The following is a 57,671-nucleotide window of genomic DNA, read 5'->3' as shown; positions in this document are numbered from 1 at the left end:
GGCGGCGGGCCAGCTCGGTGAGCAGCAGCGAGTAGCCGCCGAGCTGGAAGAAGTTGTCCTCGGCGCCGACCTCGGCGACCTCCAGCAGCTCCGACCAGACCTGGGCGACGGCGCGCTCGGCGGCGGTGGCCGGGGCGACGTACGCGGGGCGGGCGTAGACGGCGGCCGGGGCGGGCGCGGGCGCGGCGGCGGCCTCGTCCAGCTGCTCCAGGGTGCCGTCGTTGCGCCAGCGGACCGGGGTGCCGGTGTTGTGCATCCGGCTGCCGGGGGCGCCGAAGAAGGCGGGGCGCAGGCGGTCGGCGGTGGCCTTCGGGTCGCCGGCCCAGCCGCGCGGCAGGCCGAGGCCGGCCACGTGCAGCTCGCCGGGGACGCCGGGCGGGACGGGGTCGCCGTACTCGTCGACGACCAGCACCCGGACCTGGTCGACCGGGCGGCCGAGGACGGTGGGGGTGCTCTCGTGGGCGGCGTTCTCCCGGGCGGTGTTCTCCTGGGGGTCGACGTCGTCGGCGGTGAGGATCAGCGCGCCGGGCTCCAGGACGTGCAGGGTGCGCGCCTCCTCGGCCCGGGCGGCCAGCGCGCGGCCGGCGGCCGGCGGCAGGTCGGCGCCGAGGGCGAGCACCAGCCGGAGGTCCGGGGTGGCGGCGTCGGTGGCGGCGTCGGTCACCTCAGCGGCCTCGGTCGCCTCGGTCGCCTCGGCGAGGGCGGCGGCGGGCGCGACCAGCACGGTGGCCCGCTGCTCGGCGGCGGCGTCCAGCAGCCGGGCCGGGTGCGGTGCCGGGGCAGGCAGGACGGCGGTGGCGTCGGCGGTGAGCGCGGCGAACAGCGCCCAGGTGGCCGCGCCGGCGGGGCCGGTGACGAGGACCCGGTCGGTGGCGTCGAGGCCGTGGTCCTCGGCCAGCCAGGTGACCTGGTTGGCGACGGTGGCGTGGTCGAGCACGGCCGCGGGGCCGCCGTCCGCGCCGGGGGCGATCCAGGCGGCGGCCTGCGGGTCGACGTCCACCAGGGCGGCGATCGCGGCGGCGAGCAGCGCCTCGGCGAGGGCGGTTCCGGCGGTCGTCCCCTCCTCCCGGCCGTCGGTCAGGACCAGATCGGCCGTGACCCCGGCCGCGTCCGCCCGCCCGTCGGCGTCCAGCGGCAGCACTGCGGCACCGGCCCGCCACACGCCGAGCACGGCCGAGGCCAGATCGGCGCCGGCCGGGAGGCGAATTCCGACCACCGATTCCGGACCGATTCCGGAACCGGCCAGGAATCCGGCGATCCGATCGGCCCGCCCGTCGATTTCGCGACGGCCGACCTCGTGGTGGCCGTCGAATACGGCGACCGAGTCGGGAACCCGTTCCACCGAGTTCGCGAAAAGGTGATGCACAAAGGACTGCCGTGCCACGAGAGCTCCTCGCTCGGTCACTAAGGGGCGGATCAGCTGCTGCGCGGGGCTCAGCCGGCGACGGTCTCGGCGACGGCGGCGGTCCCGGCGGCGGCGGTCCCGGCGGCGGCCTCGGCCATCCGCAGGCGCAGGCTCAGCGGGCGCATGTCGGTCCACACCTCGCCGATCCGGGCCAGGCACTCCTCCTTGCTGCCGGAGAAGCCCTCCTGGTGCCAGCCCGCCGGGAGCGCCCGGTCGGCCCACCAGATCGAGTACTGCTCCTCGTCGTTGAGGACGACGAGGTAGGTCTGCGTGTCAACGTTCAGCTCGGCCACAGCCGGGTCCCCGATCACTTGAGGCTGGTGTCGCACGGAGCGGTCGGCCCGCACCCGTGCCCTTCATACGGAGCGAGTCTGGGGACGCCCGCTATAGGTGCTCTATACGTCCCCGGGGGAGGCTCGGGACCGGCCGGACGGCGTTCCGTCGGGGGCTTCCGAGGGCCCTTCCAGGGACTCTTCCGGGCGCTCCGACTGCCGTTTGCCGCAGTCCCGGGGTGTAGCGCACTACACCCCGAAAACAGAACTCCACTTCATTGCCCGCCCAGTGGGCCGGAAGGTGTACTTGCTGCCATGACCGCCACAGCCCGCGGCGCGGAATTCGCCGTCGAACTCCGCTCCGTTTCCAAGACCTACCGCTCCGGCCCCGAGCCCGTCGTCGGCCTCGACGGGGTGAGCCTCGGCTTCCCGTTCGGCACCTTCACCGCCGTCATGGGCCCCTCCGGCTCCGGCAAGTCCACCCTGCTGCGCGCCGCGGCCGGCCTGGAGGGCATCGACGGCGGCCAGGTGCTGGTCGACGGCACCGAGCTGGGCGGCCTCAAGGACAAGGAGCTGACGCTGCTCCGCCGGGAGCGGATCGGCTTCGTCTTCCAGTCCTTCAACCTGCTCCCCTCCCTCACCGCCGCGCAGAACGTCGCACTCCCGCCGAAGCTGGCCGGCCGCCGCCCGGGCAAGGCCGAGGTGCTGGCCGCGCTGGGTTCGGTCGGCCTGGCCGAGCGGGCCGGCCACCGCCCCGGCGAGCTGTCCGGCGGCCAGCAGCAGCGGGTCGCCATCGCCCGCGCCCTGATCAGCCGGCCCGCCGTCGTCCTGGCCGACGAGCCGACCGGCGCGCTGGACACCAAGAGCGGGCGCGAGGTGCTGGCCCTGCTCCGCGGCCTGGCCGACGACGCCGGGCGCGCCGTCGTCATGGTCACCCACGACCCGGTCGCCGCCTCGTACGCGGACCGTGTGGTCTTCCTGACCGACGGCCGGCTCGCGGGCTCCCTGGAGGAGCCGACGGCCGAGCGCGTCGCCGCCCGGATGACGAGCCTGGAGGCCCTGGCGTGCTGAGCGTCGCCCTCTCCACCCTCCGGGTCCGCTGGACGTCCTTCGTCGGCACCTTCGTCGCGCTCTGCCTCGGCGTCGGCCTGATGGCCACGGCGATGCTGGTCATCGGCGCCACCGCCGGGGTCGCCGACCTCGCGCAGCAGCGCTGGTCCGGCGCGCCCGCCGTCGTGGTGCCGGACACCGGCATCGACCTCGCCGACAGCGACGGGCAGGTCCAGAGCGTCGCGGTGGCCCAGCAGGCGGGCCTGGGCCCGGAGCTGGTGGCCGCGATCGCCCGCACCGGCCGGGTGGTCGAGGACCACACCTTCTACGCCCAGCTGGCCGGCGGCCCGGCCGACCAGGTCGGGCGCGGCTGGTCGGCCGCCGAGGCCGGCGGCTACCGGCTGGCCTCGGGCAGCGCCCCGGCCGCCGACGGGCAGGTCGTGGTCAGCGGCGGGGAGGCCGGACTGATCGGCCGCACCCTGCCGCTGCTGACCGCAGACGGCCCGCGCCGGGTCACCGTCACCGGCGTCACCGACGCGGTGCCGTTCGAGCACGCGGTGTTCTTCACCGACGCCGAGGCCACCCGGATCTCCCCTGCCGTCGACGCGCTGGCCGCCTACGGTCCGGCCGACGCCGTCCGCCGGGCCGTCACCGAGGCCGGCCGGGGCCCGGGGCGGGCCGCCGTGCTGACCGGCAAGGAGCGCGCCACCGCCGACCCGCACCACGCCTTCCTGCTCAGCCAGATGGACAACGTGGACACCCCGCTCGGCCTGGCCGCCGGAGTCGCCGGCTTCGTCGCGGTGTTCGTGGTCGCCGGCACCTTCGCCCTGTCCATCGCCCAGCGGCGGCGGGAGCTCGCCCTGCTCCGGCTGATCGGCTCCACCCGCCGCCAGCTGCGCCGGCTCATCCACGCGGAGGCCGTGCTGGTGGGCGTGCTCGCCTCGGCGGCGGGCTGCGGGCTCGGCCTGGTCGGCGCCCCGCTGTGCCGGAACTGGCTGGTCGACCGCCACATCGTCAGCCCCGACTTCACCGTGCCGATCACCGTCTGGGCGCTCGCCACTGCGGCCACCATCGGGCTGGTCACGGCGGTCGTCGGCGTCGTCGTCTCCTCCGTCCGGGCCGGGCTGATCAGCCCCGGCGAGGCGCTGCGCGAGGCCGCCGTCGAGCGCAGCCCCAAGGGGGCGAACCGCTTCCGCTGGGTGGTCGGCGGGCTGGCCCTGGCGGTCGGCGTGGTGGCCGTCAGCGGCACCGCGACCATGCAGCCGGAGGCCGGGTCCAACGCGGCCGCCTCGGCCTCGCTGGTGCTGGTGATCGTCGGTGCCTTCGTCACCCTCGCCGGGGTGCTCGCCGGGCCGGTGATCCGCCTGGTCACCGGGCTGCCCGCGCGGTTCTCCCGCTCCGGCGCCGACACGGAGGACGCGGGCGGCGCCGTCTGGTCGACCGCCCGTCAGAGCGCCCTCACCGCCTTCCGCCGCACGGCCGCGACGACCACCCCGGTGGTCATCGTGGTCAGCCTGGCCGGCTGCCTGCTCGGCAGCATCGGGACGATCAACGCGGCCCAGGTCAGCGCCGTCGGGCGGCAGCTGTCCCGGGCGGACTGGGTGGTCTCCCCGGCCGGGACTCCGGGCCTCACCCGGGCCCTGGTCGACCAGGTCCGGGCCGTCCCGGGCATCACCGCCGTGGTCTCCACCCCGACCACCGTCTACGCGGAGGAGCAGGGCCCGAGCGCCCTCGCCCTCCAGGCTGCGGCGGTCGACGCGGCGGGTCTGGCCACCGTCGCCGAACTCCCGGTTGTCAGCGGCTCGGCGGCCGACCTCAAGCCGGGCTCGATCATCGTCAACTCCGTCTGGCCGGGGAGCCCGCACGCGGGCGACGAGGTCAGCACCTGGCTCGCCGACGGTTCGCGGAAGAGCTTCAAGGTCGCCGCCGTGCTCCAGGCGGGCGCCGACAGCACTCAGGCCTACCTGGACGCCTCCGACGCGGGCGCCGGCTCCGTGCTCCCTTCCCGGATCATCGTCAAGCTCACCCCGGGCGCCGACCGCGCGGTCGCGGCGAGTGCGCTGCAGACCGCCGTCTCCGACCTCGGCGGGCGGATCAGCACCCCGGACGAGGTCTCGGCGGCGGCGACGGACGCCAACCAGGAGAGCTCCAAGAACGGCATGCTGATGATCCTCGGCCTGTCGGTGCTCTACGCCCTGGTGGCCCTCGCCAACACCCTGGTGATGACGCTGGGCGACCGCCGCCGCGAGCTGGCGATGCTGCGCCTGGCGGGCGCCACCCGGGGCCAGGTCCTGCGCGCTGTGGCGACGGAGACCCTGCTGTGCGTCGGCGCGGGTGCCCTGGTGGGCGCGGTCGCCTCGGCCATCAGCATCGGCGGCTCCTGGGCGGCGCTGCGCCAACTGGTCGGCCCGACCCCGGCGGTGGTCCCGTGGGCGACGCTGGGTGAACTCCTCGCCGTCTGCGCGGCCATCGGCCTGGCGGCGGCTGTCGTCCCAGCTGCGCTCGCGCTGCGCGGCGGTGACGGCCGCAGCATCCTCGCGGGCGTCGCGGGCGAGGCGGGCTGAGGCAGCGAAGGACGAGGGTTGGCCGGGAGTGGGAAGTCGAGGCGGTCGGCTTCCCACTCCCGGTTTTTCTCTGGTGGTTCCCTTGCTGTGGGCGTGGGCGTGGAGCCACCGATACCGAGCCGCGCCACATCGGTTGCCCCTCGCCCGCCCCGAGCGAGGGGCAGCCGCTTAGGTCGCAGGTGAGGGGCGCGGGGGGAGTCGCTTCCGGTGGCCCCTTGCCGCACGCAAGGGGCCACCGGAACACCGCCGTCTGTACCGGCGTCCCCATCCGGGAGCGCAACTTTCCGGCGCCGTAACGCCGGACGCACTGTGGTGCGCGGCCGCTCCCGCTGTTCGGGCCGCGAAGCGATTCCCGTCAGGTGCGAGGCGCGGTAGCGGAGGGGAGTCGCTCCGTGTCGGCGCCGAAAGGAATGAAGACGGTGCGAGTGGCGAGGAGCCAGCTGCCATCGATGTTGCGGAAGGTGTCCTCGTAGTGGCCCACGTTCGCTGGGAGGCGGGTCTCGATGATGCCGCCGGCGTAGCCGTCGACCCGATATGTCGTCAGATACGAGACTGCGCGAGCCTCCGTCGCGGACTCGATCGTGACCAGGATGTTCGTCATCAGGCGACGCGAGAGCCTGTCCGAGGGGCGCGACCCGAAGTAGGTGGTCAGGGCCTCACGCCCCTCGATGCGGCGGTCGCCGTGAGGCCAGTACCAGACGCCGTCGGGCGTGAACAGTTCAGCCACCGAACTCGGCTCACCAAGGTCGAGGCGGTGGATGAAGTCGACGATGATCCGCTCGCAAGCACGTTCCGCGAGCATTCGGTCGATCGGGGTAATGATCTTGTCGTCCATCTCCCCTTCCTAGCAGCTCGATTGCGTAGCGGAGCAGCGGTTTTTCGGCGCCGCCCGGCACCGGTGCGGCGCTTCCCGCCGCAGGCCCGGCATGCCTGAACGTTTCTTCGATGGCCCCCTTGCTGCGCGCAAGGGAGCCACCGAAACTGAGCCCCGCCGCTGCACCCGACCTCCGTCGGCTGCCCCTCGCTCGGCCCGGCCGAGAGGCAGCTGCTCATCCTGTGGGCCGGGCAGAGCGAGAAGTCGACGGGGCTGACTTCCTGTTCCTGGGTCCTTCTTCCGGTGGTCCTTGCACTGGGCAAGGAGCCACCGGAGCACGGCGCGGACCCTCATTGGGTCCCGTGAGGGCTGCTAGGAAGTCGAACGGGCCGACTTCCTGCTCCGCCCCGGTGGCCCCTTGCTGCAAGGGGGCCACCGGAACGCCGTAACCCGTGGGTAGCTGTTCGCTGACGCTATTCCTTCTGGTGGGGCCGGAGTCACCAGGAGCGGGAAGTCGATGCCGCCGACTTCCTGTTCCTGGGTGCTCGTTGGGCGGCTCCCTTGCTGCTCGCACGGGAGCCACCGGGACCGAGCGGCGGCCGCTGGTGGGGTGGGAAGTCGGCGGGTCCGACTTCCCACTCCAGGGTGGTCACTGGGGTATGCGGTGGGAGCGCTGGTGGGCGGTCCAGGTGTGTTCCGTGCTGCCGTCGGGGAGGGTGTGGGTTTCCCAGTGGCCGTGGCGGGTGATCGGCGGCGGGGGCGGGCCGATCTTGAGGGCGGTGACAACACCCGTGACGACGGTGGCGATGGCGAGCGCGAGGAGGACGGCGAAGGCGGCGCCGACGAGGAAGCCGCTCACCCCGGGGCCGCTTCGCGGAGCAGGGTGAGGAGGTTGAGGAGGGTGGAGACGGGAGCGTCGCCGAAGTCGACGAGGAGGCGGCCGTCGATAGTGGGCTCCGCCACCGCGGCGGAGCCCCAGCGCAGGCCGAGGGGTCTGCCGCGCTCGTGGAGTTCGCGCAGGAGGGCGGTGACCTCGGGTTCGGTGTAGGTACGCAGGTAGGGGTCGTGGGGGTCGACGGGGGCGTTCACGCGGCGACGTCCAGCTCGAACCAGACGACCTTGCCGGTCTTGGTGGGGTCGACACCGAGCCGATGGGTGAGGGCGCGCACGAGGTGGAGTCCGCGCCCGGAGACGGCGTAGGGGTCGGCAGAGATGCGGGGTTCGGGGAGGTCGGGGCAGTCGTCGCAGACGGCGACGCGCAGCGTGGTCGGCCGGAGGCAGACCAGGACGGCAGGGGCGGCGGAACCGGCGTGCCGCCAGGCATTGACGAAGAGCTCATGGAACGCGAGTTCGGCGTCGTCGACGGCATCGGGCCGCCACCCGGCGGAGAGGAGGAGGGAACGCAGTTCCGCGCGAACGGCGGAGCAGTCGGGCGGGTTGCAGGCACGCATGGCGAACCTCCAGGGGAGGGTGAGGGAGGGGGGAGGAACGTACGCCGAAAGCGGGCAGCAGGCGCCTACCGCCGCGGGGAACAGGCGTTACTGACGATCCGTCGGATCGACCTGACGGGACCATATCTCAGGCTCGTGGGAAATTTTCCATGGAACCGAGATATTCCCTCTACCGTGGTAACTCCGGCCGTAGATGGACCCACCTCCGACCGGCGCGGCAGACTGTGAACACCCCGGCACGGAAGGACCCCATGGCACGACCGAACCCCACCCTCCGCCAACGCAGGCTGGGCGCAGAGCTCCGCAGAATGCGCGAGCAGGCCGGCTTCGGCGGCAGCCAACTCGGCCGCGCCGTAGGGATGAACCCGGCCCAGGTGACGCAGATGGAGGCCGGGAAGATCGGCATCAGCGTCGACCGCCTGCGCACCATCGCGGCCGCCTGCATGTGCACCAACCAGCCGTTGATCGACGCCCTGGCCGACGTCATCACCGAGCGCGGCAAGCCCGGCTGGTGGGAGGAGTACCGCGAAGCCCTGGCAACGGACTTCCTTGAGAACGCAGAACTCGAAGGTCATGCGAAGCGGCTCACGACATACTCCGTGACCTTCATCCCAGGACTGCTGCAAACCGGGGCCTACGCGTCCGCCGTATTCGGCAACTCCACACCAGCGCTACCGCGCCACGAAGTCGATCTGCGCACTGCCTTCCGCATGCAACGACAACGGACTGTCCGATCGGGAGCCGTTCCGTACACCGCGTTCATCCATGAGGCGGGACTGCGGATCCGGTTCAGCGACACGGAGGTCTTCAGGGACCAGCTCGACGCGATCCTCGACGACTCCGAGCGGCCAACCATCTCCGTCCGGGTAGTTCCCTTCGCCGTGGACGGCATGCCGAGCCCGAGCGAGAACTTCACCTACGCCGCCGGGCCGATCCCTGAGCTCGATACCGTCCAGATCGACACAGGTCTCGGATGCCAGCTCTTCGACGCTCCGGCTCACGTCGCGAAGTTTCGATCCATCCTCACGCAGATGGACTCGAACGCCCTGCCGGAGGAGGAGTCCCGCGACCTCATTCGATCAATCAAGAAGGAAACGGAACGCAAGCATGGCTAGCTCTTGGCAGAAGTCCAGCTACTCGGGCGCGAACAACGACTGCATAGAGATCCGCAACACTGACGGCCTGGTCGCCCTCCGTGAATCCGACGAGAGCGACAGCATTCTCGCCACCACTCCCGCCGCCTTTGCCAATCTCCTTGGCATCATCAAGGCAGGCGGACTCGACCACCACGTATAGCCCGGCGCCCGCCTGTCACCTGAGCCTGGGAGACGAACCGATGGCCGACCACCTATGGCAAAAGACCAGCTACTCCGCAGCTCACGACGACTGCGTTGAAATCCGCACCGGAGACCAGCTGATCGAAATTCGTGAGTCCGACGACGGCGAGACCATCCTCCGCGCTACCCCCGCCGCCGCAGCCGCCCTCCTCCGCGCCATCAAATCCGGCGAACTCGACCAACACGCCTGACCCCCAGCACCCCGGCGCCCCCTCGCTCGACCCGAGCGAGGGGGCGCTGAGCGTGCCGATCGGGGCCGGTATCCGTATACCTCAGGCGGCCCGGAGGGACCAGCGCCTGCATTCCGGCCGACACCACCGGCCCGCTGCCCCGGTTCAATCCGGGCGCAGAGCAGCTCGATCACGCGCTCCGCGCGGGTGGCCTCCTCCCGCCCGGCCAGCTCCTCGACCGTGTTCCGGGGCAGGCAACCACGCCGCACCGGCCCGTCCAGATCCATTTCCACATCCACAAGCAACACGAAGTGCGCACGAATGCACTCTTCGGCGGCACCAACCCCGGCACGCGAGAGAGATTCCTCGGCCAATTCCGAACCGGTCCGGCCACCCAGATCCAGCGCCCTGCCGAACACCTCCCCGCCTGGAGCCCAAGGAGAGGTAAAGACCACCCTGGGCAGTCCTTGTCGCCCCTGCGAAGCCGGCAGCGGACACACCGACACAGCCCTCGGTCCGCCACACCTCCATCGCCCGCACGACCACGACGTCCGACTCGAAGCCCTTCGGCCTGCCCATGCCGCCGCCGTAGCCGGAATGTGAACCATGGGCCGAACACTTTGCAGGGCGGCCTGAACTGCCCGCTCCCCCTTGGCAGCCGATCGCCACACCCTGGCGCACCCCGCGACAGCCCTGCCAGCATCACCATCGGCGCGCACAGGAAGTGCGCGAATCGTTCACTGCGACCACACCAATGTGACCGCAGTGCACCGAGGGGATCCCGCAATGGCAATCAAGACCTTACGGAACCGCATCCCGCACCTGCTGACAGCCGTACTCCTGCTCCTGGGACTGATGACCGCCGCAACCACCCAGGCCCAGGCCGCACCGCAGCCGCTGGGCGGCAGCGCGACCGTGTGTTCCTACTCGCCGGTCCCGACCGGCTGGGTCGTCACCCGCGTCGTCACCAGCAGCAGCTGCACGGGCAGCGGCTACGCGTACAACATCTCCGACACCGCCGGCCTGAACTCCATCTCGGCGTGCTCGTTCTCCACCGTCCCGACCGGCTGGGTCGTCGCCCGCGGCTCCACCACCAGCTACTGCTCGGGCGCCACCTACATGTTCGACCTCACCAACACCGCCGGCCTCAGCTACACGACGGCCTGCTCCTTCTCCACCATCCCCACCGGCTGGGTCACCACCAGCACCTCCACCACCAGCTACTGCGCAGGCGCCACCTACCTGTTCAACATCGTCAACACCGCTGGTCTCAGCTACACCACCGCGTGCCCCTTCTCCACCATCCCCACCGGCTGGGTCATCACCAGCACCTTCAACACCAGTAACTGCGGCGGCAACGGCTTCGGTTACAACATCCGCAGGGCCTGACGCCCCTCGCTCCGCCGGCCCCCGCGTTCGACCCGAGCGCGGGGGCACCACCACGTCGATCGGGCCCGGCATCCGTACCCCTCAGGCACCCTGGTGCGCCCGCAACGACCCTGGCAGCATCACAACGACCGCGCACAGAAAGTGCGCGAATCGTTCACTGCGACTACATCAATGTGGTCACGGAGCGCCGAGGGGATCCCAGAATGACGATCAAGACCTTACGGAGCCGCATCCCGCACCTGCTGACGGCCGTGCTGATGCTGCTGGGGCTGATGACCGCCGCGACCGCCCAGGCGCAGGCCGCTCCGCAGCGGCTCGCCGGTAGCGCGACCGTATGCTCCAACTCGCCGATCCCCACCGGCTGGGTGATCACCAGCTCGTACAGCACCAGCAACTGCCCTGGCACCGGCTACGCCTACACCATCGCCAGCACCACCGGAATCAGCTACGCCACGGTGTGCTCGTTCTCCCCCATCCCCACCGGCTGGGTCGTCACCAGCTCCTTCAGCACCAGCAACTGCGCAGGCAGCGGCTACGCCTACACCATCAGAAAGGCCTGACGGCCGCCCCTGCCCGGGTTGCCCCCGCGCTCGACCCGAGCACGGGGGCAACCCTTTGCACTTCCGGCGAGGAAAGCGCTCCCATCGCACCCTGGTGCCTTCTTCACACTTCTGACACCATCTCAGCCGCGACAACAGGCAGTGAGCGAATGGTTCGCCGCGGCTGCATCCGCGCAGCCGCGGGCCACCAAGAGAATCTGAGGCCGACCATGACGACCTTCCGGACCCGCGTCCCGCACCTGATAACCGCCCTGCTGCTGCTCCTGGGGCTGATGACCGCCGCATCCGCCCAGGCTCAGGCCACCCCGCAGAGGCTCACCGCCGGCACGACCATCTGTTCCAACTCGCCCATTCCGGCGGGTTGGGTCGTCACGGGCTCCTACCGCAACAACGGTTGCGCTGGCGCCGGGTACATCTACACGATCCTCGACACCAGCAACCTGACCAGGGTCACGGTCTGCTCCAACTCCCCCATCCCCACCAACTGGGTGATCACGGGCTCCTACACCACCAGCACCTGCGAGGGGTTCGGCTACGCCTACACCCTCGCCAAGATCACCACCCAGACCACCACCACGATCTGCTCCTTCTCGCCCCTCCCTGCCGGCTGGGTCGTGACGGGCTCCTTCAACACCGGTACCTGCGCGGGCAGCAACATCGCCTACACCATCCGCAAGCTCTGACGGAACCTCGGAGGGCGTTCCCACTGCACCCTGGTGTCACTCCAGCATCTCTGACACCATCTCAGCCACGACGAACAGGCAGTAAGCGAATGGTTCGTCTCGGTTGCATCGCCGCAGCCGTGGAACGTCGAGAGGACCCGAGGCCGACATGAAGACCGCGCGGAAGCACGTCCCGCACCTGATAACCGCCGTACTGATGCTCCTCGGCCTGATGACCGCCGCGACCGCGCCGGCCCAGGCCGCCACGCAGCGGGTCACGGCCGGCGCGAGCATCTGCTCCAACGGCACCATCCCGGCCGGGTGGGTCATCACCTCCTCGTACAGCACCAACGCCTGTCCGGGCACCGGAGTCGGGTACAACATCACCGACTCGAACGGCGCGACCGGCCTCAGCGTGTGCTCCATGTCGCCGATCCCGCCGAACTGGGTCATCACCTGGTCCTACAGCACCAACAACTGCATCGGCACCGGCGTCGGCTACAACATCGCCAACGTGACCAACTCCACCAGCGCCAGCGTCTGCTCGATGACGCCCATCCCGCCGAACTGGGTTGTCACCTGGTCGTACAGCACCAACGCCTGCGCCGGCACGGGCGTCGGCTACAGCATCGCCAACGTCACCAACTCCACCAGCGCCAGCGTCTGCTCCTTCACCCCGATGCCGCCGAACTGGGTCGTGACCTGGTCGTACAGCACCAACGCGTGCGTCGGCACCGGCGTCGGCTACAGCATCGCCAAGATCACCACCCAGACCACCGCCTCCGTGTGCTCCTTCTCCCCCCTCCCGGCGGGCTGGATCGTCACTAGCTCCTACAGCACCAACGCCTGCTACGGCAGCGGCACCGGCTACTACATCCGCAAGGCCTGACCGGCGCCCTGCGCACCCGTGCCCCCTCGCTCCCCCGGAGCGAGGGGGCACGTCCGTTTCCACCCGTCCCGACCACGTCTTTCTCCGCTCTGATATCACTGGGAGCCTGCCACCAGACCCCCTCCCCCTGCACAGCACCACAGAACGGACCGGCCCCATGGACGACGGGACCACCCCCATACCCGGCGGCTACTGGGACCCGCTGCCCACCGCCCGGCGGCTGCTCGTCAAGAACCCGTCGCTCGACCACTTCGGCGGGGTCTGGGAAGGGCGCAACTGGCGCAACGTCCCCGGACCGTTCTACGGGGCGGACACCGACACCATGCAGATGGGGCGGCTCGACGCGCCGTTCCACATCGCGTACGACGACGAGTTCGGGCCGCTGGACGGGCAGGAGTTCGTCTACCGCCAGCCGACCGACGCCGGACAGACCCACGACCTCGTCAACGGCTGCTTCTTCGGCCACGGCGGCTTCGCCATGGACGGCGACGAGCACTGGACCGAGGCCTCCGTGCGCGAGTGGTGGCAGGAGCGCGGGCGGGTGCGCGAGTGGGCGATCACGACCTCCGACCGCTGGTCACGGGTCCGCGGCCAGTACCGGGAGCACTACCGGGACGCGGCGCAGGGGCTGCGCGACTACCTCGTGCACCTCGACGGCGGCCTGAACACATACCTCCGCGGCTACCTCTTCCACCTCGCGGAGGGCCGTTCGCCGCTCCCCGGCGAAGCCCGCCCCGAACTGCTCCGACCCCGCAGACCCGGCCCTCCCCGCACCGCGGACCCCGTCCTCGCGGGCTACTTCGTCTCCACGCCGGAATCCCTGAACGGCCCCGGGATGCCCCACGCCGAGCTGCTGACCACCGCCTCCGACTGCCTGACCGACCAGCTCTGGCAGGAGGGCAGCTGGTTCACCACCCCGGCGGAGGCCCTGGCCGCCGCCGGCATGATCGACGTCCCCGCCGACGCCCGGCTCTTCGCCCTGCTCGTCCCCGGCGACCACGTCGACGCGCTCGTCACCGACATCCGCGAGGCGGAGACCCACGAACCGGTCCTCCTCGCCCACCTCGACGGCCCCGCCCCCACCCCCGAGCCGGCCGAGGGCGGCCGCGCCCTCGGCTGGGAGGTGCTCGGCTACGACCAGGGCCTCCTGCACACCTGGCTCTGCAACGACCTCCACGACGACGCCGTCCGCGAGCTCGGCATCACCACCGACCACCGCGGCCTGCTCCCCGACCGCACCACCGCCGACCGCCTCGCCACCTGGGCCAACGCCCGCGACGACACCGAACCGGTCACCTGGTTCCCCGCCACCGTGCTCACCTGGGACACCCCCATCGAAACCACCTTCGTCCCCGTCGTCACGGCACGACCGGCCCTCGCCCCCACCCCCTGGTGATACCGCCTCGCCGACCGCTTCTGAGTCGTACCGCAACGGCCGCCGGGATGCGCGCACCCTCGAATGCCACGCCGCATTGTGCTCGGCCGCGTTCGGCTCTCCCCTGGAAGTCGTACGCGATGGGACTGCGCCGAGCCTCCGGAGTTCCGAATCAGCCCGCGCTCTCTCCCTCAAGGTGAGCGATGACCGCCGCCGCGCCGTCCTCGACGGCGATGGCGTGGGCGAGTTCGGTGGCGCGGCGGCGGTGGGACGGCTCGGTGAGGGCGTCCGTGATCGCGGTGGCGAGGCCCTCCGCGGTGAGGTCCGCGAAGGGCAGGGAGCGGGGCGCGACTCCCAGCTCGCACAGCCGGGCCGCCCAGAACGGCTGGTCGGCCATGACCGGAACGGGCACGGCGGGCACGCCGGCCCGCAGGGCGGCGGCCGTGGTGCCCGCACCGGCGTGGTGGACGACGACGGCGGTGCGCGGGAACAGCCAGTCGTGCGGGACGTCGCCGACGGCCAGGACGTCGTCGCCGAAACCACCCAGCCCGGCCCACCCGGCCTGCACCACCGCCCGCACGCCGGCCCGCCGCACGGCCCCGGCCACCAGCTCGCCGAGCCGCTCGCCCTCCCCCACCGCCATGCTGCCGAAGCCGATGAACACCGGGGGCGGCCCGGCCCGGAGGAAGTCGACCAGTTCGGCCGGGGGCTGCCAGCCCTCCGGCCGGGCGGACCACCAGTAGCCGGAGGCATCGACCCAGGAGGGCCAGTCCGCAGGGCGCGGCAGCACCGACGGACTGAAACCGTGGAAGACCGGCCGGACACCCGACGGCGCCGAGGCCGCCTCGGCGGAGAGCCCGAAGTGCGACCGCAACCGGGTCGCGGCACCCGAGAAGACTCCCTCCGCCCGCCGCACCACGTCGCGGCCGACGGCCAGGTTCTCTTCCGGCCCCGTTCCGACATCGCCGCGCGCGTTCGGCAGCGCGAACTCCCCGGTGGGGACGGACGGTACGAGGTAGGTGCCGATCACCGGGATCCCGAGCGCCTCCCCCGCCACCCGGGCCAGCGGCGCCGGGCCGAAGGCCGTGAGCAGCACATCGACGCCACCCTCCACGGCCTGCGCCACCCCGTCGGCGAGCCCGTCCGCGTACGCCCGCGTCAGCGCCTGGACCTCCTCCCGCGACCCCGCCCGCGACCAGTCCCGGATCAACCCCTGCGGATCCCCCGGCACCGCCCGGAACCCGAGCCCGCACCCCCCGACGAGCCCCGCGAACGCCGAATGCGCGGCCACCGCGACCTCGTGCCCCGCCTCCTGCAACCTCCGCCCCAGCCCCGTGTAGGGCGCGACGTCTCCTCGTGAACCGGCCGTGATGATCAGAGCACGCATGCGCCCGATTCTCCCCCGCCGCCAAGATCACCGTCGGTGAATCCCGCTGAGCCCCCGGAGTGGGAAGTCGGACTCGCCGACTTCCCACTCCGCCCGACCACCCGCCGTCCCCACTCCCGCGGACTCCGATCACCCGGTCACTCCCCGCGCAGGAAGTCGGCCGGGTCGACTTCCTGCGCCGACGGCCAGTGCCCACAGCCTCCCCACTCCGTATAGAGCGCCTATAGCGGGCCTCCGGAGACTCCTTGCACACCTCACGTGCGAGCGTGCGGGCCACCCGCCTCGCCTCCGCGCACCCGGGGCCGTCCCTTCCCCCGCTGCTCGTGCGGGGACGCGGCCGGGCCGCGCCGTGCCCGCACCCACGCCCACCAGCCTCAAGTGATCGGGGAACCGGCCATGGCCGAGCTGAACGTCGACACGCAGTCGCAGACCCACCTGGTCGTCCTCAATGACGAGGAGCAGTACTCGATCTGGTGGGCCGACCGCCCCCTGCCCGCGGGCTGGCGCCAGGAGGGTACTGCCGGCACGCAGGAGCAGTGCCTCGCCCGGATCGGCGAGGTGTGGACCGACATGCGCCCGCTGAGCCTGCGCCGGCGGATGGACACCAACACTTCCGCCGCCGCGAACTGACGCGCACCCCACCGCCCCCCACCACCTCCGAAGTGGAGCAAGTCCCCGTGTCAGGATCGCGGCTCGAAGCGAGCAACCACGCACTCACCGGCGAGCTGTTCGCGGCCCGGACCGCGGCCCGGCCGCAGGCGGTCGCCGTGGTCACCGGCGACGTGCAGCTGTCGTACCAGGACGTCCACGACCGGGCCCGCCTGGTCGCCGCCCGGCTGCGCGCAGCCGGCGTCCGGCGCGGCGACATCGTGGGCGTCTGCCTCGACCGGGGCCCCGACCTGCTCCCCGCCCTGTACGGCGTCTGGCGCGCGGGCGCGGCCTACCTGCCGCTCGACCCGGCCCTGCCCGCCGACCGCATCGGCTACATGCTCACCGACGCCGGGGCCCCGCTCCTGGTCACCCAGTCCGCGCACCTCGCCCGCACCGGGGGCTTCACCGGCACCCACCTGCTCCTGGACACCGACGAGACCACGGACGAGTCGGACGAGCCGGACATCGACGAGCCGACCGAGGCCACCCACCCGGACCAGCTCGCCTACGTCCTCTACACCTCCGGCTCCACCGGCCGCCCCAAGGGCGTGATGATCAGCCACGGCGCCCTGCACAACCTGCTGAGCTCCGTCCACGAGTCCATCGCCCCGTCCCGCCGCGCCACCTGGCTGGCCTCCACCTCGGTCTCCTTCGACATCTCCGGCCTCGAACTCCATCTGCCGCTCACCACCGGCGGCCGCGTCGTCCTCGCCTCCGACGCCGAGGCCAAGGACGCCGCCGCGCTGATCAAACTGGTCGACGCCCACCGCGTCACCCACGTCCAGGCCACCCCGTCCGGCTGGCGCCTGCTGCTGGCCGCGGGCTTCGACAACTACGCCGTCACCGCCCTCGCCGGCGGCGAACCCGTGACCGTCCAGCTCGCCGCGGACCTCCAGGACAAGGTCCAGCGCCTGGTCAACGTCTACGGCCCCACCGAGACCACCATCTGGTCCACCTACTGGGAGATCCCGGCGAACGCCGCCGCCGTCTCCATCGGCCGCCCCCTCGCCAACACCGGCACCTACGTGCTCACCGAGGACCTCCGCCGGGTGCCCGACGGCGTCACCGGCCAGCTCCACATCGACGGCCACGGCCTCGCCCACGGCTACCTCGGCCGCCCCGGCCTCACCGCCGGCACCTTCGTCCCCAACCCGTACGGCCCGCCCGGCTCCCGCCTCTACCGCACCGGCGACCTCGCGCGCGTGCTGCCCGACGGCACCCTCGAATGCCTCGGCCGCATCGACAGCCAGGTCAAGATCCGCGGCTACCGCATCGAACTCGGCGAGATCGAGGCCGTACTGACCTCCCACCCCGGCGTCCGCGAGGCCGTGGTGACGGTGCGCGAGACCGACGCCGGCGAGAAGTCCCTGGTCGGCTACCTCGTCCCGACGGACGGCGGCGCCGCCCCCGAACCGTCGGAACTCCGCACCCACCTGGCCACCGACCTGCCCGAGTACATGGTCCCGGCCGCCTTCGTCACCATCGAACGCGTCCCGCTCACCAACAGCGGCAAGGTCGACCACCGCGCCCTCCCCGCCCCCGACCTGGCCGCCTTCGCCGCCGAACGGTACGTCGCCCCGCGCACACCGGTGGAGGAACGCCTCGCGGCCGTCTGGTCCCAGGTGCTCGAACTCCCGCAGGTCAGCGCCGAGGACAGCTTCTTCGAGCTCGGCGGCGACTCGATCCGCGCCGTCCGCCTGGTCGGTGCGCTGCGCGAGGCCGGGTACGACGTGTCGATCCCCGACGTCTTCGAACACCGCACCATCGCCACCCTCGCCACCCACCTCGACGGCCGTGCGACCGGCCACTCGCTGATCGCAGCCGTGGCGCCGTTCGCGCTGATCGGCGACCGCGACCGCGAACGGCTCCCGGCCGACGTCGTGGACGCCTACCCGCTGTCGCAGGTGCAGACCGGCATGCTGGTCGAGATGCTGGCCTCGGCGGACGAGCACGTCTACCAGAACATCAACTCCTTCCGGATCCCGGACGCCCAGCCGTTCTCCGCCGAGGCGATGCGCGCGGCCCTCGCCACCGTCGCGACCCGCCACGACATCCTGCGCACCTCGGTCGCGCTCACCGGCTACGCCCAGCCGCTCCAGCTGGTGCACGCCCACGCCGAGATCCCGCTCTCCGTCCACGACATACGTGAGCTGACGAAGCAACAGCAGGCAGACCTGACAACGGCGTTCGTCGATGAGGAGCACAGCGCAGGCTTCGACATGGTGAACGCGCCGCTGCTGCGCGTCACCGTCCACGTCGAGGCCGACAACGCCTGGCGCCTCACCGTCGGCTACCAGCACGCCATCGCCGACGGCTGGTCGCTCAACTCGCTGCTGATGGAACTGCTCGACTGCTACCGCACTCTCCGCGACGGCGGCGAGCCCGCACCGCACACCCAACCGTCCGTCCGCTTCGCCGACTTCATCGCCGCCGAGCAGGCGTCGCTGAGCAGCGAGTCCGACCAGTCCTTCTGGCAGGGCGTCCTGGACCGGTACACGCCCGCCGCCGTCCCCGCCTCCTGGTCCGACCCGTCGGCCGAGGTGCGGAACCACGGCCTCCAGGTGCCGTACGGCGATCTGGAGGAGGGCCTGCGGGCGCTGGCGGCGTCGGCGAGGACCTCGCTGAAGAGTGTGCTGCTGGCGGCGCATCTGAAGGTGCTGGGCATGGTGTCGGGAGAGGAGTCCTTCCACACGGGTGTGGTGTACCACGGCCGTCTGGAGGCTCCGGGTGCGGACCGGGTGCTGGGCATGCACCTCAACACGCTGCCGTTCCCGGTGAGTCGGGGTGCGGCGCGTACGTGGCGTGAGCTGGTGGAGGGGGTGTACCGGCAGGAGACCGAGATCTGGTCGCACCGCCGTTACCCGCTGCCCGCGATCCAGCGCGCGGCCGGGAACTCGCGCGAGCTGCTGACCATCCTGTTCGAGTACCTGGACTTCCACCAGGTCGACACCGACACCGTAGACACCTCGGCCACCATGGGCGACGGCACCAACGAGTTCGCCCTCACCGCCATCGCGAGCGGCGGGGCGTTCAGCCTCCTCTCGTCCACCGATGTGGTCGGTCGGGCGAATCTGGAGCGGTTGGGCGGGATGTACCGCTCGGTGCTGGAGGCCATGGCCGGGGACCCGGACGGGGACGCCGGTGCGGTGTTCCTCGGCGAGGCGGAGCGTTCGCTGCTCGACGGTTGGGCTTCGGGCGGTCGCGTGGAGCGGCCGGCGAGCACGGTGCTGGACCTCTTCGAGGCGCAGGCTGCTACGACGCCGGATGCCGTCGCGGTCGTCGCGGGTGACGTCGAGCTCTCCTACCGTGAGGTGGACGAGCGGGCGAACCAGGTGGCGCGCCACCTGCTTTCGGCCGGTGCGGTCGCCGACTCGCTCGTCGGTGTGTGCCTGGAGCGCGGGCCCGAGCTGGTGCCCGTCCTGCTGGGTATCTGGAAGGCGGGGGCGGCGTACCTGCCGCTGGACCCGACGCTTCCCGCCGAGCGGCGTGCGTTCATCCTGGAGGACACCCGGGCGCAGATCCTCGTCACGGACGCCGCGAGTGCGTTCGACGGGACCACCTTGTTGGTCAACGAGTTGGTCGAGGGACCAACAACCGCCCCCGCCCGTGAGACCGACCCGGCGCAGCTCGCCTACGTCATCTACACCTCCGGCTCCACCGGCCGCCCCAAGGGTGTGATGATCCACCACGCCGGTCTGGCCAACTACCTGACCTGGACCGTCGACACCTACGCCTCCCACGGCACCGGCGGCGCACCGCTGTTCTCCTCCATCTCCTTCGACCTCGGCATCCCCGACCTGTTCACGCCGCTCATCTGCGGCCAGGCCGTCACCCTGCTCCCCGACGGCATCGACACGGCGTCGCTCGGTTCGGCGCTCGCCGAGGCGGGTCCGTTCAGCTTCGTGAAGCTCACCCCCGGCCACCTCGACCTCCTCACCCACCAGCTGTCCGCCGAGCAGGCCCACACCCTCGCGGGCGTCGTCATCGCCGCCGGAGACAACTTCCCCGTCTCCCTCGCCGAGCGCTGGCAGCAGCTGGCGGGTGCGGACGGCACCAAGGTCGCCACCGAGTACGGGCCCACCGAGATCACCATCGGCAACTCCGGTCTGATCATCGACACCCTGCCCGTGACCGAAGCGATCCCGCTCGGTGCCCCGATCCCCAACACCGGCATGTACGTCCTCACCGAGGAACTGCGGCCGACCCCGATCGGCGTCCCCGGAGAGGTCTACATCGACGGCGCCGGCCTCGCCCGCGGCTACCTCGGCCGCCCCGACCTCACCGCCGAGAAGTTTCTCCCGAACCCCCACGGCCCCGCCGGCTCCCGCCTCTACCGCACCGGCGACCTGGCCCGCTTCCTGCCGGACGGGACCCTGGAGACCCTCGGCCGCATCGACAACCAGGTCAAGATCCGCGGCTACCGCATCGAACTCGGCGAGATCGAAGCCCGCCTGCGCGAACACCCCCACGTCCGCGACGCCGTCGTGGCCGTCCGCACCCTCGGCTCCGGCGAGAAGTCCCTCGTCGCCTACCTCGTCCTCGCGGACGGCGCCGTGCTGGACACGGCCACCGTGCGCGAGCACCTAGGCGCCGCACTGCCCGAGTACATGGTCCCCACGGTCTACCAGTCGATCGACCGCATCCCCCTCACCGCCAACGGCAAGGTCGACCACCGCGCCCTGCCCTCCCCCGAGCTGGACGCCTTCGCCACCGAGGAGTACGTCGCCCCGGCCGGGCCGGTGGAGGAACGCCTCGCCACCGTCTGGTCCGAGGTGCTCGGAGTGCCGCGCGTCGGCAGCTCCGACAACTTCTTCGCCCTCGGCGGCGACTCGATCCGCGCCGTCCAGGTGCTCGCGGCCTGCCGCGAGGCCGGCCTGTCACTCGCCGTCTGGATGATCCTCCAGGCCACCTCCCTGGGCGAGTTGGCCACCATGGTCACCGTCGAGCCGGGCACCGACGACATCCCACTGACCCCGAGTCAGCACAACACCAACGCTAATGCGAGCCGCACCGCCCGCCTCCCGCTGAGTGCCCAGGCCGAACCGGCCCTGCTCGCAGGCGCATTGAACTCCGTCGTCCGGCACCACCGGGCCCTGCACACCTCCCTGGTGCCCGCAGTCGGCCCGCAGCCGCCCGTCCTCCGGCCGGCGACCGGGGCACCCACCGACCTGTTCCGCTTCCTCGACCTGCGCACCACCGCCGCCGACGGCCATGCGGCCGCGATCACCGCCGCGCTGGACGAGGCGCGGGCGGCGCTCGACCCGAGCCGGGCGAGCACGGTCCGGGCGACTCTCGTTCGCGTCGACGACCGGAAGCCCGACGAGCTGTGGCTGACCGTCCACGCGCTCGCCGCCGACTCCGGCTCCTTCGAGCTGCTCGCCGAGGACCTCGACTCCGCCTACCGGCAGCTTGCTTCGGGCGAGGAGCCTGTCCTGCCGACGCCCGCCACGCCGTGGCAGCTCTGGGCGGGACAGCTGGCCGAGCAGGCGCTCTCCCCCGAGCTGCTCGACCAGGGCGAGCGCTGGCTCGCCCGTCCACCGGCCACCGCCCTCCCGACCGACGGCAGCGACCACCCGAGCGCCGAGACCGCCACCACCGTCACCGTCCTGCCCGCCGACCTGACCGCCGCACTCCTCGCCGACCCGCAGCCCGCACACCCCGTGCTCGCCACCCTCGGCCGCACACTGGCGCGCTGGGCGGGCGGCGACCGGATCGAGATCGACGTCCTCACCGACCCGCGCCACGACCCGGACCTCGGCCCGGCGCTGTCGCGGACGGTCGGCCCGCTCGCCGACACCCACCCGGTGTCGCTGCGCCTGCCGGCCGACCGCGACACGGCTGCCACGGTCGCGGCGGTGTCCCGCCAACTGCGCGCGCTTCCCGCGCCCGTCCACGGCTACGGCCTGCTCCGGCACCTCGCGCCGGACGCCGACCTCGCCGCCGAACTGGCCGCGCTGCCCCGGGCCCAGGTCCGCTTCAGCTGGACCCCGAGCAACCCAGTCCCGGCCACTAGAAACGAACTCATCCTCGCCCCCGGCCACCTCGCCCCCGATGCCTCCCCGGCCCACCTCCTCCACATCGACGCCCATGTCCAGGACGACCGCCTCTACGTCCGCTGGACGTACCGGCCCGCCGTCCACACGGCCGAGACCGTCCACCGGCTCGCGGACGAACAGCTGGCCGAGCTGAGCACCCACCTCCGCACGACCACCGCCCCCACCGCCCGCCCGACCCCCCGCGCGAGCAGCACCGCCCCCACCGACCCGGTCCCCGAGCTGATGGCCCGCCACGCCGTCCCCGGCGCGAGCATCGCGCTGCTGGAGAACGGCGAGGTGACTTCCGTCCGCAGCTACGGCGTGCTCGGCGCCGAGGACCCCACCCCGGTGACCGCCGACACGCTCTTCCCGGCCGGGTCGATCAGCAAGCACGTCACCACCTTCCTCGTCCTGCGCCTGGCCTCCGAGGGCGTCCTCGACCTCGACCGGGACATCAACGAGTACCTCACCTCCTGGCAGATGCCCACCAGCACGACCGGCACCGGCACCGGCACCGGCAACAGCACCGGCCCGGTGACCGCAAGGCTCCTGCTGTCCAACCAGTCCGGCCTCGCCCCGCACCCGCCGCTCGACGACAACTACCCGCGCCACGAGCCCTTCCCCACCCTGCTCGACGTCCTGAACGGGCGGGCACCGGCGAAGACCCCTCCGGTGCGCCGGACGGACGCGCCGGGCGAGGTGTTCCGGCTCAACCCGCTGAACTTCTCCGTGCTCCAGCAGGCGATGGCCGACGCCACCGGCACCGCCTTCCCGGAGCTCGCCCGGCACTGGCTGCTCGAACCGCTGGGCATGACCGCGAGCGGCTTCGACCCGGTGTTCCCGGACACCGTCGGCCGGCCCTTCGCCCGAGGTCACGCTGCGGACGGCGCACCCGTCCCGGACGGGTTCGTCGTCCACCCGGAGGCGGCGGCAGGCGGGCTGTGGACGACGGCCGCCGACCTGGCTCGGCTCGCGGCCGAGATCCGCCGCTGCTACCTCGGGCGGCCGGGCGGCCTGGTGGGCCAGGAGCTGGTCAAGCGGATGCTGACGCCGCTGGGCGGCCGCAACTACGGCTGGAGCACCATCCTGGACGGCACCGGCGCGGACCTCGAATTCGGCCACGGTGGACAGGCGTTGGGCTACCAGGCGATGACCGGCCTGCGGACCCGCTCGGGCACCGGCGCGGTGCTGCTCAGCAACGGCGCCGGCGGCCGCGAGCTGGTCCGGTACCTGCTCGCGACCGTCTGGTCCGGGCAGCGCGCCCTCGGCCGGCTCTGGCAGCAGGCCATCGACGAGGCGACGGCGCGCGAGCAGGGCGCATGACGCCGCCGGCCCCGCTCCCACAGGCACCGCTCCCACAGGCACCGCTCCCCCCGGCCGCCGCCCGCTGGTTCCGCCGCCAGCACCGGGTCGAGTCGCCCCGGCTCCGCCTGGTCTGCTTCCCGCACGCGGGCGGCAGCCCGGCCGCCTACCGGACCTGGCACCGCCACCTGCCGGAGGACGTCGAGGTGCTGGCGGTCTGCTACCCGGGGCGGCAGGACCGGATCGGGGACCCGTTCCCGGCCGGTGCCGCCGAGCTGGCGGAGGAGGTCGCGGCCGCGCTCGCGCCGCTCAGGGACGTACCGGTGGCGCTGTTCGGCCACAGCATGGGCGCCCTGCTGGCGTACGAGGTCGCGGTCCGGCTGGCCGCCGATCCGGGCGCACCGCCGCCGGTCCGGCTGTTCGTCTCGGGGTCGCCGGCGCCGCAGCTCGTCGACCACTCCGCCCTCCGTTCGGCGACGGACGAGGACCTGCTCGCCCTGGTCGACGCACTGGGCAGCGACTCCACCGACGCCCTGCGGATCCCGGCCCTGCGCGAGCTGCTGATGCCGGGCATCCGCGCCGACTTCCGCCTGCTCGCCCACTACCGGGCCACCACGACCACCGCCACCGGCATCCCGGTCGTCGCCTGCACCGGCGACGACGACCCGGTCTGCCCCGTCGAGGCGGCCCGGGCCTGGTCCACGACCACCGTGTCCGCCTTCGAACTGAACGTCCTCCCCGGCGGCCACTTCTACCTCGAACCCCTGGAGGCCGAACTGCTGGGCCGCATCACCGGCCATCTGCGGTCCGACCTCCGGTTCCGAACGACCCCGCGGCACGGGGCGCCCCAGCCCGCGAACCATTCCGCGCCCCGGCCCGCGCCCCGGCCCGTGCCCCAGCCCGCCGCCCAGTCCTCCGCACAGACTCACTGAGAGGGACACCGCACCATGACCACAGCCCTTCCGGCGCCGATCCAGGCGACGACCGGCCTGACCCTGACCGACCAGGAACGCCGGGAGGTCGCCGGGCTCGCCGAGGCCCTCGCCCAGGTGCCGCCGCGTCTGATCGACCAGCGCGCCTGGATGGACGCTGCCCGCAAGCTCGCCTGCCGACTGCCGGCCCGCGTCCTGGAGGAGATCCGCGACTACCGCCACGACCCGGGCCCGGACGGGCTGCTGATCCTGCGCAACCTGCCGGTCTTCGAGGACGTCATGCGGCTGACGCCCACCGTCCCGGAGTCGGTCGAGCGCGCCGCCACGCCGCAGGCCGCCGTCTCGGCGCTGATCAGCCTGGCGCTCGGAGAGGTCATCGCCTACCGGGAGGAGAAGTCCGGCGCCCTGGTGCAGAACGTCGTCCCGGTGCCGGGCCGCGAGGAGTCGCAGAGCAACGCCGGCTCGACCCTGCTCGAACTGCACGTCGAGAACGCCTTCCACCCCCGCCGCCCGGACTACGTCAGCCTGCTGTGCCTGCGCAACGACCACACCGGCACGGCCGGGACGCTGGTCTCCTCGATCCGGCGGGCGCTGCTGCTCGTCCCGGACGAGGTCGCCGCGGTGCTCCGCACCTCGCGCTTCGTCACCGAGCCGCCGCCGTCGTTCTCCGCCGGTGACGCCACCCCGCAGCACGCCGTGCTGGAGGGCGACCCCGACGACCCGGACATCCGGGTCGACTTCAGCGCCACCACCGCGCTCGACGAGGACGGCCGCGCCGCCCTGGAGGTGCTGCGCGACGCGCTGCTGGACGTCGGCGCGATGCTGGTGCTCCAGCCGGGCGAGATGGCCTTCGTCGACAACCGGCTGTCCGTGCACGGCCGGACGTCGTTCGAGCCGCGCTACGACGGCCGGGACCGCTGGCTGCACCGCACCTTCGTGCACCTGGACAACCGCCGCAGCCGGGCCGACCGCCCGGGCAACGGCTTCGTTCTCGACTGAGCGTCAGTTCCGTTTATCCTCAGATCTGTTGACGTCTATCTCCGGGGGCCGGTCGACACCACGACCGACCCCCGGCCGGAATCCCGATGCACCTCATCCTGGCCCGACTCGACTTCCCGGACGGCGCACCCGACGCCGCCGAACTCCGACGCGCCCTCCCCCGCCCGACCGGCGTGGAGCACGTCCACGTCGACGGCCGCACCACCTCGGCCGACGTCGTGCTCTTCCTCGCGCTCCCGACCCTCGCCGAGTCCGAGTCGACCGCCCGCGCCGTCTGCAACGCGTACCTGCGCGTCCACCACCCCACCGCCCGCCTGGTCGGCCTCGGCGCCTCGCTCGCCCCCGGCACCGAGGAGCTGCTCCTCGGCCCGGACGCCCACGACCCCGAACCCGAACCCGAACCCGGCCCCGGCCTCTGAGAACGGCACCACCGACGGGCCTCAGCCCAGGCTGTGCCGCAGCCGGTACCCCACCGCCGCGCCGCCCCCGGCCAGCGCCACCGCGGCGGCATGCCGGGGCCCGGCCGGTACATCGGTGACGGCCCAGCCGGCCGGACGGCGCCCGGGATCGGCGGTGCCGAGGTAGTCGGCGGCGGGCGGGCGGCCGAGACCGATGCCGAGGCCCTTGAGGTACGCCTCCTTGCGGGTCCACAGCCGGGCGAACGCGCCGGGGCGGTCCGCCGGCCGGACGTCCGCGAGTTCGGCCTGCTCACCCGGGTGCAGCGTCGTGGCGAGCACCTCCGCGCTGTCGGCCGAGGGCAGCGGCTCCACGTCCACGCCGACGGGGGCGTCGGCCAGGCCGATCAGCACCCGGCCGCCGCCGTGGGACAGCGAGAAGTGCGGGGCTCCGGCAGGGGCTCCGGCAGGGGCTCCGGCAGGGGCTCCGGCAGTGGCCCCATCAAGAGCCCCCGCCGGGTCACCGGCCAGCCTCGGCCGCCCGTGCGGCTCGGCACAGCCGGGGCACGCCTCCCGGCCGAAGGCCAGCTCCGCCGGGGCGAGCCCCAGGCGCCGGCCGAGCACGTGCCGCAGCGCGACGTGCGCGGCCAGGTAGACCTCCCGGTCGGCGTCCCGGACGAAGCGCCCGGCCCGCCGGTGCTCCTCCTCGTCGAGGCCGTCCAGCTCGGCCGGTCCCACCGGTACGGCGGCGGCTTCGAGCAGCCACAGCTCGACCGTCCCCGGATCCTGCGCGTTCATTCGCCCTCCCCCACTCCCGCATCCGCATCCGCATCCACCCCGAACGACGACGGACGGCCCGGTGTCACCGGACCGCCCGCGTCGGCGTACCCGCGCGCGTCACCTGCCGACGCGCGCCTCGCGGAACGGGCCGGGGCTGCCGACCGGCGTGGCGACGGCCTCACCGACGCCCTGCTCGCCCAGCTTGTCCAGCACCGATTCCAGCAGCTCGGTGTCGCAGTAGATGTGGAGCTCGGTGATCTTTCCCCACTTGATCCGGACCACGTGCACGCCCTGGTTCGAGTAGCGGTTGCCCTCGCGGTCGGTCAGGTGGTCGACCCACTCGGCGAAGGCCACGGTGTCCCAGGGCCAGCCCTTGGCGACGACCTTCTTCAACTCGAAGCGCAGGTCGGGCATGACCTCCGCCAGCCGGTCGTACCACCGCTGGATCTGCTCGGCGGTGTCGCGCCCGCCCGACAGCGCGTGCGCGCCGGAGAACCAGTGCTCCGCGTCGGGGGTGAACTGCCGCACGATGGCAGCGTAGTTGCCTCGGTTGACGTCGGCGAAGGAATTACGGAGGTTGCGCCGGACAATGGCGTGGTACACGTTTCCACCTCTGGTCGTAGACAGGCCGGTCGATAGTGGTGACGGTGCGTCAAAACCTTACGACTTCTCGACGGCCAGCGGCGGCGCCCCGCCCTCACGGAGCCCGAATCGTTCGTACAGCCACCGGAGCGGAGCCGGGGCCCACCAGTTCCACTGGCCGAGCAGACGCATCAACGAGGGCACCAGCAGCGCCCGGACGATGGTGGCGTCCAGCAGCACGCCCAGCGCGGTGCCGAGCCCGAGTTCCTTGATGAACACGATCTCGGAGGTGGCGAGCGCGCCCAGGGCGACGCAGAACAGCACCGCCGCCGCGGTCACGACCCGGCCGGTGCGGCCCAGCCCCTGGGCGACGGACTCGGCCTCGCCGACCCCGGCGTCCCTGGCCTCCTTGATCCGGGCGAGCAGGAACACGCCGTAGTCGGTGGAGAGTCCGAAGACCATCGCGAACAGCAGCACCGGCTGGGTGGCGTCCAGCGCGTTCTGCGCCTCGGTGCCGAACAGTCCGGCCCCGTGGCCCCATTGGAAGACGAAGACCAGGATGCCGAAGGTCGCGGCGAGGGTGAGCAGGTTCATCAGCACGGCCTTGAGCGGCAGCACCAGCGAGCCGGTCATCAGCAGCAGCACCAGCATGCTGGTGAGGAAGACGATCAGCGCGGCGGCCGGGAGCCGGCCGGTGAGGCTGTCCTCCAGGTCGACGAAGGTGGCGGTCTGCCCGCCGATCAGGACCTCGTCCGGGCCGGAGAGCGCCCGGACGTCCTTGACCAGGGTCTGGCTCTCCCCGCTGAGACCGGGCTCCCGGGGGGTGACCTGGAGCAGCCAGGTGTCCGCGTTCAGCGCCACCGCCGGGGTGACGGCCGCCGCGCCGGGCAGGGCCGCGATCCGGTCGCGCAGCGCGTCCATCCGGGGCTGCGCGCCCGCCGTGTCGCCACCGGCCGCGACCACGACCTGCACGGACTCCAGCGGGTCGGCCGGGAAGTCGGCGCGCAGGGTGTCGGCGACCGAGCGGCTGCTCGTGCTGGTGGGCAGCGAGGACGGGCCGACGGTGGTGAAGGCGACCTTCAGGAACGGCAGTCCGAGCAGCACCAGCAGCGCGCCGGCGCCGACCGCGACCAGCGGGGCCCGCCGCATCACACCCCGGGCCAGCGCGAACCAGCCGCCGTCGGTGTTCTCCGGCGCCTCCAGCGAGCGGCGGAAGCGGGCCGGGGCCAGGAAGTCGATGTGCCGGCCGAGCAGCCGCAGCATCGCGGGCAGTACCAGCAGCGCGACCAGCAGCGCCGAGGCGGAGACCAGCAGGCCGCCGACCGCCATCGAGTAGAGGAAGCGCTGGCGGAAGACGAACAGCGAGGCCATCGCGGCGCTCACGGTGAGCGAGCTGAACAGGATGGTGCGGCCCGCGGTGTGCAGGGTGACCCGGATCGCCCGGTCGATGTCGGGCTCGACCGTCATCTCGCTGCGGAAGCGGGAGACGATCAGCAGGCTGTAGTCGATGGCGAGGCCGAGGCCGAGCGCGGTGACCAGGTTGAGCGAGAAGATCGACATCGGGGTGAACTGGTCGACCACCCGCAGCCCGAACAGGGTGAGCACGACGTTCAGGCCGCCGATGACCAGCGGCAGCGCCGAGGCCACCAGACTGCGGAAGATCCACAGCGAGAGCAGGAACAGCACCGGGAAGGCCAGGAGTTCGGCCCGCTCCAGGTCGTGCTGGACGGTGCTGACGACCTGGTTGCCGACCACCTCGCTGCCGCCGAGCTTGACCGCGGCGTCGCCGTCGAGCCGGTCGGACAGCCGGTCGACGGCGTCCTGGTAGTGGTCCTCAGCGCTGTCCTTGAGCCGGCCGACCACGATCGTCCGCTGCCCGTCGTTGGAGACCAGGTTCTTGTCCTGGGTCCGGTAGTACGTCAGGACGTCGGCGAAGGTCGGGTCCCCGGCCATCAGCCCGGCGACCTTGTCGACCTCCGCCCGGGTGCGGGGGTCGTCCACCGGGGCGCCGGTGTCGACGAGGGCGATGATGCCGCCGTCGCTCTGGATGCCGGTGGCCGCGCCGATCCGGTCGTCCGCCCGGACACTGCCCGAACCCGGAGTGACGAAGTCCGGGTTGCCGCCGGTCAGCGTTGTGACGACGGGCGCGCCGATGAAGGCCGCCACCGCGGCCACCACCACGGCGCACAGCACCATCACCCGGCCGTGCCGGTTCGCCAGCCGTGCGATCAGGTCCATCATGCGTGGCTCCTCAGCCGGGTCGCCGCCGGCGCGTTGGCCTGCTCCGCGGGGCCGGTGCCGCCGGCTCCGGGTGCGGTGCCCCGGTTGCGCGCGGCGGGCGACGGGTCGGCGTTCATCCGGCGGACCAGCTTGCGGAGCATGGCCCGGTAGGAGAAGTGCTCGACCTGGAGCCAGTGCCGCTCGGAGTCGTAGTACTGGATGCCGCCGTTCAGCTCGGACCCCGCCATCGGCGTGGCCTTGGCCTGCTTGAACCAGGACGCCCGTCGCGGGTCGGTGCGCAGCAGGTGCAGGTAGCGGGCCATGAGCTGGGACTGGTAATCCATGATCGGCCAGTTGCCGGTGGAAGTCTGGAAGTAACCGATGACAAAAAGGTTGTCGTACTCGGGGTGGAAGGCGCTGAGGTGCAATTGCGGAGTGCGCCCGTTCCAGTTCAAGTACTTGCGGTCGATGAACGGGAACTCGGTCATCCGGTAACCGGTGGCGTAGACGATCACGTCGTACGCCTCCTCGGTCCCGTCGCTGAACTTCACCCGGTTGCCCCGGAGTTCGGCGATGTCCGGCTTCGCCCCGATATCACCGTGCCCCAAGTGGTAGAGGAGCGTCGAATTGATGACGAAATGCTCCTCCAGCAACTTGTGCGACGGCTTGGGCAGTCCGTACTGCTCCGGCCGTCCGGCACTGTTGAGCCGCAGGAAGAGACTACCGAAGAAGCGCACCACCGGCCGGGGCATGCGCCATTTCAGGACGTTCTCGTACAGCACGTCGGTCGGCATCCCGAACAGGTACTTCGGCCAGTAGTAGCAGCCCCGGCGGATGCTGAGCGAGGTCGACGCGGCGTTCTGCGAGGACTCCACCGCGATGTCGCAGCCGGAGGTGCCGCCGCCGACCACCAGCACCCGCTTGCCGCGCAGCGGCTCCGGGTCGCGGTACTCGCAGGAGTGCATGACCTCCCCGTCGAAGGTGCCCGGGTATTCCGGGTACCGGGGGCTCCAGTTGTGGCCGTTGGCGATCACCACCCCGGCGTAGCGGCGGACTTCGCCCCCGTCCAGGGTCACGAACCAGTCCGGCGAGCCGTCCCGGCGCTCGATCGACTCCACCGTGCGGCTGAACTCGACGTGTTCGTACACCCCGAAGTGCTCGGCGTAGGAGCGCAGATAGGCGTGCGCGTGCTCCCGGCCGAGGTAGGTCGGGAAGTGCTCCGGAATCGGGAAGTCGTCGTACTGGATGTAGGGCTTGGACGTGATCAGGTGCACCGAGTCGTAGGCGGCGCTGTAGGTGTTGCCGCCGTACCAGTTGCCGCCCACGTCGTCGGCGCGCTCGATCACGTCGAACTCGATGCCGAACTCCCGCAGGTTCTTGCCGGCGGACAGGCCACCTGCCCCGGCGCCCACGACGCAATAGGCCTTCGACCGGTCAACGATCGTGGTCAACGGATCCCCCTGGTGGTGTCGTGCCGTGCCCCGGGGCACGGTGATTCGGTCGGTACCGGACGGCCGGGCTCCGACCGTCCGGTGTCGGTGGTGGGTCTTGGGCCGTCCGGTGTCAGTGGTGGCGCAGGCCGGTCACCCGGAGCACCACCGGGCAGGGTTCGAAGAGCTCGACCGGGTGGTAGCCGGTCCAGTCGCGGCCGTCCGGGGTGCCGACCAGCAGGACGGTGCCCTCCCCGGCCGACGGCGTGACGGACAGCCGCTCCACCGTGAGCCGCCGCACCGACCCGGCCCCGCCGGACGCGTCCGGCGCCTGGGCCAGCCAGGCGGCCCGCAGCAGGTTCTCCAACTGGTGGAGCGGAAGGGCCGAGTCGGGCGCCGGCGAGGCGAGCAGCAGATCGGCCGTCCGCCCCGGCTCGGCGCGCCCGTACAGCCGGCCGCCCACGGCGTCCCGCTGCCAGGCGGCCAGCCGGAAGGCGTGCCCGCTCCAGCCGAGCGCGCCGCCCGGCGCGGGCGGTGCCACGTCCTCCGCGCCCAGCGCGCCGGTCGGCGGCAGCACCGCCTGCTCCGGCGGCAACTCCCCGGCCCGGTAGACCAGTTCGGCGGTGGCGAGCCGCCGCCCCTCGCGCTCCAGGGTGACCGCGACCAGCCAGCCGCCGTCCGGCGCCCAGCGGCCCTCGGCGTGCCGGGTCAGCACCGCCGTCCGCCGCCCCGGACCGACCCGCAGCTCTGCCAGGTCCACGTCCAGGTCCCGGAGTTCGGCGAACCGCAGCTGGTCCCCGTTCTCCGGCAGCACCCAGTCACCGGCCGCCCTCAAGTACTCCAGGCAGAGCGAGACCGGCAGCGCCGGCTCGCCACCGACCCGGAAGTCGTCGCAGCACGGCAGCTCCCCGGCCGGCAGCCGGTGCTCCGTGGTCAGTGCGGCGTACGGCCGGAAGTCCAGCGGCTCGCCCAGGTAGTAGCGGCTCGCGGCGAGCCGCTCGATCCCGGGCAGGCCGGTGTCCTGCTGGTAGCCGCGCAGCACGGACGGCAGCATCGCCGGACCGACGTCGCCGATGAACGTCGACTCGCCGCTGCCGCCGGAGAACAGCTCCCGCTTCCAGTGGTGGAGGCCCTCGCGGACGTCCACCGCCGACATGTAGCGCAGCGTGGCCTCGTAGTTGGTGATCATCCCGAGGCGTTCCCAGGTCGGCCAGCAGACCGTGGACACCGGCGTCCGCCGGACCCGGCCCGACTGCTCGCCGTCCTGCGAGGCCCACAGCCCGAGCCGGCTCAGCGCCTCGTTGGCGGCCCCGTAGTCGAGCTGGCCGACCATGCCGCCCCAGCGGCCGGTCAGCGAGCCGACGCTGCAGAAGAACGCCAGCGGCGGCCGGTCCGCGACCGCCCGCAGCAGGTTGAGGAAGCCCCCGACCTTGACCCGGACGACCAGCGAGACGATCTGCTCGGTCTTGCCCGGCAGCCGCACCGGCACGTCCACGCCCGCGTTGTGGACGACCCCGGCCAGCCGGTCGCCGGCCTCGTCGACCAGCCGGGCGACCTGCCCGGGATCGGTGATGTCGCACTGCACGTAGTCGATCCGCAGACCGTCCTCGCGGGCCGAGGCGAGGTTCGCCCACAGCTCGCGGTCCTGGGCCAGCTTCTCCAGCTCGCCGCGGACCTGCGGCACCCGGCGCGCGGCCACGGCCTCCCGCAGCCGCTCGTCCCGGTAGCGCCGGAACTCCCGCTCGTCGAACTCCAGCGCCGGGACGGCCGCCGGGTCGGGCACCGCGCCGCGGCCGCTGACCACCACCCGCGCGCCGAACTCCTCGGCGAGCGAACGGGCCAGCGCGTAGCCGATGCCGCGCCCGCCGCCGGACATCACCACCGTGTCGCCGGGCCGCAGCGCGCGGACCGGCGGGGCGGGCTGGGCGTGCCGGGCCCGCAGGCTGTAGCGGCGGCCGCCGTGGTGGCCGATCTCGAACGCGCCCCAGCGGTAGAGCTCCCGGCTCACCAGCTCGCCGATCTCCTCCGCCGAGTGCTCGGCGGTGAGGTCGAGGATTCTGATGTTGCAGTTCGGGACCTCCCGGGGCAGGCCCTTGGCGAGCCCCGCCCACAGGCCGCCGAGCGGCTGCTCGACCCGGTCCGCGCCGAAGCCCATCCGGCCGCCCAGCCAGGTGACCGGCAGGTAGAACAGCCGCACCGCGTCGGTCTCGGTGATCCAGTCCGCGAAGCAGGCCTGGAGCATCGCGACCGTCTGCCGGAACGGCGCCTCCCAGCCGTCCGGGCCGCTGCGGTCGAAGGGCTCCTCCAGGTTGAGGTCGACGATCCCGTCGATCCGCCCGGCCGCGGCGAACAGGGCCGCCGCGGCCTCGGCGAAGCCGCCGAGCTGCCCCTCGGCGGGCGGGGCGAGCCGGTGCACCGCCGCCCCGGCCGCGGTGAGCGCCGCGGCGACCGCGGCGGCGGTGGCCTCCCGGCCACCGACCACCGCGATCGAGCGCCCGCGCAGCCCGGGGGCGGCGCCCGGCGGGAGCGCGGCGGTCTCCACCGGCTCCCACACGTGGCGCCGCACGGGGCGCACCGATCCGTCCTGCGGGTAGTCCACCACCGGCGGGGCGAGGGCCTCCGCGAGGGTGATCGGTTCCTTGAGTGTCATCGGCGTGTCATCGCTTCCTGGGCTCCACGACGAGGCGGATGCCGTCCACCGGGCGGAAGGAAACCAGCGTGCCCACCGTCAGCGGGTGGTCGGGTACCAGCCGCAGCCGGAAGCGCTGGGCCACCATGGCCAGCGTCAGGTACGTCTGCACCAGCGCCATCTGGTTGCCGATGCACTTGCGCTGCCCCCCGCCGAACGGGAAGTAGGCGTACCGGGGCTGCTGGGCGCGGTTCTGCTCGGTGAAGCGCTCCGGGTCGAAGCGCTCCGGGTCGACCCAGTAGTCCGGGTGCCGGTGGGTGACGTACGGGACCATGAAGACGCTGCCGCCGGCCGGGACGTGCCAGCCGTTGACGTCGTCCTCCGCGACGGCGTCGCGCGGGTACACCCAGATCGGCGGGTGCAGCCGCAGGGTCTCGTCGGTGACCATCTTGGCGTAGGGGAGCCTCGGCAGGTCCTCGATGGTGGGCGTGCGCCCGCCGAGCACCTGCTCGACCTCCTCGTACAGCCGCTCCTGCGCCTCGGGGTCCTTGGCCAGCTCGTAGAGCGCCCAGGCCAGGCCGGTGCCGGTGGTCTCGTGGCCGGCCATGAAGACCGTCATGATCTCGTCCCGGACCTGCTGCCTGGTCCACTCGCCGCCGCTCTCGTCGCGGGCCTGGAGCAGCAGGCTGACCAGGTCGGTCAGCCCCTCGTGCCGGCCGTCCCGGTGCGCGTCGACGATGCCGTCCACCACGTCGTACATCACCTTGCGCGCCTGGCGGATGCGCCGGTTGTACGGGATCGGGACGAACTCGGGGGTCAGCTGGTTGAGGGTGCCGCGGAAGACCATGGCCTCGATGGAGGTGACCATCGCCGGCCCCACCCGGTCGCTGAGCGGGTGGAGGTCGGTGTCGAACATGACCTTGCCGAGGGCCCCCAGGGTGAGGTCCATCATCTCCGGCACCACGTCGATGCCGGCCCTGTCGGACCCCGCGTGCTCCCACCGGTCCAGCACCAGGGCGGTGGAGTCGGTCATGGTGGTCGCCATGTTGTCGATCGCGGTCTTGTGGAACAGCGGGTTGACCACCCGGCGGTGCTGCTTCCACTCCTCCCCGTCGAGGGTGAGCAGGCCCATCCCCATGAAGATCTTGAAGGCGTCGTAGCCCTTGCCGCGGATGTAGTTCTGGTTGTTGTCCTGGAGGACGTACTTGATGTTGTCCGGGTGGTAGTTCAGGTGGACGGTGAAGTAGCCCAGCGGCAGCCGGACCATGTCGCCGTAGGCCCGGCTCAGTTCGGTGAACAGGGCGGGCGCGTTGCGCTGGAACTTGCGCAGGTTGCCGGGCACGGTCCGCAGTCCGCGCGGCCCCGGGGCGGGGCGGGCGAGCCGCACGACGGCGGGCGCGGGGCGGCGCGCCGGGCGGCGCTCGGGCGCGGCGACGACCGTGGCCACCGCCGTACCCGGCTCCGGGGCCGGCTCCCCGCCGTTCTCCTTGCTCGCGGTCACGTCGGTGCTCGCCTTCCTGCTCGTGGCGTACTGGGGGTCCGTGGCCGCCGGCGTCGGCCCACCAGCCGCGCCGGCCTCAGCTTTTCCCATCGCCGTCACCACCTCACTGGCCTCGGCGGGGGCCGCTCCGGGATCAGCCGGATCGGGATCCGCCACCCCGGGATCGGCCACCCCGGGATCGGCCACTCCGGGTTCGACCACCTCGGGTTCCGCCGTACTCCCGGTACCGGCTCCGACCGCCCGGGCGGCGGCCGCCCCGGCCACCTCCTCGGGAGTCACGAACTTCCCGGTGCTGCGGTCGAGATAGCCCATCAGCGTCCAGTCCAGGTCCTTCATCTGGATCAGGATCCGGCCGTCCGGACGGACGGCGACGAACCGGTTGCCACTGCCCGCGTTCCGCCCGTCGGCCTCCGCCCCGGGCAGCACCGCGTACAGGTCGACCCGGCCGTGGCGGGCCGCGACATGGCTGTCGCCGCCGTGCTCGTAGACGTCGATCCGGCCGATGCCCAGCGGGGCCGCGAGCGGGATCAGGTCACCGTCGACCAGGGCCAGCACCCCGGTCCTGGCCAGCCCGTCGAGCAGCACCACCGGGATCCCGAAGCTCCCGAAGGCCCGGTGGTCCAGGGGAAGTTCGAGGTTGTAGGTGGCGCGCTTGCCGTTCGGGTGCAGCCGGGTGTCGGTGGTCGACACGAACAGGTCGGTCAGCAGCACCGGGGAGCCCGGGCTGTGGTACGGGTCCGGCACCGGCGTCTCCGCCGCCGGGTGCCAGGCCTTCCAGTGCGGCGCGTCCGGCAGGTCGCCCGCCAGCAGCACCCGCACCTCGAAGTGCAGCCGGTCCTTGACCAGCACGGTGCCGTTGGGAGCCACCACGTCGTGGGTGATCCGCACCGCCACCACGGCCTGGCCGAGGTCGGCCCGGCGCTCCACCAGCTCGGCCCGGATCCGCTTGCGCAGCCCGGCCCGGTCCGACTCGCGGACCTTGAGGAAGTGGTGGAAGCGCAGGTCCTCGAAGGCGTACACCTTGAGGTCCGGCACCAGCCACGAGGCCGCCTCGAAGGCGATCTCGGTGACGAACGTCCCCGGCAGGGTGGGCGCGTCGCCGACCTTGTGGTGGCGCAGGTAGTCGTCCCGCTCCAGGTCGAAGACCCGCTCGAAGGTGACCGTGTCCGGGCCGCGCTCGACCACCTCGCCGAGGTAGAACGGCAGCACCTCCGGCTCCACCGGTCCCGCCGCGCCCGACCGCTCCGGACGCACCGGCTCCTGCGGTTCCGCGGAGTCCGAACCACCGCGCGGCGCCCCCGGGTTGAGGAAGCCGGGCAGCAGCCGGTCGACCGCCCGCCGCTCCGCCTCACCGAGGTGCACGGTGTACGGCGAGGGCTTGGCCAGGTTGAGCTCGCGGACGAAGTGGTGCACGCCCTCCGCGGTGCTCATCGCGGAGTACAGGCCGCTCTTCTCGAAGTACGCCTTGGTCAACTCGTTGGCGCCGAGGCCGACCTCGCCCCACAGGGTCCAGCCCACGGTGAACTCGTGGAGGCCCAGCACCTGCTGGTGGTAGGTGGCCGCGGCGCCCAGGAAGTCGTTGCCCGAGGCGTAGTCGGCCTCGCCGACCTGGCCGGTCATGCCCAGCAGCGAACCGAAGTTGCACCAGGCGCGCGGCGGCCGGCCGCGCAGGGCGTGCTTGAGGTTGAAGTAGCCCAGCACCTTCAGGTCGCGGACCTGCCGGAACTCCGCCAGGCTCTTGGTCGCGATCGGCGCCGAACGGTTCAGCCCCGCCGCGTTGACCAGCAGGTCGATCCGCCCGGCCTCGGCGTGGATCCGGTCCATCGCGGCCGTCACCTGCTCGCGGTCGGTCACGTCGCAGGGCACGTAGTGCACCGCGCCCGCGCCGCTGTGCTCGGCGATCCGGCGCAGGTTGGCCCGGATCACCCGGGCCTGGCCGATCCGCTCGTACGCGCGGTTGAGCTGCGCGGGGTTGCGGCCGGTCCGCAGCGCCAGCTGCTTGCGGATGTAGTCGGCGCGGCCCTTGGCGAAGGCCTCGTCGTCCAGCTCCAGGTACTCGGCCGGGTGGGAGTCCACCGGGTTGCTGCCGAGCACGTACACCCGGGGGCGGAAGTGCCGGGCGACCTCGGCCAGCAGCTCGGCGGTGATGCCCCGCCCGCCGCCGACCGCGACCACGACACTGTCCGGACCGAGCGTCGCCTCACCCGGCGGCAGCAGCTCGCCGGGCTCCTCGGCGAGGGTGACGGTCAGCCGCCGCCCGCCGTCGTGGAAGGCCGAGGGGACGCCGCGCCGGAACGCCGACTCCCGCTCCGCCTGCGCGACCCCGGTGGCGGCCTCCCGCGTCCCGGAGATCAGCGCGTAGGTCAGGCAGTGCGGCGCGTACTCCAGGTGGATCACCTTGAACAGGCCCGTGAACATGCCCGTGAACGGGTGCGGGGTCCGGTCGGTCATCGCCCCGAGGAACAGCCCGACGCAGCTCGCGCCGCCGGCCTCGTCGGCCAGCGCCTCGTGCCGCTGCTGCACCGTCAGGAAGACCAGCTCGTGCAGGGCGCTCAGCGCCTCCGCCTCCGCCGGACCGGCCGTGTCCGCGCCGGACAGGTCGGTGACCACCCGGATGTGCCGGATCAGCCGCCGCGGGTCCGCCTCGTCCAGCAGCCCCGCCAGCGCCTCGGCGTCCGGCACGTGCCGGACCCCGGGACCGCCGGGCACGGTGGACAGCACCAGGGTGCCGGCCGGCGCCCCGGCCGCCGACACCGTCTCCGGCCGGTCGGTCAGGACGACGGTGGGCTCCGCGGGCCAGAACGGCAGCTCGGCGCGGACCGGCTCGCCGGGCGTCTCGGTCAGCCCGGGCACGTGCCGGCTCACCACCAGCGGGTGCCGGTCGTCGTACAGCCGCTCGTCGTAGAACGCGGACGGCACATGGAGCTCGGCCTCCGGCGCCGGCACGGCCGCCGACAGCGGGGCCGAGACCCGGACGCTGAGGTCGGGCGCGCCGTTCTCGCCGCGGCAGACCACCAGCGCGTCACGCCCGGCCGGCTCCTCGGCCAGCACCTGCAGGATGCCGATCGCACCCTCGGCGCCCAGGTAGCAGACCTCCCGGCCGGGGCGGACGGCGCCGCACTCGACGGTCGGCACCGGCCCCGCGGCCGACTCTCCGGCCGCCGCTCCGTCCTGCTCCGCCTCGGCGAGCGGGGTGTCCAGGTAGCCCAGCACCTCCAGCCCGGCCTCGGCGGCGGTCTCCTCCGTCACCAGGGCGAACAGGAAGGCACCCTCGGCCAGGACGCTGCCGCCGTCGAGGGCCTCGTCCAGCAGCTGGCGCACCTCGTCGGTGCTGTTGCCGTTGATGCCGCCGACCAGCGCCATCGTCAGCTCGCCCTGCCGCAGGTAGCGGATGGCGACGTCGATCGCGCTCAGGGTGGAGGTGAACCCCGTGTCGACCGTCATGTTGAGGCCCTTGAGGTCGAAATAGTTGGCGACCCGGGCCGGGATCACGTTCGGCATCATGCCGGGGAAGGAGTCCTCGTTGGACGGCGGGACCAGTCGCCGCACCTCGGTCCTGAGCAGCTCCAGCGCCTCCGGCAGCCACGGCGCCGAGGCCAGCGAGGCGTCGGCCTTCAGGGCGATGGTCAGATCGTCCAGGTAGCAGCGCAGCGCGTACAGCGTCGCGTTGCGGGTCGCCCCGAGGTGGCCGAGCACCACACCGGTCGTCTCGCTGTTGTCCTCCCAGAACGCGCCCAGGCTGTCGCGCAGCCGGTGGGCACACTTGAGGATCATCAGCTGGCAGCGGTCGATGCCCCGCATCATGCCGGGGGGCATCCGCACCTGCTTGAAGGACGGCAGCGGGTAGGTGTCGCCGAAGGACACGTCCTCCGGTCCGGACCGGCCCAGCCAGGTGGCCAGCTCGTCGGCGGTCTCGGTGCCCGGCACGTGCGCCGTCCGGGCCACGATCGCGATCCGCTGCGGCTTCACCTGCTCGGTCCGCACCGGCACCGGGGGCCCGGACGGCGCCTTCGGTGCCGCGGGCGGCTCCTGCACGACCAGGTGGGCGTTGGTGCCGCCGAAGCCGAAGCCGGAGACGGCGGCCGTCCGGCGGCGGGCGCCGCGCGGCCAGGGCACCGCCTCGGTCGGCACGACCAGGTTGGAGCCGCCGATCGCGAAGTCCGCCGGGGTCTCGGTGAACCGGTGCTGCGGCGGGATCACATCGTGCCGGAAGCCCAGCACGACCTCGATCAGCGAGGCCACGCCCGCGGCCCAACCGGTGTGCCCGATCACCGACTTGTTGGAGGTGACGACCACCGGGGCACGGCCGGGCTCATGACCGCCCAGCGTCTCGCGCAGGGTGGTGAACTCCGCCAGGTCGCCCGCCGGGGTACCGGTGGCGTGGGCGACGATCCAGTCCGGCCGCACGTCGTCCATGCCCGGCCGGTCCAGCGCGCGGCGGATCGCCAGCTTCTGGCCGGCCGCGCTCGGCGCGTAGATCGCCTTGCCCTTGCCGTCCGAGGACGAGCCGAAGCTGCGCAGGGTGGCCAGCACCCGGTCGCCGTCCCGGCGGGCCCGGCTGAGCCGCTTGAGCACGACGGTCGCGGCGCCGTCCGAGAACAGCACCCCGTCGCTGTCCTTGTCGAGCGAGCGGACCTCGCCGCTCACCGACAGGCCGTTGAGCTTGGCGAACAGGATCGACCCGCGCGGGCCCACGGCGAACGAGCCGCTGCAGACCGCGATGTCGTGCCGGCCCTCCAGCAGGCCCTTGAGGCCCAGGTCCACCGCGTAGAGCGAGGAGGAGCAGGCGGTGTCCACGAGCAGCAGCTCGGCGGAGTCCGGCAGCACGTCGCGCATCGCGTTGAGCCCGACCCGGTGCGGGAAGAAGTGCAGCGGCTCGGGGCCACTGCGCGGGTAGTGCCCGGCCAGCCGCCGCTCGACGGTGGCCAGCGCGGCGGCGCGGTCCGCCCCGGACAGGCCGAGGCCGTCCAGGATGGGCGCGATCCGGCCGAGCACACCGGCCCGGACGGTCGCCTCCTCCAGGTGCTGGCTGCCGTCGGCGGTGTAGCCGACCAGGAAGGAGCAGCGGTCCTCGGGGTTGTGCCGGACGCCCTCCATCGCCTGCAGCAGCGAATGGCGCAGCCAGAGCGTGGTGGACTCCACCGCGTTCGGGTCGGTCCCCGCCTCGGCCAGCTCGCGGGCCAGCTGCGGGTGCGGCACGAAGTCGGTGATGAAGGCCGAGCGCTTGGAGTAGGTCTTGTCCTCGTCGCGCTTGTCGGAGGAGTGGAACTTGTCGTTGTCCCACCGGTCGGCGGGGATCTCGACGAACCGGTCGGCGCCGTTCATGAGCTCGTGCCAGTACTCGTCGAGGTCGTTGGCGCCGGGCACCACGATGCCCATGCCGACGATGGCGATCTCGTCGTCCTCGTCGAACGCCTCTTCCTCGACGGCCTTCGCGGGCACCGGGGCCGGTGCGGCCGTGGTGGCCGCGGTGGCCCTTGCGACCGTCGTGACCGACACCGCCGGTGCCTGACCCGGGGTCACCGCAGCCTGCACAGCGGCCGTCACGGGCGCGGTCACGGGCGCCGCGGCGACGACCGGCGCGTTCACCGGCGCGCTCGCCGGGGTGTCCACCGCCTCGTCCCGCTGCTCCGCCGCCGCCCGGTCCGCCGACTCCCCGACCGGGACGGTCGGCGGCACCGGCTCCACCAGTGCGCGCGGCGGCGACAGCAGCGCCTGCCCGGTGGACAGGCCGCCGTCCGCCAGGATCACCTGGCCGGTGATCCAGCTCGACCGCGGCGAGGCCAGGAAGGCCACCACCTCGGCCAGCTCCTCCGGGTGGCCGAGCCGCCCCATCGGGGTGGCCTCGATGGTCGCCCGCTGCATCCGCTCGGCGTCCGGGAAGAGGTCCACGACCTCGCTGTACAGCATGCCGGCGGCGGCCGTGTTGACCCTGATCCCGTCGCGGGCGTAGTCGACGGCCAGGTAGCGGGTCATCGCCTCCACCGCGGCCTTGGCCGGCCCGCAGGCCAGGTAGTTGGCCATGACGAACTGGCCGCCGCCCAGCGTGGAGAGGTTGACGATGCTGCCCCCGCCCCGCCGCGCCATCAGCGCGGCGGCGCGCTGGGCGCACGCGAGGCCGCCCTTGAGGTTGGTGTTGAGGGCCCGGTCGATCAGCTGGTCGGTGACCTCGCCGCCCGGCACCAGGGCGCCGTTGGCGGCGTTGTTGACCAGGATGTCGAGGCCGCCGAAGCGCTCCTCGATCTCGTCGAACATCCGGTCGACCTGGCCCCGGACGGCGACCGACGCCCGGACGACGTGCGCCCGGCCGCCGGCCCGCTCGATCTCCTCGGCGGTCTCCCGGGCGGGCCCGGGCGAGTGCAGGTGGTTGATGACGACGAGCGCGCCGTCGGCGGCGAGACGCTTGGCGATGACCTTGCCGACGTTGCGCGCCCCGCCGGTGACCAGGGCGATCTTGCCCCGCAGCTCCTGGGACCCGCTCACGCCGATCCGCCCGAGGCGATGATCAGGTCGGCGATCTTGCCCAGGGTGTTGTAGGCGGCCGGACGCACGTCGGACGGCCGGGGCGGCAGCTCGTAGCGGTTGCCGACGCGCACCAGCAGCTCCGTCTGCTTCACCGAGTCGACGCCCAGCTCGGCCTCCAGGTCGGTGGCCTCCTCGAAGACCTCGGCCGGGTACTCCAGCGCCTCGGCGTAGATGTCGGCGAGCTGACGGACCAGGGTGTCCCGGTCCACGACCGCGACACTCCCGTTCGCGCTGCCGTTGAGGCTCCCGTTCGCGCTGCCGTTCACGCTGCCGTTCGCGCTCCCGTTGAGGCTCGCGCCGACGCTCGGCTCCTCCTCCTTCGCGCCCAGGTACGTCAGGTAGGCCTCGCGGGCGAACGCCCGGACCTCCACGCCCCGGCCGTTCCAGAACGCCTCGAAGTCCTCGGCCGGCACGTCGGACAGCAGCGCCGCCCGCAGCTGGTCCGCCGAGGAGCCGCCGCCCGAGCCCGCCGCGACCGCACCCACCGAGGCCAGCCGGTCGAGCGCCTGCCGCAGCACGGCGGCGCCCCCCGCCTCCGGCAGCAGGGTCGGCACGGTGGTGACCGGCGACTCCACGATCCGGCCGGTGATCCGGCTCAGCGCGTCCAGCGCACCGCTCTCGACGAACACCGACACACCGGTGCCCGCCAGCTCGCGGACGGTGTCGCCGAAGCGCACCCGGGCGGTGAAGTGCCCGGCCAGCAGCTCGGTCAGCCGGTCCGCGTCCTCGTAGGCGCGGCCGATGATCGGCGAGTGGACGGTGGTCTCCAGCGGACGCTGGCGGATGTCCGCGATCCGCGCGGCGAACTTCTCCGCCGCCGGGCCGAGGAGCGGGCTGTGGAAGGCGTACGGCGACTTGAGCCGCGCGAAGTCGATCTTCAGCACGGCGGCCAGCCGGCCGATCGTGTCCAGCGTCTCGGCCCGACCGGACAGCACGGTCTGGCCCGCGTGGTTCTCCACCGCGATACCGGTCAGCGGGTCGCCGACCAGGTCGACGAGGCGCTGCGCCCGGGAGGCGTCGGTGCCGATGGCGGCCATGTAGGCGTCGCCCAGACCGGCCTCGCGCAGCGCGATGCTCCGGTGGCAGACGATCTCGGCGCCCTCGGCGGGCGTGAACGCCCCCGCGGCGACCAGCGCGGCGATCTCGCCGAGGCTGTGGCCGATCAGAACGTTCGGGCGCAGACCGCGGGCCCTCAGCACGGCGTAGGTCGCGGTGGACACCGCGTAGATGGCCAGCTGGAGCGCCTCCGGGGCCTCCCGGAGCAGCTGCTCGGTGTCCGGCGTCCGCGTCGCGAACAGCTGGTCCACCGCGCGGTCGCCGAGCAGCGGACGGGCGGCGTCACCGATCTCGGCGAGGACCGGTCCGACCTCGGGGAACTCGTCCCGCAGGTCGGCGAGGGCACGGCCGTAGAACGCACCCTGGCCCGGAAAGAGGACGGCAATCGAAGTTTCAGGCATGACGCACACTTCCCCCATACTCATTTGCGTGATCAGCTGCACCGGCGGATCGCGCCGCATTTTCTCGACCGATGAGACCGTATTCATGCCCCAACACTCGGGAGAGGCGATTCCGGTTAATCTTCGGTTAACTCAAGAGCGCGATCGCAGCCGAATTTCGTTGCCTGCGGACACGGCATTGGCGACGCCATTGTCCGGAAATGCATCAGGAGGTCCGGCTCGGCGGCGCACCCCGACGGCGCGCGAAACAGCCGAGCAACTGGCCTGCAACACAACGCCGTTGGAGTCCGTCGACCCCACGCGACGTCAGGCGGTCGTCACCGCCCCAGCTGCTGCCCACCAGTCGAACAAGTGGAATGGCAGACTACGGTTCCGCAATTGTCAGCCACTGCCACATTCACGTTCATCTTCCCCCGTACCGCTGCGTGCCGAAGCACACCGGCTCATACTCGTTTCACCCTAAGAATGTGTCTGACGACAAGTCAAGCACTTTCTTGGGCGACCGGTCGGTAACATTCCTGACCTGCACCTGAGCGCCGTGCCGACTTCGTCACAACCCCATTTTCTCCAGGCCATGTCAAGTTGTGCGCCACGAAACAGCGCGAAATAGAAACGCTTCTGCCGGTACTTCCGAAAGCGGTTCCCGAAGCCCCCGACAACCTCCCCGAACCCCCCGCCTATTCGACGCACACCCCGCCCACCCCCATGCGCCTCCGCGCCGGTTCGTGCGCCCACCTCCCACGCCCCCCACCGATCCCGGCGACCGGGGGCCCCGGCCGGCCGTTGGAGGACCCGGGACGCCGGGGCCGCAGCCCGATAGAGTGCACGACCGGTAGAGCGCACCCGGAGCAACCGCGCTCCCGAGGCCGTCACGGGGTGGACATGCACGGAGCAAAGCTCGACGACCGGTACCGCCTGGAATCAATCCTGGGCTCCGGCGGGATGGGCCAGGTCTGGCGAGCCTTCGACGAACGGGTCGGCCGCCCGGTGGCGGTGAAACTGCTGACGGGTGCCGACCCGGCGTCCACCGGCACCGAACGGTTCGCCGCCGAGGCCAGGGCCGCCGGCAACCTCAGCAGCCCGCACATCGTCACCATCCACGACTTCGGCCGCACCGGACCCGAACAGGGCGGTGCGCCGTTCCTCGTCATGGAACTCCTCGAAGGGCACTCCCTCGAAGAGACCGTCTCCCAGGGCGCGCTGCCACCGGTGGAGGACGCCCTCGACTGGACCCTGCAGGTGTGCACCGGCCTCGCCACCGCCCACTGGGCCGGCCTCGTCCACCGACCTCTACGCCGTCGGATGCCTGCTCCACACCCTCCTGACCGGCCAGCCGCCCTTCACCGGAGCACCGCTGGCCGTCCTCCACCAGCACCTGACCCGCATACCCCCCGCCGCCAGCAGCCACCGCGCCTCCATCCCCGCCGCGGTCGACGAACTCGTCCTCCAGCTCCTGGCGAAGGAACCCGACGATCGGCCCGACGACGCCGCCCAGGTCGTCGAGGCGATCGACGCACTGCTCGCGATCCCCACAACGCCGCCCCCAAAGGTCGTCCCGAACCTCGCCTCAGCCCCGACCAGGACCGCCCGGCGCGCACAGCCCGCATTGCCGCACCCCCCGACGGTCCTCGACGCCCCGCCGGAGCCCGAGCCGAAGGCCGTGCCCACGAAGCCACAGACCGCGCGGAACACCGCCGTGGGCCGGAGCGCGCTGGCAGGCGCCGCGCTGATCGGACTTCAGCTGGTCGCCTTCGCCTCCTGGCCGGTCGGCTGGACGGTCCCCGTCGCCATCGCCGCAGCCCTGTTCCTGGCCTTCGGAATGAAGGTCGACGTGGCCACGGACGAGGACGAGGAGAAGGACAGCTTGGGCGGCATCTTCGTCTCCCTGGGCGTGACCGCGGTCTCCTGCCTCCTGCTCCTGATCGTCTCGCCGATGCCCTGGTGGGGCGTGCTGATCCTCAGCTGGGTGATGGGCCCCGTCCTGCTGGGCCTGCAGAAGCCACTCGTGCGCGGACTCAGCCAGGCCTTCACCCGGCACCGGACCGAAGTCCAGACGGCGGTCAGCGCCGGCCTCGTGAACGCCACCCTCGCCACCGGACTCCTCACCGGCACCCGACTGCCGGCCCTGATCACCGTTCTCCTCGGCGCCCTCGCATGGACGGCCGCATCCACCCTGCTGACCGTCCTGCTGCCCTCTCACCCGCCGATCGACCCCCGCCCCACCCGCCGGACCAGCACAGGCGGATAGGGCTCCGACAGCCGTCCCACCAGAGCCGCAACGACCGCTGACACCTCGGCGGAGAAGGCCACCGGCTACCCGACCGACCGCCCATGACGAGAGAGACGAGCAGCCCCGTGCCGACCGCACCCGTGATCCGCAGCGATGTCCCCGGGTCCTTCGCCTGGGGAGTGTTCCACGAGCGCCACCCGAAGCTCGTCCAGCAGGTCCTGGACGCGCTGCCGTACGGCCCCGCCGAGCGCACGGCGGTCGAGCAGCTGCTCGTGGCGAGCACCACCGACGTCCTGGAGCCGCTGGGCGAGGACGCTCCGGACGCTGCACAGTGGCTGGAGTGGGGCGCGGACCTGTGGGGCAGGCCCTGGGGCGAGGCGCCGTTCCTGTGGGCGGAGAGCTACTTCTACCGCCGGCTGCTCGACGCCATCGGGTACTTCCGGCCCGGCGCGTGGCAGGGCATCGACCCGTTCGCACCGTTCAAGAACGCCGAGCTGGCCGGGGCCGCAGTGGACGACGAGCTCGCCGCGCTGGACGACCTCGACGGCCTGCCCGAGGCACGCCGGGCGCAGGCACTGCTGTCGTCCGCCCTCTGGGGCAACCGCGCGGATCTGAGCTTCCGGATCACCGCAGGAGCCGACGGGCAGACCGCGTCCGACCTGGTCGCCGACGACAGCACGACGTTCTGGACCCAGCTGGAACGGGCGAGGGGCGGTCGGCTCTGCTTCATCGCCGACAACGCCGGCCGGGAACTGCTGCCGGACCTCGTCCTGATCGACCACCTCCTGACCTGCGGCCTCGCAACACAGGTCGTCCTCTGGGTGAAGCCGCAGCCGTACTACGTATCGGACGCGACGACCGCCGACGTCCTCGCCTCGGTCGAGCGCCTGCACACCGCAGCAGTCGGCGGCCGGCTGTGGCGAGCGATGACCGACGGCGCCCTCGTGGTCCGCACCCACCCCTTCTTCTGCGCACCCCTGCCGTTCCACGACATGCCCGCCGACCTCCGGACCGAATTCACCGGCGCGGCGATGACGATCCTCAAGGGCGACCTCAACTACCGCCGCCTGGTCGGCGACCGCCTCCACCCGCCGACGACCCCCTTCACCGACGTGACGGACCACTTCCCGACCCCCGTCGCCGCCCTGCGCACCCTGAAGTCCGACGTGATCGTCGGCCTCGACGCCGAAACCACCACCCGGCTCGACACCAGCAAAACCCCATGGCGCACGAACGGCCACCACGCCGTCATCCAGGTCGCCGCACACCAGTAACGACGCCGGCCCCATGCCGGGAAAAGGCAAAAGCCCCAGGTCACGGCGAGTGAGTCCTGGGGCTTCTACAGAGCCGCCTGCGGGATTCGAACCCGCGACCTACGCATTACGAGCCCGGGAGTGATCATGCTGGCTGGTGTCGCCGTAGGTCACTTGGTGATGAACCCGCAGGTCAGGACGCTGCACTGTGATCCGAGATCTTGCTCGAACCGGCACGTGCTGCCCCGTCCGCTCACGCATCGCTCACGCAAATCAGCCTTGGCCGAGGTCCCCGAACAGAGAACTATGGGGCCAATGTGGCTTCGGCAGTCCCAGCTCCTGCAGGTAACCGATCCGCGCGTTTATGGCAGCTGAGAAGTGCCTCCAGTCCAAGCTGGCAACCGGCTCGTTCGGCTTCGGGTCGGTCGCGGACGAGGTGACGTAGCAGACCGCGTCGTAGAGTTGTTCGGCCATCAACCGCTGGCAGAAGATGCCGAAGCGCTCCTGGTAGGACTTGCCGTGCCAGATGTCCTCCACCGGTAGAGCCCCCGCAGCCGGCTTCACCGGCCGCCTCGACCCGTCCTCGTCCTGCATGATGAAGAAGTAACCGAGCCAGGGCTTCTCCCCGGGGTAGAGGTCAGCCAGCGCCGCCCTTCGAAGGTCGACGGCGCTGCCGAGGGCTTCCTCCACCCGGTTGTTGTAGTTGTTGCCGAAGGACGGCCCGCCCAGGGCCTTCATCTCGAAGGCAGCAACCAGCGTGTTCTCGTAGGCGACGACGACGTCCCACTGCTTCTGGGGCCTGTAGTAGCCAGGGAGCTCCAGACGCTGGGACTTGGTGACCCGGATGCTCTCAGGCGGATAGCCCGCTTCGAGGAAGAACTTCGCCAGGAGGGCCGCAATGGAATCGAAGTGCTTGCCACCTCTGACGGAACCCGCAGTGCCGGCGCCGACCGCGGCCTTGATCGCCGACTGTTCGTTCTGGGCCTGTTTGACACCCCAGTACGCCGCGACGGCGTCCTCGAAGTCCTGGCGGCTGACCGTCAAGATCGGTTCCTCCTAATCGGGAAGCTCGGTAAGCCCGTAGACACGTAGTGCTGCCTCGGTGGCCGCCTTCACGTCCCGCTTGTCGAAGGCGTCCGCCAGCGCAGTCCGGTCCCCCTCAGCGATGGAGTCTGGGTCGGGCACGCGGATCTTGCGCAGGTACTGCGCCTGGAAGCGCAGCGTCCCCCCTCGCATCTTGACCGCGTACGCCTCCACGAACGCTTCAGCGACCTTCGATAGCAACAGGCCGCCGAGCACGCGCATGTCCCAGACGTCCGAGACGATGAAGTACAGGTTGTGGTGAGGGTACAGCCCTCCCTCATCCAGCACCGGATGGATCGTCAGTTTCATGTCCGGGAAGAAGAGTTTCGGCCTGGCCGTGAGGCGGTGGTCGACCTTGTCGATGGTCTTGTACCAGCGCTCTGGCTGCTTGACCGCGACGTACCGCTTCCGTAGGGCGCCGCTGTGCTGCCGGAAGTAGCTCGCGAGCTGCGGATAGTCGGCAAGGTCGACCAACTCGCCCTGCGAGTTCCACGGGTTGACGAGGTAGGAGCCATTCCAGTGGAGGGTGCCGCTGGTGGTGTCGCGGACCATGGCCAGGGGCAGGAGCCGGTCCTTCTCGACGAGATCGGGTTCGTTGGTGATGAAGACCTTGTCAGCCCCGGTGGCGATACCGATGCCGACTCGGGTTCCGGTTGTCGCGTCCTCCAGCAGGCGGAATCGCTCGCTGAGGTCCTCAAGGACAGCGAGTCGCGCGGGTGAAGCTGCAGGCCAGGAGTCCTCGTCCGGGAACCAGTGGGGCATCCGGGCTGCTTGGTACGCCGCCTTCGTAGCTGGCTGCTGTTCGCCAGCTCCATACCAAGACAGGAACTCGCGAGCCTGGCTCTCCCCGAAGGCACGGGTTGTGTCAGCCGCGACTGCGGTGCCCTGCTTCTGGTTGGAGATGATCGTGATGGCCGGGTAGGCAGCGACCTGCTCATGGAAGGCGTCGACGTCGTGCATGACCAGAGCGAGATTCATGCTGAACTGGCGCGTGACCAGCTGGCGCAGCTTGCGCCCGTACTGGTTGCGCATCCAGCGGTCAGCACAGATGAAACCGAGCTGGCCCCCGGACCTCAGGCTGCGCAAAGCCATCTCGTAGAAGCCGATGTAGATGTCGGCTCGACCGCCCATCGTGCTACAGGCAGCCCGGTAGGCGTCCATCCGATCGTCCGGGACATCCTCAAGCCTGATGTACGGCGGATTCCCAACCACAAGGTCCACCTCGTGGCGTGGGCTCGCCTGCAGAAGGTAGTCGCCCTGCCTAACCCAGCCACCCGCGACCTGCCTCGCCTCCTCGCGTTCCCACCCGTCAGCATGCAGCAGCTCCTCGACGAGATCGCGGCTTTGCGCGACGTTCTTCTCCAACAGGTCGAACGCCTCAACCGCGTCTGCAGCATCAGTGATGGGCCGGCCGTGGCTACGGCACGATTCGGCGATCCGCGCTGCGATCGCGCCAAGGAACGCGCCCGCGCCACATGCCGGCTCGACGACCCTCAGCTCGGCGAGGTCCTTGTCAGGCGTGTACCCAAGCAGGTCGAGGATGAGATCGACCACCCAGCGCCGCGTAAAGACCTCGCCATGCTCGACCGCCTCCACCGGCAGATCGGGCAGAGTCTGATGATCGAAGTCGAAGAGAGCCAGAGTTGCCACGTCTTGACCCTACAGGGGCGCCTACGGCGGCCCCGCGGACTCAACACGAAAGGGTGGAGATACACCGGCCGTCACCAAGCGGTTCCCTCGACCATGCCTCTCACCAGCCCCGATCACAACGGGCCCGTCGCTGTCAGACCAGAGCGATAGCTTTCGAGCAGCACCCGGACGACACAGGAGCGGAAGATGCTGGACTCGGTCGTAAACGCGGTAAAGGACGTCTGGCAAGCCAGGCGCCTGGACTCGGATCGAGCCGCTGCAGGCACCTACCCACCAAGTTCGGTGAGAGCGGGACACGCGTTCAAGCGAATCGAGCAGTCCATCATCGCCGATCTCGTGTCTCGGGGAGTTCCACCGGAATGGATCAAAAGCGGTCCGAGGCTCAGCCTCCCCAGCTTCTATGGGGGCATCAGTAGCGGCTGGGACCTGGTGATTTCCCGAGATGGATTCCCACTCGCAGCCATATACATCAAATCCCAAATGGGGCCATCCTACGGAAACAATTTCAGAAACCGAATCCAGGATGTCACCGAACAGGCGTTGGACGTCAGGCGACAGTACGAGAAATCGGACCTGAAGGAGCTCCAGCCGCATCTCGGTCTCTTCTTCATTCTCGAGGACGGCCCTGGCGCAAGAAGGCCCGTGAAGACCACACCAGCCGTGACCGGATTCCCATCAGAGGTAGATGGAATGTCCTACCGAGACCGGTTTACCGATGTCTTCGGACGACTGCTGAAGGACAGGGTCTATGACGGGATCTGTTACATCACCGCCAGCCCCGACGGCGATTCCTCCCCGGAAGAGCCGTGCTGGGATATGGGAATTGAAGCCTTCCTCTCGGAAATCGCCAGCAGAGTCTCCGCGCTGAGCTACGCCCAGGATCAGGGCGGTATGACCTCAGCCTCGTTCGGTGAGGCCTTGGCGCGTCGAGACGACATTGCCGACGTCATGTCCGGCTTCACCTCAACGCCAGCTGGCCTGGCAGCGGCCGAGATGGCAGTTGTCCGTCGACGCCGCATGCTGGTCGCGGAGCTTCGCGATCTCGCCCGCCAGTCAGAGGTCAATGAGACCGCCATGCACAAGGCCATGGAAGGCCACTACTGGCTATTCGGAGGCCAATACACCGGAGTGGCAGCGCGGCGCGATCTAATGAACTTGGACGAGCACGACTTCCCCCTGGTCTGCTCTGACGGAAGCCTGCACATTATTGAACTCAAGGGCCCCGAGGCCCGGCTCGTCCGCCGGGCAAGGGATAATCACCTGATCGTGACGAGCGCAGTTCATGAAGCGGTTAGCCAGTGCATGAATTACCTTCGCACGATTGACGAGATGGGCGCATCCCTCCGAACGCTGCACAGTAACGAGCTCGGCCTGAACTACGACTATCGACGCGCTCGCGGAACAGTCGCGATCGGATACCAGGATAGGTGCATTTCAGACCGCGCAACCAAGGAGCAAATCGACCAGACGATCCGCTCATACAACTCACACCTCAGTCGAATTCAAGTACTGACGTACGCAGATCTTCTCGACTCGGCCGAACGCGCTCTCAGCTTTGAAGAGACCTCCCTGTAGCCAGAATCACCTGAGTGACACCGGAAGAAGCGGCGTCGGTCAGCCGAGGTAGGGGTAGGTGCCAGCGAGGTAGTCGCCGATCTGCTGGCACATGCTGGGGTGGATGTCGAACTGGTCGAGGTCGGCGGGCCGGACGAAGCGGACGCCGTCGGCCTCGTCGTTGATCGTGGGTTCGCCGCCGATAGGGCAGCCGATGTAGGTGTTCTCGTACTGCTGGCGGATCTCGCCGTCGGTGTAGGCGACGATGTGGTTGGGGTTGGTGTAGACACCGAGGAAGCCGGTGATCTCGGCTTCGATGCCGGTCTCCTCCAAGCACTCGCGCACGGCGCACTTGGCGGCAGTCTCGCCGATGTCCTGAGCTCCGCCGGGCAGAGCCCACTGGCCGGTGTCGCGGCGGCGCTGGAGCAGGATGGCACCGTGGTCGTCGACGACAAGCAGGTTGCTGGCGGGGATGAGGGTGTTCGCCTTCGGCGCGTTCGGGTCGTTGTAGTACTCCGTCCTGCCCACGGGCGGCGGTCCCCCTCCTGGTCTGGCGTCCAGGAGGGGCTCTCCCGGACAGCATTCATGCCGAGAGTAGACGGGCACCCCGGACCTGCTTGTCAGATCTCCGCAGCGGCGGCCGTTACTGTCGCGCGGGCAGCCATCACGTTGGCCACGGCCTGCTTGTTCGTGATCCATACGGTGTCACCGGCGGAGACCGAGCGCTGTACGACTTCGAGGACGGCTCCGTCGGCTGCAACGGGCTTGGCCAGGTGCGACCGCATGTAGTGCTTGAACAGCGAGGGCAGTTGGTCCGGGCTCGTCGCGGTCTTGGCCCTCAGGGAGAAGAGCGGGAGGAACCACTCTTCGAAACCGTCCTTGATCGCCTGGGTGGCGCGGTACGCCTCGTGCAGCGGCTGCAGGCTGGCCGTGTGGTCGTAGGGGAGGTGACCGTGTAGGGCGTACTGAAGGCGGGTGCCGCCGTGTTCGCGGAAGTGCTGGCCATGGGCGGCTATGTGGTTGGCCGCGTTCTCGGTGATGGTCATGACGGCCGTGTCCGCTTCGTGCCGGCGGGCTGCGGCGAGGACGGTGGCGTGGATGCCGACGCGCGGGTCGAGGACGAGGCCGTTGAGGCCGAGCGGCGAGAGGTCGATGCCGTGATCACGGGTTCGGGAGAGGATCAGCCGCTCGGCGACGTTGGCGGCGGTGTGCTGGAGGTGCTTGGGCTGCTGGCGGTGGCTGGCGTGGATGTCCGAGCGGTCGAGGACGGGGCGGTCCTTCGCGAGTTCGGCGACGAGGTGGAGGCCGGTGTGTTCTCGGGTGTCGGTGCTGCCGCAGGCGTTGCAGGGATGGCTGCCGGTGCCGGTCATGTGGCCGCAGGTCCGGCAGGTGGGGACCGTCTCGCGGCTGATGGTGAGGGTGCCGGCGCGGAGGTTGTTCTCGATCATCTCCAGCGCGAGGCGGGCGACCTCGGCGTCGGTGTCGGTCATGATGCCGCCCACCGGGGACTGCCCGGGCAGGTACTTGTCGGCTATCAGGTCGGCCTCGAAGCGCTGGCGGGGGATCCTCGGGCCGTTGGCCTCACGGTGGCGGAGGTCCCCGGCGAGGGTGACGGTGTTCCACAGGTGGGGCGCCAGCGGTAAGCCGAGGATGGCGTTGAGGGCGGCGGCAAGCCGGATGCCTACGGCCTTGCCGGGCCGGGTGGCGAGGGTGAAGGGCCCGTTCTGGACGGGCCCGTTGAGGAACAGGTGTCGCACGGGCTCCTCCTAGATCGGCGGGATGGTCGTTCCCGTCCGGGTGAACCGGCCGTCTCGCAGTTCGTAATGGAGGATCGCGGCGTTGGGCATCTTGCCCTTCCGCTCCTCGGCGAGGATCTCGGGCAAGGTGCGGGCTTCGAGCAGGGATCGAAGGGCCACCGCGGCGGTCTGGTGGGTGAAGGCGACAACGGTCCGCGATTCCTGAAGTTCGGCCTGGGCGAGGGCGGCGAACTCGGCGGCCCGCTTGAGCACCCCCTCGGCGAGCGACTCACCGCCGCCCGGCGCGGTCCAGACGTGCTTGCGCAGGCGGCGGTCCTCGGCGAGTGCGGGGTAGCTGTCGAACAGCTCGCGCTTGGTCATGTAGGTGGCGTCGCCGTAGTGCTGCTCGTCCAGGAGCGTCGTCTGCTGGGGCCAGCCGTCGGGGAGGGCGGGCAGGGCGATCGCCGCAGTGTCGATCGCCCTGCGATAGGTCGAGGTGTAGACGTGCGGCTCGGGGCCCGCGAGCTGCGGGAGGACCTCGGCGAGCCACTGGGCCTGTCGGAAGCCGCGCGGGGTCAGGCCGACGATAGCGCGGGAGATGGCATGGGCGGCGGCTCCGCTGTAGGGGCGCGGGTCCTGGTAGAAGCCCTTGTACTTGTCGGCGTTCTCGACGGACTCGGCGTGTCGGATGACGAGCAGGGGCAAGACGAGGCTCCTATCCGGCGAGGTTGGCGACGTAGGAGCCGCTGACGGTCCAGGGGGTGAGTTCGATGCCGAAGCCGCTGTGTTCGCCGTCCTGGGTGTGGACGAGCTTGCCGGACAGGTGCACGGTGTCGCCGGACCTGAAGGCGCCGGTGTAGGCGCCGAGGTACGAGCGCATGTGGGTGATCCGGCGGGCGAAGGAGTCAGCCTCGTCGATGGTCGAGCTGAGGATGGTCTTGACCTTGATCCCGTAGACGGCCGGGGTGGTGAGACCCTCGGCGTGGTCGGTGATCTTGGCGAGGAGCGAGATCTCGCCGATCTCCTTGGAGGAGATCCGAGCGAAGGTCTTGTCGCGGTCGGAGCGGATGGGTTCGCAGTTGATGTGCGTGCCGGAGCTGGCGGTGAGTCCTTGGAGCTTGCGGCGTTCCTGCTTGATGAGGGCGTCAAAGGAGCTGCCCTCCATGTACTTGGCCCGGCGGATGTACAGGCGGGTGAGGTCGTCTCCGTCGTACGGCCGGATCAGGTCGGCCTGCTGGAACAGCTCCTGCGCGGCCTGGTAGCCCTCCGGTCCGTAGCAGACGAGGTCAATGTCGGAGCGCTCGTTGAAGCAGCCGACGAGGAAGGAGCCGGTGACGCCGATCAGGCCCTGGGCGTCGTTCGCGGTGATCCACCCGGCGATCGCCAGGAGGTCCTTGCCGGCCGGGTTGTCGGCGACCGCGCCGGGGGCCTCGTGGATGGCGGCGAGGGCCTGGCGGCAGGAGTAGTGGACGGCCACGTCCTCGCGCGGGATGCCGGTAATGACGCAGCCGAGGGTGTCGGAGTAGACGTAGCACTCCGGCCTGCCGGCGAGGATGCCGAAGGACTTCGACACGACGCTGTTCTGCCGGTAGGTCCGGTCGAAGAGCCGACGGTCGCCCTTCTCGTCAGGGTGGTACTTGACGTAGCCGAGGTAGTGGCTGCCGGGGTGGCTGTCGCCGATGACCTTGAAGACGACGCCGTGGTGGTCCATCAGGTAGTCGCGGTCGCGAACGGTGGGAACCGGCCTACCGGTGTTCAGCGGTGAACCGTTCCAGAGTGGGGAAGGTGCCGGTGTCGATCGTGTTGGACGACTCATACTGATCAAGTCCCATCGTGAAGAGGGTGCGGCGGTACTGCCACTTGATGTGCTTGTCGTGCCGTGTGGGGTCGGTGGGCCGCATGAGGGCGAGGAAGAAGAAGCACTTGACGAGCAGGAAGTCGCCCAGGTGCTCGCTGACCCGCTGCCCGATCAGGGATGCGGTGGTCTCGTCGAGTGCGCCGGTGTAGGCGGTACGCTGTTCCGGGGTGATGCTGTAGCCCTTGCCTCCGCCCTTGAAGGCCACGATGTCGAGCGCGGGGTAGACGTCGTAGCCGAGCGGGACCGGTCCGTGGTGCTGCCAGTCGATGACACCGGCCTGGAGGACGTTGGGCAGGCCGTAGTCGAGATGTCCGTGCACCATCGGGAGCTGGGCCAGCCGGTCGAGGCCGTGCTTGACCGCTTCGTGGACGCGCGGGGTGTCGAGATCCGGGTTCTCCTCGAAGACCTCTGCCGCGAAGGCCGCCTTCTCGAACCACGGCGTGGCGGGGAGGGGGTACCTCGCCTGGGCCTGCAGGAGCTTCGATGCGACGGCCGCGGCCGTGCTGATCACCTGGTAGCTGACCTGACCGTCCTGCCTGGCGTCGGCCAGCGCCTCCTCGTGAAGCGAGCTGTTGCCGATGGCGCGCTCAATGACGAAGTAGCTCTCGTTCTCCGAGCCGCTGTCGACGATCTCCGGCACCGGGTAACCAAGGCCGGCGGCCAGCTGCTGGAACTCGGTCTCAACCCGCAGATCCTCGCCGCCGGTCCGCTTGTAGAGCAGGCCGTCGGTGGACCTCCACACCGCGCCCTGCGTGGCCGTTCTGTCCTTCACAAACTCCCAGTCACTCATCCATCCATCCTTCCGTAGAGCAGAGTTCGGGTGGAGCACGGCTGCTCCGCGCGAGTCGGACGGGGTGGGGCCGGCCGCTCCCGGGGAAAAGAGCGACCGGCCCCCCGTCACCGCCCGGCCGGTGCGCCTGGACCAGCACAGGCGGAGTCGGTAGGCGCGCGGCGAGCGGTGCTGCGAGAACCATCTGTACGCGCGGGCGCGTGGCCAGGTGGGCGCGTGGGGACGGGGCCTGGGACGGTCGGTGCGGACGAGGCTGGCGATGAGTGCCGCCCTTCGGGCCGAGCGATGGTGCTCGGGGACCGCGACAGCGGGCACGGCCAGTTCGGCCCAGACCTTCTTGCCATGGGTCGTCGGCTCCGCGCCCCAGGTCTCCGACAAGCCCTCGATGAGCAACATGCCTCGACCGGTGGTCAGTTCGTCGTTGCCGAAGTTGGCGGCCCCGGTGGGCATCCGGCGCGCGGGATCCAGTCCACGGCTCTCCTCGTCCTCGCGGCCAGAGGCGAAATCGACTTCACCACCTTCCTGTTCGCCAACGTCGGCGACGACAGTGAGCACCCGGCGACCCTTGCCTACATCCGCGAGGTCGCCGAGCCCTACGCGGTCAACGCAGGACTCGACCTGCACCAGCTCCGGCGAACGCGACGCGACGGCACCACCGAAACCCTCATGGAGAGGCTGACAAGGCCGGAGATCCGTTCGATCCCCATCCCCGTGCGAATGGCGAACGGGGCGCCCGGGCGTAGGTCCTGCACCTCTGATTTCAAGATCAAGGTGGTGGGTCGGTGGCTGCGACAGCACGGCGCGAGCGCCGACTCTCCGGCCGCCGTTGGGATCGGCATCTCCGTCGACGAGATCCACAGGGCCAACCGGCGCCGAAGCGAACCGCATGAGCAGATCGAGTACCCGCTGCTCGACCTTCGGCTACGACGCGAGGACTGCGAGCAGATCATCACGGACGCCGGCCTCCCCGTGCCGCCGAAGAGTTCGTGCTTCTTCTGCCCGTTTCGCACCGTTGACGCCTGGCGCCAGCAGCGACAGGAAGACCCAGAGCTCTTCGCCCAAGCGGTCGCACTTGAGAAGGTCGTGAACGGTCGGCGCGCAGCCCTCGGCCGTGACGCGGTCTACCTCACGCGCTATGGCAGACCGCTTGAGGAGGCCGTCCCCGCCCAGCGCAAGACCCCGCCCGAGGAGGCGGAGGATAGCGGCTGCGACTCCGGCTGGTGCATGACCTGACCACTCGCCGTCCGGCCGACCGATGAGAGGACCGCACGGCTGGCGGAGGCGGGTAACAGCCCACGCCGACCCGCGGTCGCCCCACCAGCAGGTTCAAGGACTTCAACGAGCTCGAGATTCTCGCCCGGATTTGGCCCGCCTGCGCCTGGATGCCCCGGGAGTAACACTGCTGCCTTAGGGGCGCATCCTGGACACCTTCCGGGAGCACGGCGACCTCGTGGCGGCAGCCAGAGTATCTGCCGCCTTGGCCACCGACCGCCGCCGAGCCGCCAACACCACACCGGCTCCTGATCGCAGAGCCGCCCTGCTGGAGTTGGCCACCGGAGTTGAGGAGTACGCGGAAGCGGACCGCAAGGAGCTTGCCCGCGGCAGCGGACACGCAGACCGCCCGAGCGGGTGCCCGACGGTAGTGGAACCCGCCCGTCGGGCACCCGCTAAATGAGCGTGTGTCGCGCCCGTGAGCTCTTCGGGCTGCGTCTCACGGCTCGTGGTGTGTCGGCAGGACTCCGGCGGCAACCGCCAGGGCACGGACGGATTGCGGAATTGGTTTGTTGTCGTCGATGGCAATACCTGCGGACCGGGCCCAGGCACGAAGAAGGGATTCGTCCGCGGAGGAGGCCGGGGGGATCGGGAGGTCGGCCGGTCGCATGGGGTCGTAGGTTGCCTTGCCCACCTCGTCAGTGACGCGGTGCACGTGGTCGGGAGCAGGTGGGGCGGGCCACAGGGTCAGGCGATGTTCCTCGACCCAGGGGTTGGCGACATTGAGTGCGCGTCCCTTGTCGCGGCCGCGTGTCTCCACCCGGACGCGGTACCAGCCCGCGCCGGCGACCGCCAGGTTTCCACGGACCCCTCCGTCCGCAGCCTGGCCCCCCCAGGGCTGGACGCCGAGTTCTCCTGTGGCGCTGAACAGGCTCAGGTCGACGACGGTTTCCCAGTCCGCCTCGGGCGGCCCGGGCGGGTCCATGCGCCCTTCGACCGACAGTCGGATGGCGCCCGCGTGGGTTCCGCAGCTCACGGTCAGATGGTCGGGGGCAGCGGCGGCGACGCTGTTTCCCATCCTGACCCTCTCAAGGGCATTGTGGTCCTCCCCTTCGACGTAGTTCGTTCCGTAGAGGTAGTACTGCGCGTAGTCCACCCGCATTCGGTCTGTCGTCCCGATCATGGATTTCCTCCTGGTGGTGTAGCAGTGTCCCGTCCCCCGACGGCAACATCCGCCGGGGGACGGGACACCACGATCAACTGATTGGCGGCCGGTCAGAACCGAACGTCACACGCCACGTTAGTGCAGTTGCCAAAACCCGGTGTGTCGACGTAGAAGGGATCGTTTTCCCTCACCCTTTGCTTTCCGTAGAATACGCCGAGATCTTGTCCGGCTTCGACGTTATGCGTGCGGGTGATGGATCCGCGCCCACAGATCTCGGACCAAGTGGGCGAGGGATACCGAGGGTCGGCCTTGAGTTCCCAGGTCCCATCCGGCTTCTGGGGACCGGTGAACTGCACGCACTGATTGCCCGACGAGAT

General features: G+C 71.2%; 42 protein-coding genes and 1 pseudogene (2 of these 43 running past the window's edge). 20 read left to right on the top strand and 23 right to left on the bottom strand.

From position 1 onward, the window contains the following. Both OG715_RS24040 and OG715_RS24035 read right to left on the bottom strand, forming a co-directional pair. A protein-coding gene (locus tag OG715_RS24040) for a non-ribosomal peptide synthetase (protein WP_266270943.1) crosses the window boundary here: on the bottom strand, nt 1-1,342 show its beginning. Its footprint begins 3,314 nt before the window's first position; 1,342 of the gene's 4,656 nt are visible here — the first part of the coding sequence; it begins with the start codon at nt 1,340-1,342; the stop codon falls past the left edge of the window. Nucleotides 1,343-1,434: 92 nt separating this feature from the next. Beyond that, complete coding sequence (locus tag OG715_RS24035; protein ID WP_266271806.1) at nt 1,435-1,689, bottom strand: MbtH family protein; 255 nt, start codon at nt 1,687-1,689, stop codon at nt 1,435-1,437. A gap of 303 nt (nt 1,690-1,992) precedes the next feature. Between OG715_RS24035 and OG715_RS24030 the strand changes: the two genes are divergently transcribed. Then, entirely contained in the window at nt 1,993-2,748 is a 756-nt protein-coding gene (locus OG715_RS24030) for an ABC transporter ATP-binding protein (protein WP_266270942.1), read from the top strand. Continuing rightward, a complete protein-coding gene (locus tag OG715_RS24025) occupies nt 2,742-5,291 on the top strand; it encodes an ABC transporter permease (protein ID WP_266270941.1) in 2,550 nt (849 codons plus the stop codon). The genes OG715_RS24030 and OG715_RS24025 overlap by 7 nt, the downstream gene beginning before the upstream one ends. A 355-nt stretch (nt 5,292-5,646) precedes the next feature. Here OG715_RS24025 and OG715_RS24020 read toward each other — a convergent pair whose 3' ends face one another. The 4 genes from OG715_RS24020 to OG715_RS24005 form a co-directional block, all read right to left on the bottom strand. After that, nucleotides 5,647-6,126: a nuclear transport factor 2 family protein gene (locus tag OG715_RS24020; RefSeq protein WP_266270940.1), complete on the bottom strand. Its 480-nt coding sequence runs from the start codon at nt 6,124-6,126 to the stop codon at nt 5,647-5,649. A gap of 628 nt (nt 6,127-6,754) precedes the next feature. After that, on the bottom strand, nt 6,755-6,964 hold the full coding sequence (locus tag OG715_RS24015) for a hypothetical protein (RefSeq protein WP_266270939.1): 210 nt from the start codon (nt 6,962-6,964) through the stop codon (nt 6,755-6,757). Further along, the gene (locus tag OG715_RS24010) at nt 6,961-7,194 is read right to left on the bottom strand and encodes a hypothetical protein (RefSeq protein ID WP_266270938.1); all 234 of its coding nucleotides are present in this window, start codon (nt 7,192-7,194) and stop codon (nt 6,961-6,963) included. The genes OG715_RS24015 and OG715_RS24010 overlap by 4 nt, the downstream gene beginning before the upstream one ends. Next, entirely contained in the window at nt 7,191-7,556 is a 366-nt protein-coding gene (locus tag OG715_RS24005) for an ATP-binding protein (protein WP_266270937.1), read from the bottom strand. Before OG715_RS24005 ends, OG715_RS24010 begins: the two co-directional genes overlap by 4 nt. 149 nt (nt 7,557-7,705) lie before the next feature. Here OG715_RS24005 and OG715_RS24000 point away from each other — a divergent pair, with 149 nt between their 5' ends. The 8 genes from OG715_RS24000 to OG715_RS23965 all read left to right on the top strand — a co-directional run bounded on the left by OG715_RS24000 (nt 7,706) and on the right by OG715_RS23965 (nt 13,959). Next, nucleotides 7,706-8,671, top strand: coding sequence for a helix-turn-helix domain-containing protein (locus OG715_RS24000; protein ID WP_323182156.1), 966 nt, complete (start codon nt 7,706-7,708; stop codon nt 8,669-8,671). Continuing rightward, nucleotides 8,664-8,852, top strand: coding sequence for a DUF397 domain-containing protein (locus OG715_RS23995; RefSeq protein WP_266270935.1), 189 nt, complete (start codon nt 8,664-8,666; stop codon nt 8,850-8,852). The genes OG715_RS24000 and OG715_RS23995 overlap by 8 nt, the downstream gene beginning before the upstream one ends. A gap of 40 nt (nt 8,853-8,892) precedes the next feature. After that, a complete protein-coding gene (locus OG715_RS23990; RefSeq protein WP_266270934.1) occupies nt 8,893-9,084 on the top strand; it encodes a DUF397 domain-containing protein in 192 nt (63 codons plus the stop codon). Nucleotides 9,085-9,849: 765 nt separating this feature from the next. Then, nucleotides 9,850-10,452, top strand: coding sequence for a hypothetical protein (locus OG715_RS23985; protein WP_266270932.1), 603 nt, complete (start codon nt 9,850-9,852; stop codon nt 10,450-10,452). Between the two features lie 203 nt (nt 10,453-10,655). Then, nucleotides 10,656-11,012 (top strand): hypothetical protein, encoded by a 357-nt coding sequence (locus OG715_RS23980; RefSeq protein WP_266270930.1) that lies wholly within the window; start codon nt 10,656-10,658, stop codon nt 11,010-11,012. A gap of 209 nt (nt 11,013-11,221) precedes the next feature. Continuing rightward, nucleotides 11,222-11,695 (top strand): hypothetical protein, encoded by a 474-nt coding sequence (locus tag OG715_RS23975; RefSeq protein WP_266270928.1) that lies wholly within the window; start codon nt 11,222-11,224, stop codon nt 11,693-11,695. A gap of 148 nt (nt 11,696-11,843) precedes the next feature. Beyond that, a complete protein-coding gene (locus OG715_RS23970) occupies nt 11,844-12,563 on the top strand; it encodes a hypothetical protein (protein WP_266270927.1) in 720 nt (239 codons plus the stop codon). A 157-nt stretch (nt 12,564-12,720) separates the two neighbouring features. Further along, on the top strand, nt 12,721-13,959 hold the full coding sequence (locus tag OG715_RS23965; protein ID WP_266270925.1) for a hypothetical protein: 1,239 nt from the start codon (nt 12,721-12,723) through the stop codon (nt 13,957-13,959). A gap of 151 nt (nt 13,960-14,110) precedes the next feature. On the opposite strand, the gene OG715_RS23960 is transcribed toward OG715_RS23965, so the two are convergent. Then, nucleotides 14,111-15,325, bottom strand: a complete 1,215-nt coding sequence (locus tag OG715_RS23960; protein ID WP_266270924.1) for a glycosyltransferase — start codon at nt 15,323-15,325, stop codon at nt 14,111-14,113. Between the two features lie 396 nt (nt 15,326-15,721). Between OG715_RS23960 and OG715_RS23955 the strand changes: the two genes are divergently transcribed. The 5 genes from OG715_RS23955 to OG715_RS23935 all read left to right on the top strand — a co-directional run bounded on the left by OG715_RS23955 (nt 15,722) and on the right by OG715_RS23935 (nt 25,663). Next, nucleotides 15,722-15,955: an MbtH family protein gene (locus OG715_RS23955; protein WP_266270923.1), complete on the top strand. Its 234-nt coding sequence runs from the start codon at nt 15,722-15,724 to the stop codon at nt 15,953-15,955. Nucleotides 15,956-16,002: 47 nt separating this feature from the next. Further along, the gene (locus OG715_RS23950) at nt 16,003-23,334 is read left to right on the top strand and encodes a non-ribosomal peptide synthetase (RefSeq protein WP_266270922.1); all 7,332 of its coding nucleotides are present in this window, start codon (nt 16,003-16,005) and stop codon (nt 23,332-23,334) included. Next, the gene (locus OG715_RS23945) at nt 23,331-24,245 is read left to right on the top strand and encodes a thioesterase II family protein (protein ID WP_266270921.1); all 915 of its coding nucleotides are present in this window, start codon (nt 23,331-23,333) and stop codon (nt 24,243-24,245) included. Before OG715_RS23950 ends, OG715_RS23945 begins: the two co-directional genes overlap by 4 nt. Before the next feature lie 15 nt (nt 24,246-24,260). Then, a complete protein-coding gene (locus OG715_RS23940) occupies nt 24,261-25,244 on the top strand; it encodes a TauD/TfdA family dioxygenase (RefSeq protein ID WP_266270920.1) in 984 nt (327 codons plus the stop codon). An 86-nt stretch (nt 25,245-25,330) separates the two neighbouring features. Continuing rightward, nucleotides 25,331-25,663 carry a hypothetical protein gene (locus OG715_RS23935; protein ID WP_266270919.1) on the top strand — a complete coding sequence of 111 codons (333 nt, stop codon included), beginning with the start codon at nt 25,331-25,333 and terminating at the stop codon, nt 25,661-25,663. Between the two features lie 21 nt (nt 25,664-25,684). Here the strand turns inward: OG715_RS23935 and OG715_RS23930 are convergent, their stop codons facing one another. The 7 genes from OG715_RS23930 to OG715_RS23900 all read right to left on the bottom strand — a co-directional run bounded on the left by OG715_RS23930 (nt 25,685) and on the right by OG715_RS23900 (nt 42,763). Next, a complete protein-coding gene (locus tag OG715_RS23930) occupies nt 25,685-26,437 on the bottom strand; it encodes a 4'-phosphopantetheinyl transferase family protein (RefSeq protein WP_266270918.1) in 753 nt (250 codons plus the stop codon). Between the two features lie 99 nt (nt 26,438-26,536). Further along, nucleotides 26,537-27,022, bottom strand: coding sequence for a nuclear transport factor 2 family protein (locus tag OG715_RS23925; protein WP_045941200.1), 486 nt, complete (start codon nt 27,020-27,022; stop codon nt 26,537-26,539). Nucleotides 27,023-27,079: 57 nt separating this feature from the next. Beyond that, nucleotides 27,080-29,242 (bottom strand): MMPL family transporter, encoded by a 2,163-nt coding sequence (locus OG715_RS23920; RefSeq protein WP_266270917.1) that lies wholly within the window; start codon nt 29,240-29,242, stop codon nt 27,080-27,082. Then, nucleotides 29,239-30,672, bottom strand: coding sequence for a flavin-containing monooxygenase (locus tag OG715_RS23915; protein WP_266270916.1), 1,434 nt, complete (start codon nt 30,670-30,672; stop codon nt 29,239-29,241). The genes OG715_RS23920 and OG715_RS23915 overlap by 4 nt, the downstream gene beginning before the upstream one ends. A gap of 112 nt (nt 30,673-30,784) precedes the next feature. Next, nucleotides 30,785-33,301, bottom strand: coding sequence for a KR domain-containing protein (locus OG715_RS23910; RefSeq protein ID WP_266270915.1), 2,517 nt, complete (start codon nt 33,299-33,301; stop codon nt 30,785-30,787). A 7-nt stretch (nt 33,302-33,308) separates the two neighbouring features. Further along, nucleotides 33,309-41,264 (bottom strand): cytochrome P450, encoded by a 7,956-nt coding sequence (locus OG715_RS23905; RefSeq protein ID WP_266270914.1) that lies wholly within the window; start codon nt 41,262-41,264, stop codon nt 33,309-33,311. After that, on the bottom strand, nt 41,261-42,763 hold the full coding sequence (locus OG715_RS23900; protein WP_266270913.1) for an acyltransferase domain-containing protein: 1,503 nt from the start codon (nt 42,761-42,763) through the stop codon (nt 41,261-41,263). Before OG715_RS23900 ends, OG715_RS23905 begins: the two co-directional genes overlap by 4 nt. 705 nt (nt 42,764-43,468) lie before the next feature. Here OG715_RS23900 and OG715_RS42470 point away from each other — a divergent pair. The 3 genes and pseudogenes from OG715_RS42470 to OG715_RS23885 all read left to right on the top strand — a co-directional run. After that, nucleotides 43,469-44,005 (top strand): annotated as a pseudogene (locus OG715_RS42470) (protein kinase domain-containing protein); the annotation flags it as partial. A 418-nt stretch (nt 44,006-44,423) separates the two neighbouring features. Continuing rightward, on the top strand, nt 44,424-45,011 hold the full coding sequence (locus OG715_RS23890; RefSeq protein ID WP_266270911.1) for a hypothetical protein: 588 nt from the start codon (nt 44,424-44,426) through the stop codon (nt 45,009-45,011). Nucleotides 45,012-45,094: 83 nt separating this feature from the next. Beyond that, a complete protein-coding gene (locus OG715_RS23885; RefSeq protein ID WP_266270910.1) occupies nt 45,095-46,267 on the top strand; it encodes a damage-control phosphatase ARMT1 family protein in 1,173 nt (390 codons plus the stop codon). Between the two features lie 252 nt (nt 46,268-46,519). Here the strand turns inward: OG715_RS23885 and OG715_RS23880 are convergent, their stop codons facing one another. After that, a complete protein-coding gene (locus OG715_RS23880; protein WP_266270908.1) occupies nt 46,520-47,290 on the bottom strand; it encodes a PaeR7I family type II restriction endonuclease in 771 nt (256 codons plus the stop codon). Between the two features lie 12 nt (nt 47,291-47,302). Then, a complete protein-coding gene (locus OG715_RS23875; RefSeq protein ID WP_266270906.1) occupies nt 47,303-48,979 on the bottom strand; it encodes an Eco57I restriction-modification methylase domain-containing protein in 1,677 nt (558 codons plus the stop codon). Between the two features lie 186 nt (nt 48,980-49,165). Here OG715_RS23875 and OG715_RS23870 point away from each other — a divergent pair, with 186 nt between their 5' ends. Beyond that, entirely contained in the window at nt 49,166-50,554 is a 1,389-nt protein-coding gene (locus tag OG715_RS23870) for a Shedu anti-phage system protein SduA domain-containing protein (protein ID WP_266270905.1), read from the top strand. 39 nt (nt 50,555-50,593) lie between these two features. Here the strand turns inward: OG715_RS23870 and OG715_RS23865 are convergent, their stop codons facing one another. From OG715_RS23865 to OG715_RS23845, 5 genes are all read right to left on the bottom strand, one after another. After that, complete coding sequence (locus OG715_RS23865; protein ID WP_266270903.1) at nt 50,594-51,061, bottom strand: NUDIX hydrolase; 468 nt, start codon at nt 51,059-51,061, stop codon at nt 50,594-50,596. A 92-nt stretch (nt 51,062-51,153) separates the two neighbouring features. Next, nucleotides 51,154-52,290, bottom strand: a complete 1,137-nt coding sequence (locus OG715_RS23860) for a hypothetical protein (RefSeq protein ID WP_266270902.1) — start codon at nt 52,288-52,290, stop codon at nt 51,154-51,156. 9 nt (nt 52,291-52,299) lie between these two features. Continuing rightward, the gene (locus OG715_RS23855; RefSeq protein ID WP_266270901.1) at nt 52,300-52,974 is read right to left on the bottom strand and encodes a histidine phosphatase family protein; all 675 of its coding nucleotides are present in this window, start codon (nt 52,972-52,974) and stop codon (nt 52,300-52,302) included. A 10-nt stretch (nt 52,975-52,984) separates the two neighbouring features. Then, nucleotides 52,985-53,980 (bottom strand): nucleotidyltransferase domain-containing protein, encoded by a 996-nt coding sequence (locus OG715_RS23850; RefSeq protein WP_266270900.1) that lies wholly within the window; start codon nt 53,978-53,980, stop codon nt 52,985-52,987. A gap of 34 nt (nt 53,981-54,014) precedes the next feature. Continuing rightward, nucleotides 54,015-54,917 carry a phosphotransferase gene (locus OG715_RS23845; RefSeq protein WP_266270899.1) on the bottom strand — a complete coding sequence of 301 codons (903 nt, stop codon included), beginning with the start codon at nt 54,915-54,917 and terminating at the stop codon, nt 54,015-54,017. Nucleotides 54,918-55,202: 285 nt separating this feature from the next. On the opposite strand from OG715_RS23845, the gene OG715_RS23840 reads away from it, so the two are divergent. Then, a complete protein-coding gene (locus tag OG715_RS23840) occupies nt 55,203-56,150 on the top strand; it encodes a phosphoadenosine phosphosulfate reductase (RefSeq protein WP_266270898.1) in 948 nt (315 codons plus the stop codon). Nucleotides 56,151-56,628: 478 nt separating this feature from the next. Here OG715_RS23840 and OG715_RS23835 read toward each other — a convergent pair whose 3' ends face one another. Then, complete coding sequence (locus tag OG715_RS23835) at nt 56,629-57,312, bottom strand: hypothetical protein (protein WP_266270897.1); 684 nt, start codon at nt 57,310-57,312, stop codon at nt 56,629-56,631. Nucleotides 57,313-57,404: 92 nt separating this feature from the next. Beyond that, a protein-coding gene (locus OG715_RS23830; protein ID WP_266270896.1) for a golvesin C-terminal-like domain-containing protein crosses the window boundary here: on the bottom strand, nt 57,405-57,671 show its end. 4,047 nt of this gene lie beyond the right edge of the window; only the last 267 of its 4,314 coding nucleotides appear in the window; the start codon falls outside the window, past its right edge — the gene reads right to left on this strand; the stop codon is at nt 57,405-57,407.

The sequence above is a fragment of the Kitasatospora purpeofusca genome (assembly GCF_036010405.1).
GTDB lineage: Bacteria > Actinomycetota > Actinomycetes > Streptomycetales > Streptomycetaceae > Kitasatospora > Kitasatospora purpeofusca.
The sequence above is the reverse complement of the archived record's forward strand: the minus strand, read 5'-3'. Positions and strand labels throughout refer to the sequence as shown.

What these genes read in the sequence shown, in the direction of transcription:
- OG715_RS23920 (WP_266270917.1), bottom strand. Translation starts at nt 29,242, where the DNA reads ATGATGGACCTGATCGCACGGCTGGCGAACCGGCACGGCCGGGTGATG.
- OG715_RS23945 (WP_266270921.1), top strand. Translation starts at nt 23,331, where the DNA reads ATGACGCCGCCGGCCCCGCTCCCACAGGCACCGCTCCCACAGGCACCG.
- OG715_RS23930 (WP_266270918.1), bottom strand. Translation starts at nt 26,437, where the DNA reads ATGAACGCGCAGGATCCGGGGACGGTCGAGCTGTGGCTGCTCGAAGCC.
- OG715_RS23980 (WP_266270930.1), top strand. Translation starts at nt 10,656, where the DNA reads ATGACGATCAAGACCTTACGGAGCCGCATCCCGCACCTGCTGACGGCC.
- OG715_RS23840 (WP_266270898.1), top strand. Translation starts at nt 55,203, where the DNA reads ATGGTGCTCGGGGACCGCGACAGCGGGCACGGCCAGTTCGGCCCAGAC.
- OG715_RS23975 (WP_266270928.1), top strand. Translation starts at nt 11,222, where the DNA reads ATGACGACCTTCCGGACCCGCGTCCCGCACCTGATAACCGCCCTGCTG.
- OG715_RS23900 (WP_266270913.1), bottom strand. Translation starts at nt 42,763, where the DNA reads ATGCCTGAAACTTCGATTGCCGTCCTCTTTCCGGGCCAGGGTGCGTTC.
- OG715_RS23870 (WP_266270905.1), top strand. Translation starts at nt 49,166, where the DNA reads ATGCTGGACTCGGTCGTAAACGCGGTAAAGGACGTCTGGCAAGCCAGG.
- OG715_RS23885 (WP_266270910.1), top strand. Translation starts at nt 45,095, where the DNA reads ATGACGAGAGAGACGAGCAGCCCCGTGCCGACCGCACCCGTGATCCGC.
- OG715_RS23990 (WP_266270934.1), top strand. Translation starts at nt 8,893, where the DNA reads ATGGCCGACCACCTATGGCAAAAGACCAGCTACTCCGCAGCTCACGAC.
- OG715_RS23850 (WP_266270900.1), bottom strand. Translation starts at nt 53,980, where the DNA reads ATGGACCACCACGGCGTCGTCTTCAAGGTCATCGGCGACAGCCACCCC.
- OG715_RS24020 (WP_266270940.1), bottom strand. Translation starts at nt 6,126, where the DNA reads ATGGACGACAAGATCATTACCCCGATCGACCGAATGCTCGCGGAACGT.
- OG715_RS23970 (WP_266270927.1), top strand. Translation starts at nt 11,844, where the DNA reads ATGAAGACCGCGCGGAAGCACGTCCCGCACCTGATAACCGCCGTACTG.
- OG715_RS24005 (WP_266270937.1), bottom strand. Translation starts at nt 7,556, where the DNA reads ATGCGTGCCTGCAACCCGCCCGACTGCTCCGCCGTTCGCGCGGAACTG.
- OG715_RS23965 (WP_266270925.1), top strand. Translation starts at nt 12,721, where the DNA reads ATGGACGACGGGACCACCCCCATACCCGGCGGCTACTGGGACCCGCTG.
- OG715_RS23960 (WP_266270924.1), bottom strand. Translation starts at nt 15,325, where the DNA reads ATGCGTGCTCTGATCATCACGGCCGGTTCACGAGGAGACGTCGCGCCC.
- OG715_RS23935 (WP_266270919.1), top strand. Translation starts at nt 25,331, where the DNA reads ATGCACCTCATCCTGGCCCGACTCGACTTCCCGGACGGCGCACCCGAC.
- OG715_RS23835 (WP_266270897.1), bottom strand. Translation starts at nt 57,312, where the DNA reads ATGATCGGGACGACAGACCGAATGCGGGTGGACTACGCGCAGTACTAC.
- OG715_RS23940 (WP_266270920.1), top strand. Translation starts at nt 24,261, where the DNA reads ATGACCACAGCCCTTCCGGCGCCGATCCAGGCGACGACCGGCCTGACC.
- OG715_RS23985 (WP_266270932.1), top strand. Translation starts at nt 9,850, where the DNA reads ATGGCAATCAAGACCTTACGGAACCGCATCCCGCACCTGCTGACAGCC.
- OG715_RS23845 (WP_266270899.1), bottom strand. Translation starts at nt 54,917, where the DNA reads ATGAGTGACTGGGAGTTTGTGAAGGACAGAACGGCCACGCAGGGCGCG.
- OG715_RS23955 (WP_266270923.1), top strand. Translation starts at nt 15,722, where the DNA reads ATGGCCGAGCTGAACGTCGACACGCAGTCGCAGACCCACCTGGTCGTC.
- OG715_RS23995 (WP_266270935.1), top strand. Translation starts at nt 8,664, where the DNA reads ATGGCTAGCTCTTGGCAGAAGTCCAGCTACTCGGGCGCGAACAACGAC.
- OG715_RS23910 (WP_266270915.1), bottom strand. Translation starts at nt 33,301, where the DNA reads ATGACACTCAAGGAACCGATCACCCTCGCGGAGGCCCTCGCCCCGCCG.
- OG715_RS24000 (WP_323182156.1), top strand. Translation starts at nt 7,706, where the DNA reads ATGGAACCGAGATATTCCCTCTACCGTGGTAACTCCGGCCGTAGATGG.
- OG715_RS24030 (WP_266270942.1), top strand. Translation starts at nt 1,993, where the DNA reads ATGACCGCCACAGCCCGCGGCGCGGAATTCGCCGTCGAACTCCGCTCC.